Genomic DNA, 57,671 nt, shown 5'->3' on the forward strand with positions numbered 1-57,671 from the left:
GCGCGCGGTCTGCTCCGCAGACACGACGCGGCGTCGCTACGCGACGCTCCCCCGCGCTCCGCGCGGGAAGGCGGAACTCCGTTCCGCCGGCCGGATCACTCCGTGATCCGGCGGTCCGATCCGGCTAACGCCGGATCAGTTCGTTACAGGCCTGCTCCGCAGTCCTGTAACGAACCTGACGCACGCTCCGCGCGCGTCAGAAAGGCAGCGGCAAGGGGCAGGGCCGATCGGTGCTTTGACGGGTTGTCAGATTTCATATCTGAGGGTGCGTCGGCTGGTGCGTCATTCTTGATGCCGGATTGAGTCTGGGATCATAGCGCTTCCCCGACGCGTGGCGGACTGGTGGGTTTGGCAGCGTTCATGTCTCGCCTTGTCTAAGCGATCTGACCGGACTTCAGGGCGGCAGGGTTCTTGCTCTCGTCGTCCGCTCCGAGTTGGTGAATGGCTTGAAATGAAGGACTAAGGAGCACGCATTTAAGGGAGAATATGAGTGTCTGAAGGAGCGGCAACTCCTCCGGGCACAAGAAGTCTCCCAGCGAGCAAGGAGCAGGAATGAAGCTTAAGCCGATTTCCATGGATGTATTCGCCGAAGCCCGGGAGGAAGCTCACGCGATACTGGCACGCCTTATGGGGCGTCTCGCTCCGGGTGAGCATGTCCTCCGGCTGGGCGTCGACATGGACGGCCAGGAAAGCCCCCTGAGTGCCACACTGCCGCTGACCGTGGAGGGTGACGGCGGCCTGGACGATCTGGTGGCCGCGGACGCCAAGTGGTTCGACAACTTCGCGTTCCTGTTGTCCTGCGGGCTGGCCCAGACGCTGTGCTACGGGGTGATGTACCTGCGCTCACCCGCAACCGAGCCGGGCGGCTCGGCCTGCACCGTGCAGGCGTGGCACCTGGCTTGGGGTGTGTTGGGTGAGTGCTCTGCTGCTGAGGCGGCGGAGTTGATCGGGGGCGGGGAGCCTGCGCTCTTCCTGGACGCGCCCGGGGTTCACTGCGCGGAGGACGAGGAGGAGGGCGAGGCGGTGTATCCGCCGGTGGCCTACACGATCCCGTAACGGCTGCGGGTGGCGACCTGGCCCGCTGCCTTGCCCCGGCCTCGCCGGCGGGGCACTCGGCGGGGGTGTCGGTCAAGGTCCGGCATCCCCCGCCTGAGCGGCGCGGAGCGTCGCGGTTTTCGATGAGGGGCGGTCCGCATCAGCGGACCGCCCCTCATCGCGCATCGCGTAGCGATGCCATTGCTGTTCTTCGGCGCGCGGAGTGCGCCCGGGTTTCCGCCGCGTAGCGGCGGCGCGTCACGTCTGCGGAGCAGACTGCGCGCAATAAAAGGTTCGGGAATTCGGCTTTGCTGGGTGTGGTTTGGGTTTTGCTGGCGGGGAATTGTTTGGTCCGGTAGGTCGGCAAACCTGGTCCGGTAATTCCCCGCCAGTGTGCCTCTCCCAGCGAGGCTCTTCTATCCTAGGGGCTGTTGTCTTATGTCGGGAGTGCTGCTGCGCTCCGGGTGGGGAGCGGGGGGATGGTTGTGCCGGACGGTGCGCTGCTGCGCTTGGTGCATGAGGGGCGGTGGGTGGTGAGCCGGGCGTGGATCCTGCAGTGGACGGGTGCGTCGGCCGGGACTCTTGCGCGTTGGTATGCGGAGCGTCATGCGCAGCCGGAGGGGCGTCGGCATCCTGAGGTCGTGCATACGGTGGGGCGTACGCAGTTCTTCGATCAGCAGGCTGTCGAGGCGTTTTGGGCGGTGTGGCAGGAGGAGGTCGGTACGGGGCGGCTGGGCCGGGCCGGCCGCAAGCCGGGCAGTCCCGCTACCGGAGGGGCCGATCGTGCGCAGCGTGAGCGGGCGGTGGGTGTGGCTTTGGCCGCGCTGCGCGAGGACGGTGGCTATCGGCGGGGGCTCGCCGCGCGTCTCGCGCGCGAGCATGGCGGGGTGGCGCGCAGTTGGCAGCGTGCCGTCACCGAGGCCCGGGCCCTGTACGACACGGACGCTTCCAGCGCCGCGCTCCAGCAGTCCACACAGAACCTGTAGCCACCACCACTGTGCTGTGGCCCGGCAGTTGCTGCCGGGCACACTCCAGGGGGCCTCGCCACCTTGAGGGCTGGCCCGGGGGTACGGCGGCGGCAGGTAGCGCGGAGGCGGGCGCCGACGCGCAACAGCCATCAGGCCGGCCCGATCCCCCGACGGCGCGCCCACCCCGCCCCGCCCGTCCCTTCCACTTCCTTCTTTCTGGTCATGGGGTGCGGGGGTGTGCAGAGGGGGATGTCGGCAGTCTGACCGTGCGATAGAGGCTTGTTGACCTGGAGTGGGATGGATGTCGGCTGTCGGCCTGCGCAACATCTGACGCAACGTCCAGGCGCAACAGCTGACGCAACGTCCAGGCGCAACGTTGGGGTGCAACAGGGGTTCCCGCCCCTCAATACTACTACTATTATGAAAGTAGTGGGGGGTGTCCCTGGAACCGCGGTAAGTCAACGAAGGGGAAGACGTGGAAATCCAGATCTCCGACGGGATCGTTCGCAGGCTGCATGGAGGTGAGGACGCGCCCATGGGTGCGGCTGCCATTCGGGCCCGTACGATCGCTGACTTGCTGCCCCTGGTGTGCCAGCGGGCGGGTGTGACCATCGTGCACAACTTTGATGCGAATTACACGGGAGTTCGTGTCGACACCAAGGTTGGTCCGATCGTGCTCGAGATCCCGGTGAATGACGGGTTATACCGGCTCGTTCACCAGTTCCCGGAGCCGGACCGGCAGGGTCGAGCCGAGGTGGAGATCCGCCGCTTCCCGCAGATCTACAAGCCGCAGGGGGTCGCGTTCATCACGGCCGAGTTCCTGCGCTCGCGAGGGTTTCTGAGCTAGTGCGCTGCGGGGGCGTGTCGGCCGGGGCGCCCTCTGCCCGGACTGCAGGAGAGGAAGGGATCACGGTGGAGCATACGCGGATCGAGGCGGCAGGAGTCCCGCTCACGGATGCCGAGCAGGAGCAGACCGCTCACGCGTTGCGGGAGTTGGCGCACAGTGAGAGCGACCCACGCGCGCTGCGGGTGCCGCGGGCGCAGTTGGAGATGATCCGACCGTTCTTCGAGCTGGGTTGGGCGATGGGGGTGCGCACCGGTCACACGGGTTCGGCACTGCTCGGTGTGCCGGTGGATCGGCAGACGGTCGCGCGTTCGTTCGTCCTGCTGATGGCTGAGCGGTTGGCGGATCCTGTGGTCGTTGCTCTCGACCCAGTCGACTACCGCGAGCGTCACGCGGTTGAGTGCGGGATCAACCGTCTCAAGAGGCACCGTGCCGTCGCCACCAGGTACGACAAGCTCACGGTCCGATACGAGGCGACGGTTCTGATTGCAGTGATCAACGAGTGGTTGTGACTACCTGGTTCCGGCTGGGCGCGATGCGGGTGGGGAGCAGCTCTTGCAGGAGTTCCACGGTGAGGTCAGGCTGACCCACGAACGGGGAGTGGCCTGTCTGCCATTCGCGCACGTCGGTGCAGCGCGAGGCCATGGTCCGCTGGAGGCCGGGGTCGATGGCGCGGTCCTGTGCGCAGATGACGTAGGTCGAGGGAGTCTTCTTCCAGCTGTGGTGCTGGGGGACTCCACGTCCGCAGCCTGGGGCTTGTGCACGCAGCAGGCCGACCGCCTGCGCGGCCAGGGCTTCAGGACAGTCGCCATAGAGTGTGTCGATGGCCAGGCCGGGGTGCAGGGTGGTCGAGCCGTCCGGCTCGGCGACGATGGCGTCCTTGAGCTGTTGGGAAGCACCGCCCAGGCTGGCCGCGCTCTCGCCGGCATCGAGTACGAACGCTGCCAGGTAGACCAGGTGTGCTGCTCCGCGGACCCCTGTGATCACCGACCCTCCGTAGGAGTGGCCGAGGACGACCGGGGGCTCGGGCAAGACGTCGATGACGGCCTGAACGGCGGCGGTGTCAGCAGCCAAAGAGCCGCGGTGGAGCTCGGGTACAGCAACCTCGGTTCGGTCGGTCCGCAACCGTTCCGCCAACACCGCAAAGTGCTCGGGACGGTGATACAGGCCGTGAACAAGCACCACAGCAGCCAACTCGTCCGTCTCCTCAGGTCGACACCAGACCGGTGAGCCTAGCCCTGAACCACGGACACCTCCTCACCTTGATCCACTTTCGATACACGGCCTAGCCGCTGCGCCGCCGCACCGCTGTCGCCCAGGAGCGCGGCACAGCGGCCAGCGCGCGGCGGCCTCCCCGGCTCAGGTCCCGGCCCGAACCCGGCACGTCCGGTACCCGGGCCGCCGCTGCGCACGGCCGCCGTGCGATCCCATCGTCGATGCCGCAAACCCAGCAACGGTGTGCTTGGCAACGACGACAGGCAGGCGACCTGGACCACACTTCAGGTGTGCGACGCGGGGATCTGAGCGATCCCTCTGTACTCCTCGTCCGTGTACGCCACCAGCGACGCGAGGGCGGCCGCAGCGAGGCCGCCGAGGGCGTTTCGCCATGGGGCGACGCAGAGACACTGAGCGATGGCACGCCGGGCCGGCTCGAAAGGCATGGCCTTCGCCAGAGCGTTAAGCACCCGCGCTTGGGAAACTGGATCGACGAGGTCGTCGACCAGTTCCTCAGCTTCCTGGTGTGTCCCGGTGGACACCAGCGCTTCTCCGATCCAAGACAGTGAGCGGTCGCGAACAATCGAGTCCTGGAGCGTGCGAGCAATCGCGGCGGCCTCGGTGAGGAGGGTGCGCGCCCGCAACGGATCGCCGCAGGTGACATGCGCTGACCCGACCTCGGTGAGGCACTCGGCCAAGGCTTCCGGGTCGACGATCCGGCGGCTTTCCGTCTCGGCCTCGGCGAGCAACCGTGCTGCTTGTTCCGGGTGCCCGCACGCGGCGAGCCCCTCTGAAACGAGGCAGAGACGCCAAATGCGGTGGCCGGGCTTCGGCAGCTCCCGGGCCTCCGTCTCGCAATCGGCCAGTACGGCTGTTCCCAGCGCCAGGTCGCCCTGAACCCCCAGCTTCTTGCCCACCCGGTCGAGCGCCGGGTTCCCGTACTCCCCCGGGTGCTCGGCGGTCCGGGCCAGCGCCACGGCCCGCTCTCCCGCTCCTGCAGCGGCCAGGCTTTCGGCCGTGTGAGCGATCTCGTACGCGCGGTAGGTCGAATCCGCGAGGGCAGCCGCGACCTCCGCCGCCTCCTCAAGAACCTCCACGGCATGGGCATGATCCAAGGCTTGGGCCGTTGCCCGCCCGACGCGGATGAGGAGTCGGACTCGCCACAGTGGGTCGGTGATCGTACGGGCGAGTTCCTCGGCCCTTGCCAGCTCGCCCGTTTCGACCAATGCCTCGCCCAGCCAGTTAACGACTCGTTCCGCATCGGAGTTGTCGGCATGGGCGCGCAGAACGGTCTCCGCTTCGTCGAGCAGGCTGAGAGCCCGGTCCCGCTCTCCTGCCGCAGCGAGCGCGTCACCCAGCCAAATCAGGGATCTTGCATCGCTCAGTGCATCCACGGTCTCGCGGGCCAGCGTTTCGCTCTCCAGGGCCAGGATCTCGGCATCCGCGCAATGCCCTTGAGTGATCAGCGCCTTGGCCACCGAGGCGAGACCGCGCGACCGTTGCCCTGAGTCGTCAATCGAGCGGGCCAGTGCTTCGGCCCGCCCCACTTCGCCGCGTTCTGCCAGGTCCGTGGAGACGAAGGCGAGCAGCTGGTCCTTTTCCACGGTGTCCTGGGCGATGGCCACGGCCCGCTCGTGGCAGCCGGCAGCGGACAGTACGATCCCGAGCTGCAGAAGCGTCCAGTCTCTCTGCTCCGCTTCCTTCGTGTTCCCGGACCGTGCTATAGCCTCGGCGAGGTCCAGCAACTTCATCATTCGTACACGCTGTTCGGGTCGGTCGCGCAGATGCCACGCGATGCCGATGAGAGAATCGGACGAATCGGGTCCAGGGTCCGAGCCGCACGCGAGCGCTTCGGCTTCCGCCCACATGTTCTCGCCCTGCTCTGTCTCTCCCAAGTCGTGCAGCACCCGGCCCGCACGAGCGAGCACGCTTGTCCGTTGCCATAATTCATCGAGAGAACCCCTACGGGCCAGGGCAACCGCGTCGGACAGCGCCGCGCAGGTGCTGTCCCGGTCGCCGGTCTCGCGCCACCCCTCCGCCGTCGTCATCAGCGCCGCCGCGGAGACCGCCAGGGCCTGCGCCCGGTCCGTTGCTTCGCGCAGCACGGCTTCGGCTTCCTGAGGTCCGCTCGGCCACCACGCCCGCGCCACCTCGGTCAGGATCTCGACCCGCCGCACCGAATCGAGGTCGGCACGTGCGTTCTCCGCTGCTTCTGCGAACAGTGCGTCGGCGTCCGAGAGCGGCCCGGTATCGGCCAGCGCTCGCGCCGCAGCATTCAGGGCCTGGGCTCGCCGTACCGGCTCGGCCAGACTCCGAGCCAGCGCTTCGGCCCGACGAGGCTGGCCCAGCAAGACCCACACCCCCGGCAGCTCGACCGGCAACGACGCGTTGCGCGCATGGAGTGCGTCGCGCCGGACAGCCAACCGCAGCAGCAAGGTAAGGTCCGGGGACGTTGCTTCGGCGAGGGCGTACTGCGCGACGCGGATCTCGGTGAGGGCCGCCGTGTCCCCGCCGATCAGCTCACGCATCCGATCGTGGCGGGCGCAGTCGGCGGCGAGAACGGCCATCCGTGACAGGTCGGCCGTGGCGCGTAGCATCGAGAAGTAGCCGCGCAGCAGGTACTCCGGGGTATCCGTAGGCCAGTGCCCAGCCGCGTAGCGACCGGCCCAGGCATGGATCCGGTCCCGGTACGCCCCCAGTTCCCTGGGGCCGAGCATCCGCACCGCGTGGTCCAGCAGTTCCTCGTGACCGAGGACCAGGACCGGAGGCAGTTCGCCAGGGCGGGTCTGGCTCTCCCGGACGCGGAAGGTACGCCCGGCCCTGCTGCTCAGCAGCTCCTCCACGTCGTACTGTCCGAGGCCGGTCAGCTCGGCCAGTTCCGCGGCGCCCAGACCACCGCCGGAGGCGGTGAGCAGGCCGAGCAGATCCCGTTCGGCGCCCTGGCCGGCCAGCAGTTGCTTCAGTTCGCGCTGCGCCTCCGCGCGGATCACCTGCGCGACGGAGGATCGTGGCAGGGGCCGTACGATGCCGGGGTCGCGCATCGGGTGGTGTTCCGGCACGTCGCCCGGCACCGGTGGGTCGGGACGGCCGGCGAGGATGACCCGCAGCCCGGCGGGCGGCCGGGCCGGCAGCAGGGCGGCGATGCTGTATGCGTCAGGGCCCGTGGTCACCCCACGGTCCTCGTCCAGACCGTCGACCAGCAGGATCAGCCGCTCACCCCGCCCGTTGCAGAGGTCCGCCGCGTCCTTCAGTAGCCGCAGGACGTGCGCCTCGCGCGTCGAGGGCGTCAAGAACGCGGCGGGACTTTCACCGAGCAGCTCAGCGAGCTGCTCCAGGACGACGTCGGTGAAGGCGATCCGGTCGTTCTGCGCGGCGAACCGGGCGGTGACGAAGAACGGTACGATCCGAACCCCCGCGGGAGGGTGCAGGGTGAACCAGGCCATCAGCGCGCTCTTCCCGGCCCAGGGACCCGCCTGCCACCACACGTAGGGACCGCCGTCGGGCGCGGTGCAGAACGCGGCCAGTTCCCGGAGTTCCGGCTCGCGGTCGACGAGCGATTCCGGGGCGATGCGCCGGACCTGCTCGCCGTACCCGGAGCGCGGCGCCGGCTGAGCCCCGACCGTCACGTCTCCGTGGACGATGCCGCTGACGGCCACCGCTCCGGCCCGCGCCTCGGCCGCGCCCGTACCGGAGGCCCGAAGGGAGGTCATCGCTGTGCCTCTCCGTCGTACCGCGAGGTGCTGCAGGTCGCCGAGCCGGGGCCGTTCTCAGGCGTGTCCGTGCCGCGTACCCGGCCGAGGTGCATGGTGATGAGCGCCGGGAGCGCCTGGGGGGCTAGGCGGACGAGGTCGTCGAGCAGCTGCCGCCAGTCGCCTAGCGCCAGTGCGTGCGCCATCATCCGTCGCCCCTGGGCGGGTTCGACGAACCACGTCAGTCTCCCCTGGGTGCGGGCGCGGTGAAAGGAGTACGGGATGCGCTGCGCCAGGTCCACAGCGGTGCCGAGGTCACCGATCGCGGTCACCACTGCCACAAGACGCTCCAGTCTCTGGGACGCATTCCACCGATCGGTCGTCGGGTGTGAGAGTTCCTTGGCCGCCCTGTGGGCCCACACCCGCGCCAGGCCCGGCTCGCCCGATCTCGCCGCCGCCCCGACCAGCGCGGCCATCGCCTCCGCTCGCCAGTACGGGTCGGCGATGCCACACGCCAGTTGTGCCGCGGTGTCGTAGCAGCGGCTCCAGGCAAGCGCCTCCGCCGCGTACCGCTCCATCGCGCCGCGGAAGCGGCTGCCCTCGTGCGTGCGGGCCAGATCGACAAGCCCGGCGGCCAGTTCATCGGCGCGGCGCCGGGCTCCGCCCATGGCGGCGGCTCGGGTCAGCGCGGTCACCAGGCGCGCTCTGTCGTCCACGGCGCCCGGGTGGGCGTCGAGCAGGCGGGCGGCCCGGTCCAAAGCGCCGCGAGTGATCGCGCAGTGCGCCAACGTCAGTCCGCTCCGGTCGCGTTCGCGGTCGCTGCCGATGCACCGCAGGAACGTCTCCGCCCGATCGAACTCGTTCCGCTCGGACAGCGCGTCCACGAGTTCGGCCTGCGCCAGCTTGCGGAACTCAGGAACCGTGATGTCCTGGACGGTCTCCTGTGCCCGGCCCGGTTCCCCTGTCACCGCCAGTGCACGGGCCCACGACACCTGTACCTGTGCGCGTCGGACCGGCGAGGTGGTGCAACCTGCGAGGCTGGCGAGGGCGTCGGTCAGGCGGGCGGCGTCCTCGTGGTCGCCTCGGGACACCGACGCCCTCGCCAGGGCGGCCAGCGCCCGGGCCTGAGGGCCGGGGTCGTGCCCCTCCCTGCAGAAGCGTTCGGCGGCCCGGGCCAGTTCGGCCGCGCGGTGGCCGTCCCCGCGGTCCAGCGCCACGCGTGCCAGCAGGATCAGCGCCTCGGCGCGCTCGTAGGGCTCCCTGATCGTGCGGGCCAGCTCCTCGGCCCGCACATCGTCTCCCGCGAGCGCTGCGGCCCCCACCGCGCCCACCAGCAGCGGCGCTTCGTTGCCCCGGTCTTCCTGATCCTGCGCAGGAAGAGCGGCGTCGGGTGTCCACGGCCGCCGGGCCACGGCTTCCAGCGCCCGTGACAACGCGGCCGCGCGCTCCCGGTCGGCACACGCCGTCAACGCCTCCACCGCCGCCCGGGCCAGGGACCTGCTCGACACCGCGTCCTGCCAGCTCGGATGGTCCGCCACGGCCGCCGTCTCAGCGATCAGGTCCGCCAGCCGCGCGGCGCGCGGCGCGTCACCCGAGGCCACCACGGCCTCGGTGAGCGGTTCGATGACCTCCAAGGTCCCCAGGTCCGGCCGGGCCCACCGCGTCAACTCCGTTGCCGCCTCGAGCAGTGCGGTGCCATGTCTTCCGATACCTGCGGACGCAGCGGCAGCGAGGTTTGCCTCGATTCCGGCTCGCCGCCGTGGGGAGGGCACGGTGCGGGCGAGGGCGGCCAGGGATTTCAGTGCGGCGGCCACTCGCTCGGGTTCCAGCGAGTCGGCCGCCCACGCCACGTCTGTGTGCCAGGAGAAACCAGAGCCGGTCCTCGCGAGTTCCTCGATGGCATCGGCCAGTTCAGCCGCCCGCCCACGCTCTCCGCTCGCGGCCGCCGCCCGTGCACGAGCGGCCAGGACGTGGGCCCTGTCGCTGTCGTGGGCGGCGTCCGCCAGGACGGTGCCCATGGCCCGGTCCAGGGCCGCGGCGCGGTCGTGATCGCCCGCCGCGCCCGCCGCCTCCGCCTCCGCCGCGTTGCGGCGCGCCCGCCAGACCGCATTGGCGTCTCCGGAGCCGAGGCTCTCGATGCCGTCGGCCAGGTCCGCCGCCCTCGCACGATCCCCTCGGGCACCCACCGCCAGGGCGACCTCTGCGAGAGCGGCGGCCACCGTGTCCGGCTCGTCCATGCCCCGCGCCAACGCCTCGGCACGGTCCGCCTGCCCCATGGCCGCCCAGACGGCGGGCAGGCGTATCGGGAAGTAGCTGCGGTCCACCAACCGCTGACGGTGCGCGCACAGCAGGGCGGTCCACACCAGATCAGGGTCCTCGGACGCCAGGACGAGCTCCCGCGCAGCATCGATCTCGGCCAGCACGGCGGCGTCCCCGCCCGTCGCCTCGCGGATACGGTCGTGGCGGGCGGGGTCGGTGGCGCAGGCGACGGCGCGGGGCACGTCGGCGGTGGCCCGCAGCAGTCGGGGATAGTCCCGCATCAGGTACTGCGGGCTGGCCGGCGGCCAGCCCCGGTCGCGGTACGTCGCGGCCCAGGTGTGCAGCCGTGCGCGGTAGGCGAGCAGCTTGTCCCGGCCGAGCATGGTGAGGGCCGTGGTCTGGAGTTCCTCGTGGCCAAGGACGTAGACCTCGGGGGCATCGGGTTCGGGCCCGGCCGAACCGCTGCCTCCCGCGCGGACGGTGAAGGTCCGGCCGGTGACCGCCCTCAGGTGCTGGGCGACCTCCCAGGGGGCGCAGCCGGTCAGTTCGGCCAGATCGACCCGGCTCAGCCCGCCTCCGGCCGCGGCCACGAGGCCCAGCAGGTCCCGTTCCTCTGGTGTGCCGCGAACGAGCCGAGCCAACTCCCTTTCGCAGTCGGCCCGGACCACCGCCGCGTACCCGGACCGGCCCAGCGGGCGGACGATGCCGGGGGCCCGCAGGGGGTGGTCCTCGGGTACGTCGTCCGGTACAGGCGGGTCGGGACGGCCGGCCACGACGACCCGCAGCCCGGCAGGCGGCCGGGCCGGCAGCAGGGCAGCGATGCTGTATGCGTCAGGGCCGGTCGTCACCCCACGGTCCTCGTCCAGACCGTCGACCAGCAGGACGAGCCGTCTGCCGCGCCCCTGACACAGCCGGGCCGCTTCCTCCAGGGCGTCGAGCAGATGGCCCTCGCGGGTGGCCTCGGTGACGTACGACGGCATGGGCTGCCCCAGCAGGGCGGCGAGCTGCTCGGCGACAACGTCGGTGAACGCCGTGCGGTCGCTCTGGCCGGCGAAGCGCGCGGTGACGAAGAAGGGCACGATCTCCACGGACTTTGGGGGGTGTAGCGCGAACCAGGACATCAGCGCGGTCTTCCCTGCCCAGGGACCCGCCTGCCACCATCCGTAGGAGCCGCCGTCCGGGCCCGTGCAGAATGCCTGCAGTTGCGCCAACTCCGCCTCCCGGGAAACAAGTTCAGGAGGCGCGATGCGCAGCACCTGCTGGCGGTAGCCGCTCCGTGCCGGGGGCGGTGCATGCACGGCCACGTCACCGTGGACGACGCCGCTGACCGCCACCCCGCCTGTGGTGGCGCGGGCGGCCCCGCTGCCGGTGACGGCCGCCGCCGACCGCTGCCACCATCCGCGCGCCTTCACCGAAGCTCCGTTCGTCTCACCGCGTGCGTACGCCGGACGCCGCTCAGCTCAGGCGTACCCCGCTGGTGGCCTCCCCTCCGTCGGTGGCGTCGGCCGTGCCGGTACGCTCCACCTCCACCTCCACCGCGGTCGTGCCGTCAGCGGCAGGGCCGGTGAGACCGGACACGGCAGTGCCTCCCGCACCAGCCCTCGAATCGCCGGTGTCGGCCACCCGCAGAACACGAGCACGGCTTGCGGGCAGAGCGGCCCATACAGCAACTCCGAGCGCCGACACCGCCACGAGCGCCGACACGACCGTGGCCACACGGTTCGCTTCGTCCCCCTTCAACAAGAAGAAGGCCACACCCAAGCCCGCGACCGCCAGGGAGGTCACGGTCAGCACGATCCGGCGCGCGTTCATTCCTCCATCATCACGGCATGCCCCGTACACCGGGAGGCCTTTGCGCAGAACAGTTCGACCTCCTGCGGACATCATCTGACGCCACACCACGAAAGAGGACTTTTCACTCCGAGTCAGCTCTCTTCCGACGGTCATCGGCCGCGCCCGTGACCGTAGTTCTGTCACGAAGAGTCACTGTGGAGGAGATGAAGAGAACAACGAAGAACCACGCTGGGAGCGGTTGGGCCCCGTCCTGTGCTGAGGGGCGGGAGAGGCGGGGCCTCAAGATCGGACAACGGACAGACACGAAGGACCCGCATCATGCCGCGACGAACGCGGTGCACGCCGGCCGGCCCAGCGTGCTCACCGGCATCAGCGACGCGCCCGTCCTGCGCGCCGTCCTGGACGAGGAACCCTGAACCGCCCTTCGCCTCGCTGGAGGCACCCGCCGTGATCACACCCAACGCCGCTGCACCGACCGCCATCCACTACGTCGCCGCCGCCCACCCGGGCGCACCGCGAAGCCGTCCCGGTGACTGATCAAAGACCGCTCGTCCAGAAGGAGGGCTGTCGGGGCCACCGTCGGCCTGCATCGCCGCGTCACGTCGCGGGCCGGCCGCATGCTGTTCGGCGAGGGACGGCATTGCAGCGATGGCTTCGGCGGCGCGTCCATGCCGGATGAGCAGCTCGGCCACTGCCGTCGGCCGCAGTTCGGTGTCCGCCCGCAGCAGGGCGAGAGCCTCCTCGAGGCGCCCCGTCTCTTCCAGGATCGACGCCTTGCCGACCGTCAGGCCGTACGTACAAGGCCGACGGCAGCCTCTCGGCCCCCGTCACCGAGCCGGCCCGTCTCAAGCCCGTGCGCTGATCCGGCCGACCTTCTCGGCACACGGCGCTGCATCTTCCCGTGCAGCGCCGTTCTGGCCCTTTGGAACGATCCGGCTTGCAGTTGCCTGATCAGGCGGGCCGCCGTAGCCCGTCGTCTCGCCACTACCTCAGGGCCTGCGGGAGCGCGGGCGGCGCAAGCAGCAGGCAGCGTCGACGGCGCCACCATCGCAGCGACAGCCGTACGACGAGCCAGACCCCGCCGGTGATCATTCCTGCGGCAACGGCCATACCGCTCTGATGCCGGTAGAACTGCCACAGCGCTTCGGCGGCGGCAGCGGCCAGCAGCAGCCACAAGCAGCAGAAGTAGAACCAGAACACGATCGACAGCAGCACGTCGAACCGGCGCATCCGAGCGAGCTGGGAACACACATACCGCGTGCTCTCGTCATCAAGTACCACAGAGGGCATAACCACTCCCTGTTCAGCACGCTGCATGGAGCGCGGAACCGTCCGGACCGAGGCGCCGGAAACCCGACACACGCCGCACCGTAGGAAGTTGCGGGTCCTTGCGTCTCTTTCGCCATCGAGGCAGACACGGGGCCTGCCTCCGACCTGCCCAGCAGGCGGCAGGAGGCGAGGACAACTACGCTTTGTCCGCGGATAATCCCAACAGGTACGCGGGTCGAGGGGGCAGTCTTGAGCGATCAGGCTCCCCGTCGACTCGGCCGGCCTGCCGGACCGCTGTCGAAGGGCCCTGGTGCCAAGCCTCATGTGGCTGCGTTCCTGCGCAAGGTACTGGACCAGGCCGGCCTCACCCAGGCCGCCCTGGCGGCCGCCCTCGGGATGAGCACGAGCGCGCTGTCCACCCGGTTCCGCGGCGAACGGCTGGACTGGCCGTTCGTGCAAAGGGTGATCGAGCTGTGTTCCGAAGACGGCGAACCGCGCACACGAGAGCGCTGGCTCGACCAGGCCAGGCGGCTGTGGGACGGTCTTGCGGTACCCGTGCAGGGGCCGCCGGCCCGGTTGCTCAACGGCAGGGACATCGTCATCGACAGTGTCCTGCACGTCGTCGCAGCCGAGAGCGGCCGGGCCGAGGCCCTGCAGGAGCTGTCCGACAGGCAGCGGCAGCTCGACCAGGCCGTGCGAGCACGCGGGCAGGCCGAAGCAGCGGTGCAGGCCGCAAGTTCACTGAACGCAGTCCTTGCGGTCTGGATCATCGTTCTGGCCGACGAAGTGGAACGCACGCAGGGCCACCGCAGCGACCTCGCCCGCCGCACCCCTCTGGATCACGACGAGCTCGTGCGCGTGGACACTCTTCTCAGCCTGGCCGTACGCCACCACGAGCGCATCACGCTCGACAGCGCCAAAGCCGCCGCCGACCTCGAGCGGGCCACCTCGGTGCTCGCGGGCCTGATCACCTGCGGGCGCCGCCTGCAGGCGGACATCACACGGTTGCACGCCGACAAGCCATCGCCGGCCGACAGCCGCGAGCCCGGCAGTGACCACGTCCTGCCCATGCCCTTCGACGCTGCGCGGGAGTTCGCAGCCAACATCGACACGGCGCTGGACCGCATCGAGGACCTCAGCAACACCATCGGCCAGGAAATCCGGCAGACCGCCGACGTCCTGGCCGGCCTCGACCCTGTGGGCGCGGACCGCTCTCCACCGCCGGCCGCTCCCGCTGCCCACTCCACGGGGTACCGGCCAGGCTCCTTCCTCGCCCTGCTGACACCCGAGGACCACGACGCTCTCGTGCGGCTCGGAGACCAGCACCGTACCCAGGACATCTTCCAGTTCTCGCTCATGGACGGTGTGGTCCTCGTCAAGTCGGGCCTGCTGGTCCGCAAGATCAGGACCAGCGCAGGCGCGTTCAACGTCGGCGTATGCGGCGCCGGCGACATCGCAGGTGACACCCATGCCTTGACCGGCATGCCCACCAACGAGTTCGTCGAACACCTGCGCAACGGCGATGTGGTGGTCATCGCGTCCCGGACTTTCGCCGAACACCTGCGCGCGGCGCTACCGGTCAGGCAAGCGCTCCTGGTCTCGGAGGCCCGCGACAGCGCCCGCTCCAGCCGACAAGCCGGCCGAGGACCTCGAGCGGCCCTTACCCGACTCCTGGTCAGGCTCGCCGAGTCCTACGGCGAAGCAACCCCCGAGGGCATCGACATCGCCCTTGACGCGCCCACACTGCGCAGTCTCGTCCTCGACGCCGACGTGGCACTCGACGAACTCGCCCGCGAGGACCTCGCCTTCGCCCGCGACGAGTGCATCTTCATCCCGAGCCTGGACGCCCTACGCGCCAGTCAGTAACCACCCAAGCAGAACACAAGGGCAACGCACACGGCCGCGCCGCCGCCCGCTGGAGACGTCCCGTCCCCGATCCCGCCCGAAAGGCATACGTGCTGATGACAACCACCACCCAGCGCCTCCTCGACCTCGCCGCGGCCGCACCGGCCAGCCGCGACCAGGACCTGCTGCGACTCCTGCGTGAAGCCGGCGGGCTCTACCAGCAGGGCCTCGAGGCCACCCGCGAGAGCGTGACGGCCCGCTTCGCCGAACTGCCGGACGACGACCTGGCGGCGGCCGTGAACGCAGCCGGCCTGCCCAGCGACCCCGCGCAGGACCGCGACGAACTGCTGATGCTGCTCACCCTCACCGAGTGGGAGATGACACCTGCGGCCATGGCGTATGCCGAAATGGCCCAGGACGCAGCACGCCGCGGGGTCGGCCTCCTTCCGGAGGAATAAGGCCAGCCTCTCCCTCCGCGCGGGAAATCCCGGGCGGCAGGCTGGACCCCCACCTCAAACTCCTGCCATTATGCGTGTTGTGGGGCCGGGCGGGCCGGCTCGTCTCCTGACAGGACGGACACCTCTACCATGACCTCGCGCCGTGAGCCCCGCCTGGCCGACGCCGCCGAGATCGCGGCCGAGCAGGGCCTGTCGCCCGGGCGTATCAGCATGCTCTACAGCCAGCGCGGGAAGAACGGATTCCCCGAAGCCGCCGACCAGCGCGGCCGTGCCCGGCTGTGGGACCACGCTGCAGTCACCGCCTGGTTCGCCGGGCGCCAGCTGGCAAGGCTGCGCGGACACACACCGCCCTCCCGTGACCCGCAGGACCTATTGAACGCTGCCGATGCCTCGAGGTTCCTGGGCTACAAGAACCCCAACCAGGTCACCACCTATGTCCGCGACCATCCCGGCTATTTCCCCGATCCGGACACCGTCGAAGAGATGGGCACGCCCGAGAACCCCTACCGCCGGCAGCTGTGGCGGGTACAGACCCTGCTGGACTGGATGGCCACCCGCCCCGGCCGCGGCAAACGGGCCGGTGCCCAGCGCACGGCGCCCGCCCTGCCCCACGTCCCCGCCGACGGCGACCCCGACGAACTCCTGGGAGCCACGCAGGCCGCGGCACTGCTGGGGTTCAAGAGCGTCAACTCCTTCTCCAGCAGCCTGTCCCAGGGCAACCTGCCCCTCCTGGAAACCCCCGACGCTCTCACGGAGAAGGGCGGGCGCCGGCGGTGGACGCGCCAGCGAATCCTCCAACAGGCCGCCCAGCGCGGTTCCGGCAGATAGAAACCCGCAGTGAGCGCACAGCAGCCCGCCGCCCCGCAGACACAGCATCCGGTTACGAGCCGTTGGACCCTCGCGGGCCGGGTGTCGCGCGATGGCCGGCACGGCGTGGCTCGCCACCACGCCCCGCAGCAGCCCCGGTCCGCTACGGACCGGCCATCGCTGAGCCTCTCCACGGGGGCGGCCGTTTCCTGGTTCGCTCGCGGCCCCTTGCCGTAGGGGTGGCGAGCTCCGCTCCAGGAGCAAGCTGCTCCGGCGCGCGGGCTGTGGTCGGGGCCGTGAACGTCAGCAACGGCGAGACCGCGACGCCGATTCGACTTCGTGACCGTGGTCGGGGCTTCGTGGTGGGGGGTCTGGTCGGGGCCCACGGGTTTCCTCGGCAGGAACCGAAGGCCTCCGCCGGAGACCGCCACGGCCGCGGAGGGAACCTCTGATGAGCAGCGCCGCACGGAGCACGCCGGCAACGAGAGAGGCCCCCAGTCCCGCTGAGACCCTGGCCCACCAGGTGCTGGCCAGCCTCGCCCAGCACCGTATCGCCACCACCAGCCAGCTGCGGCGCATGCTGCGGCCAGAGGGCACGCGGCAGCTGATGTCCCGTGTTCTGAACAGGCTGCGCTCCGAGGGCTTCACCGACTGCACGGTGCTGCCGGATGCGAGCCGGACCCGTACCCGCGCCTGGTACCTCACGCCGGACGGCGCCCGGCTGACCCGGGACCTGCCCATCCTGCGGGGACGGCCGCCCTACCCCATCACCTCGGCCACGGCAGCGTCGCTGAAGACCCCGCACACGCTCGCAGTCGTCCGCACCCACCTCGCCTTCGCCGCAGACGCCCGCCGGCTCGGACACGAGCACGGCCCCTGGGACTGGACCCCCGAGGTCTCCCACTCCATCGGCGAAGGCGAACGTGTCGTGGCCGACGCGGTGATGCACTACACGGTCCTCGAGAGCGAACACCGGCGAAAGCTGCGCGCGTTCGTGGAAGTCGACCGCAGCACCATGAGCAGTGAGCGCCTCGCCGTGAAGCTGATCGAGTACGCCCGCCTGCACCAGTACGAGGCCCAGCCCGTCGGCCGGCGCAGGCAGGCCGCCGCGGGCCCTGCCTGGCTGCGCTGGTACCCGGTCTTCCCCCGCGTGCTCTTCGTGCTCACCGGTGCTTCCCGGGCCAGGCTGGAGAACCGGATGAGCGATCTGCAGGCGATGGTGGCTCAACACCCGCTCGTATCAGCCCTCGCCCGCGAGGTCCGCCTGGGAGCCGCCGTGCTGGAAGACCTGGAGCAGCACGGTCCCTCCCAAAGCATGTGGATGCCGCTGGCCGGCGGCACACCCCGCCCATGGACCGACCTGTGACCACCCCCGGCCGCTGACCGGACACCGGCCATGGCACCCGGCCGCGTCAGCACCGCCTCAACCCGATGACCAGACTGCCGCCGGAACCCCCGGACAGTCCTGAACGGCAACTGCGCACCCCAACGTCCGGCAGGACATTCTCTGCACCCGCGGCACGCAAAGCAGCTTCGTCGCTCCGCCCGGCGCACCCAGGCCGGTCCGTGCGGGCGGCAAGGGGCGGATGCGGGTTCAGGCAGCCCTGGGCAGCCGGGGCAGCCGTCTCCACGGCCCGGGGCAGGGGGCGCCGCAGCCGGTGCAGTGGGCGAGGCAGAGCGCGGACGCGGGGGTGTGCGCGGGTGCGGGCTCGACGGTGAAGAGGCGTTCTTCGATGACCGTGGCCAGGGCGGGCCACGGGCGCGGGCAGGCGCACGTCTCTCCGGAGCGCTCAGGGGGTGCGGTCATTGCCGGTCTCCGGCCGGGCGGCGGCCGTCGGGTGCGCGGTCGATCTGCCGGGCCACGGCCTCGGTCTCGGCGCTGCCGTATGCAGTGCGGATACCGGAGGCAGTCATGCCGCTCACGGTGGCGAGGGGGTCGAGCTCGTAGGGGCGGCTGCCGTGGAACTCGCGCCCGTAAGCGAGCAGAAGACGGATCCCCCGATCGGCGACCCCCCGCCGGACACGGGCATCGGCGCAGTAGAGGCCCCCTCCTGCAAGCACTGAGCCTTTTCCATCTTGATCGGCTGGCGAATTCAAGAGTGGCGACAGCTCGGACGATGCCGGTGATCCGGGTGGTGCTACAGCGAAGTTTCCGCAGAAGCCGCCAGGACTCGAGGATCGCCATGGCGCGTTCGCCCAGGCTGCGGATGTTGACGTGGGCCCGATTGTGACGCCGGCGCCAGCCGCGCAGGTGCTTGCCCCGGAACGGGACGCGGATGGCGGAGCCTGCACCCTGATACGCCTGGGTCGCCCAGCGCTTGATGCCGTCGGCTGCCAGAGCGACGGGGATCCCGTGGGTCCGGGCTGCGGTCAGGTCGTGTGTGGCTCCCGGCAGCGCGTCCGACACCCAGATCAGGCGTCCGGCTGGATCGGCGAGGACCTGCACGTTCATCCCGTGATGCTTCTCCTTCCTCGAGTAGTACGGCCGGTCGGCAGCGATGCGGTCGATCGGCAGGAGCGTGCCGTCGAGGATCACGTATGCCTTCTTCCGTACGGTCTGCATGGCCTGCTCAAGCGTGGGCGCGAGGGCGGCCAAGAGGTCGACGGCCTCGCGTATGTAGCGGTAGACCGTGGCGATCCCGACGCGAGGCGGGCCTACGTGTCGCCGCAGCGCAGGTGGGCCAGGACCAGCAGGGCCTGTCGGCCAGGTCGGGTCTGCTGGCCGCCCGTTGGATCACGGAACGCCTGGCTCACTGAGCGCCCTGGAGAGGGAACCAGCCGCCCCGCGACGATGTCCGGTAAGGCGTGAAAGCCATTCTCTTCTTGATCCTGGCGTTCTCGCCCCTCGTGTGTCCATGGGTGGTCGTGGGCACGGCCGTTCAGCTTGTGTGGCGCGCACGTCACGGTCAGCCACCACATGGGTGGACGTCACCGGACGCCATGTCGTGTGCGCTGGTCGTGCAAATGGCCGGCGCAGCGGCTGTGGGCGCGTACGCCTGGGGCGTGATGTCGGGGTTCTACATCCTGGACCCGGACCAGACGTGTGCGGCTTCCGGCGCCGACGGCGACCACGTGGTGACGCGTATGACGCTGCCGGTGAGCGTGCAGTGCGTCACGGACCAGGGTGTGGGGACCGAGTTGGCGCCGGTCTGGGTGAACCCGGTCGTCTTCGCCGGCCTGGCGGCCTGCGTGCTCGCCGTCTGGGCGGGAGTCTCCGCCGCGATACGCCGACGCGCCGACCGGGCGCGCGGTGAGATTGAGGTGGGCGGCGGCGAACTCCGTAGCGGCGGGGTCGGCTGACCGCTCCGACACCCCTTGCCCGAGCCGTGGCCCGGGGAGCGTGGCCGATCGGGTGCAAAGAACGCGCCATGAGGCGCGAGGGGGGCGTGCCGGGGAGTCCGGTCGGCGTGGCAGGAGCCTGTGTGCTCATACGTTGATGCCGTGGAGGTGTCCGGATGCGTCCCGGCCGTCGCGAGCGTTCCGTCTCTCCGATGCGCTCCAGTACCACCCCAGGGGCCACAGCCAGCCAGCGGATTACCTCGGCAGCAACTACGGCGCCGAACGCAGCCAGGGGATTGTCTCGATCCCAATTGGAGGCAGCGACCCTTTCCAACTTGAAGCGTCGGCCTGGCAGTTGGGCTGACAACGTGGTGAATCCCCTGGTAGATGGGTTTTCGACCAAGAGAACCGTCTCCACCAGGGGCTTCACGTGCTTGTTTACCCGTCGGGCGTCGACGTGTCCAGCTCTGCCCTCCGCTTCCTCACGCAGCAGTTGCGGCGGCACCGCCGTACGATCGGCTCCCGTTGGCGGCGCCTGAGCGCCGGTCGCCAGGCTTTGCTCGCGCTCGCTCATCTGCGAGTGGGGCACACGTATGCCCCACTCGCGGCAGGGTTCGGCGTCGGAACCACGACGGCCTACCGCTATGTCACCGAGGCTGTCGAACTCCTGACCGCTCTTGCCCCCAGTCTGGCCGACGCGGTGCGGACCGCCTCGGTGAAGGCGTTCGTGATCCTGGACGGCACGCTCCTGCCGATCGACCGCATTGCCGCGGACGCCCCGTTCCACTCCGGCAAACACAAGAAGCACGGGATGAACGTGCAGGTCATCGCAGCCCCCTTCGGCCGACTGCTGTGGGTCTCACCGACGCTGCCCGGAGCGGTCCACGACATCAAGGCCGCGCGAACCCACGGCATTATCGACGCCCTGGAGGAAGCCGGCGTGGAGTGCTGGCCCGACAAGGGCTACCGGGGCGCCAACGGCACCATCCGGGTGCCCTACTGGGGTCGCTGGGAGACGCTGTCCGCAGGTCAGCAAGCCGTCAACCGCTCACGCGCGAAGATCCGCGCGCTCGTTGAGCAGGCCATGACCACTCTCAAAACCTGGCGGCTCCTGCGCAAGCTGCGATGCTCCACAACCCGCATCACCACCCTCGTCCAAGCCGTCCTCACGCTGCACCTGACCTGCTCAAACTGAGGTTGGAAACAGCTCAATGCCGCGGGTGCGGACCTGGTCGCGGTAGATGTCGTGGTCGTAGCCGCGGTCGGCGAACAGGGAGTCCGGCTTGGGTCGGGGACGGCCGACCCGGCCGCGGGCCAACGTGACGCATCCCCAGGTCAGCGACCTGATCTTTCACCCCCCGGCCGGACTGCGGGACGCCTCGCCTGAGCAGATCATCGACGAAGCTCTCCGATACCGTCCGATCGCACGGTGACCTGCCGGCTCCGTCAGCCGGCGCCCAGCCCCGCTGTTCGGCGCGGGCGCGGATTGCCGGCGAAGCCACGCCGACCCTGCTGCCCGGGGCGGCGCGCACAACGGGTGCCTCAGCGCTGGAAGACCGCTGTCGCCACGGGCACCGCCAGCAGCAGGCTGAGCCCGATCAGGGGCAGCCGGTCCAGCCACAGGACAGCGGCGAACTCGCGCAGGGTCGCGGAGAGCCAGTATGTGGGGGAGGTCGGCGCGCCCACGACGTGGACAAGAACGCCGGCGCGACGGGCCAGCAGGGCCGTGCGGTAGACGTGGAAGCCGCTGGTGACCACCGTGGCACGGTGCCCGGAAGCGGTGCGGTCCATGAGGGCCGCGCTGAAGCGGAGGTTCTGCCCGGTGTTCACGGAGCGGTCCTCCCGCACGATCCGGTCGGCGGCCACCCCGCGTGCGCGCAGGTAGTCGGCCATGGCGTCCGCCTCGGAGCGCACCTCGTCCTCGCCCCGGCCGCCCGAGACGACGAACACCACACCGTCTGTGTCCGGTGCGCCGGCGGCGTCGACCGCGAGGGCCCGCTCCAGCCTGCGGCGCAGCAGCGGACCGGGCCGGTCGCCATTGAGCCCGGCGCCCAGGACGACGACATGGGTGGTCCCCGGCGGCGGGGTGCTGCGGCCCCGGACGAACACGTAGACGGTGAAAACGAGGAAGAGCAGGCTGAGGTATCCGGCGGCCGCGTTCAACGCCACCATGAGGGCACCCGCCACCTTGCCCCCGGCCGTCTGGACGACCGCGTCGAGGCCGAGCACCGCCAGCAGGGCGCAGCCGGCGGCGCCGGTGGCCAGCAGGGCCGCCTGCGGTCCGTAGCGCCGGACCAGGACGATGCCGTCGACCAGCAGGAGCAGGCCCAGCGCGAGCGTCATGAGCAGGGCGGCGACGGCGAGCACGGTCACGACGGTGAGGTGGGTCTGCGCACTGCGGGCGGCCACGCCGAGCCCGGCCGACGTCACCGCGAGGCTGAACAGGACAGCGGTGGAGAACCGGTGCGGCGCCAGCACAGCATGGACGACGCCGCCCACGGCGAACACCGTCGCGGCAAGGTACTCCGGGTACTGCGGCACGTCCCCCACCACTGCGCTCTCCCGCCCGCCGGGCCCGACCCCGTCCACCTGTCGCCGCCTGTGCATTCCCGGACCCGCGCAGCGCTGCGGGCCCGGTGCGGACGGCCGCCGGACATCCTCGCAGACCCGTCCGGGCGCGCCGTACGCAGGCGGGCGCCGACGCGATCAGCCCGGACCGACGTACGCCCGTCCCCCGGGTCAGATGCGCCAGGAGCGCAGGACCCCGGCGACGGCGTAGATGCCCAGCCGGGTGTCGCGGACCTTCCTGACGAGGTCGGCCAAGGCGCCGTACCGCGGGTCGATGTCCTCGCCGGACCGGTCCATGCATGGGGCGGCCACGAAGGCGGCGAACAGGTACGTCCCTGTCGGTACCGCCCCCGACCTCGCAGCAGCCACAGCCCGGGCTCACGGGCTCGACTCCCACGAATCGACCGCTCAAAAGTAGAGCCTCGGCAAAGGCGCCCGGCAGGTGCGAGGGGCAGCGGAGTGATCCGCCAGACCGAGCTGCGGACGGCGGATAGGCCGGCCTGCCCGAAGCCGCGCTCCTCGCGCGGGATCACCGTCAGTACCGGTCGGCCCCGGAACGGCTTCTCGGCGCGGCCCTGGTTGACGATCTGATGGTCCAGCAGTTCTTGCGCGGCAGGTCCGTCGGCAGCTCGAGCACCAACTGCCTTGAGCGACATCGGGGTTCGACCCGGGCGCAGCGGCCGGCGATCCGACCCGTCAGTTTTTCGAACGCCACTTGTCGGCGGGCAGGCACGTCGCTGTCCCCCGCGGCCATCGCGGGGTCTTCAGTCTCCACACACCGGTGATCACCGCAAGCCGCGGCCTTTTCCACATCAGCCCTCTGCAATGGAGCGCCCTGGCATTTCGCTGCACGTTCCGTGTGAGTACGCTCGCGACGCACGAGTGTCCGTAGAAGGGGGCGTGCGATGGAGGAAGGGACTGCGCCTGCCCATGAACCCAGCGCGTCGAACGAGGCCGGCAAGAGCGACGATGGGGGCGACCCATCCGCGGTGGCGGCCCCACTCGGGCACGGGAGCATCGTGTTGTCGCGGGTTCAGGGGAGCTATCGCGACGCGCTGCGCCGCTATGCCGTGCTGCTCGACGACGCCCAGGTGGGCAGCATCGGTCGAGGACGGACGCTGCGCTTGGAGGTGCCTTCAGGAGCGCATCAGCTTCAGCTGAAGATCGACTGGTGCTCCAGCCGGCCCCTGACTGCCTTGGTCGAACCGGGCAGGACGGTCTGCTTCATCTGCTCACCAGGCGGCGACGCATCGGAGGGGCTCGCCGATGTCAGCGCCAACAGGGGCGACTACATCACCTTGCAGCAGACGGCGGAGCCGGTCGTCATGGACAAGACCCCACTCGACCGGGGCACGCGCCTGCAGGTGGGCGCGGCCATCGGCTTCTTCGGGGGAGGTCTCACGCTCATCGCAGCCCTGGTATGGCACTTCACCGGCGTGGCGCTGCAGGCGGACAACGCGGTTGCCGACGCGAGCCTGGCCGTCACTCTCGCCTCCATGATTGTTTTCAGGCTCGGCCGAGACCGGAAGGCCCGGCAGCGTCCTCGCACCTGACCACGCTCAACCAGCCCACTGCTGCCCTGACCGCTCACCCCAGCAGCAAGATCACAATCTACGGTTCGCTGGAGCATCAGGACGGGCGGCAGCGCCAACGCCCCCAACTGGCCGGCGGCCGCGGCCGGCCGACCTGTACGCCGAGAGCGATGCGCCGCTGCGGGCGCACCCGTTGGGAGCAGCCGATGATGCGCAGCGAGGCGCTCTCCGCTCTCGGGTTCGCGACCTGCAAGGCCGGCCCGGCGTCCGTGGCCTGCACAGAGCGGGAGGAATGTGCGGCGCGCTTCGGGGTGCGCCTGCCGGACGAGGAAGCGTTGCAGGCCGGTGGGGCGTCAGGCTGGACAGCAAAGCCCCAATTTGGGCATTATCGAACATGTCACGCCTGTCCGGGCTCCGACACCGCCTTGCCGATTCTTGCGAAGGGGCACAGATGTCTCTGGCCGAGCAGCTCGTAGACACCGCGCAGATCGTGTCCGAGTTCGGCACGAGCAAGCCCCGGATCAGCGAGTGGAGCAACGACCCGGACAGCGGTTTCCCCGCAGTCGCACACACCGAGGGCCGCAAGCGGTTCTGGCGCCACGACGAGGTCGCGGCGTTCTTCGCCCAGCGCGCCCCGAAGAAGCGCACGCTGCCGACCGCGGTACTCGAGGCCGACCAGGAAGAACTGCTGACCAAACGGGAAGTGGCCCAGCTCCTCGGCTACACCCGCACCTCCACCATCGACGGCTACTTCCGCGACCGGCCCGGGTACTTCCCCGAGCCCGACGCTGACGCCGAAGGCCCCGCGTGGCGCCGCGGCACGATCGTCGCCTGGGCGAGCAGCCGACCCGGCAAGGGCCGACGCAGCTCCGCCCCGACTGCCGCGCTGCCCGCCGTGCCCGTCGACGGGGACCCCGACGAACTCCTCGGCACGGCCCAGGTCGCGTCCCTGCTCGGCTATGGAAGCGTCGCTTCGTTCTCCAGCGCCCTCTACCAGGGGCGCATCCCCGAACTGCCCGCACCGGACGCCCTGGAGAGGGAAGAAGGCAGCCGCGGCGGAGCCCGCAAGAAGTGGCGCCGGGCCACCGTCGTCGCCGCCGCCCGCAAACGCGGCGTCCTGCCGCCCGCCGACCACGACGAGAACCAGGACCTGGTCGGCGCCGCCGAAGCAGCACGCATCCTCGGATACAACAACGCCGACAGCTTCATCAGCGCGCTCGGGCACGGGCTGCTGCCCGATCTCGAGCAGCCCGACGGTTTCGCCTACCGCCGCGGCAGCGCCGGCCGCCCCCGCCAACAACGCTGGAAACGCTCCCGCCTCGAAGACCTGGCCGCCCGCCGATCCTCACCCTCCTGACTGCAGCGAGCCGGACCGCGGCGCAGGCGGGATACCGTAAGACCGCAGCCTCCGGCCCAAGGGACCGACGAACTCCCGGCAGACCAGACACCGCACGACGGCCGGCACCAAGAGGCCAGCCACCCCTCCCCCGCGAAACTGCACAGCTTCGCGGAACCGGCCATCGCCACCCCTGAACGGACTCCCAGGCGCTTCGGCAGGCGCTCTGACCGGGTCTCCCCGTTCGATTGCCCGTGTAGCACAGCCCCGCCACCGTCCCCGCATGGACAATTCGCTCCCACTCGAGAGCTTCTTCGAAGGCGCCGAGAAGGCCGCCCACCGGGCATGGGCGATCACGGTCGCACCGAATACGAGGAGCTCACCCTTCACGGCGGCTTCGCCGCCGTGAAGCTCGCAGCCGGACATCGCTTGGCCTCCCCCTGCACTGACGACGGCCGGCCCGGCCACGCGCCTTCGCCCCAGGGGCGCTCAGTGATCACGCAGCCGACTGCGCAGCCCCGGATGGGCATTGCGCACTCGGGTTGCGCAACCGGTCGAGGATCCCGCGCAGTCCAGTTGTGCCGGGCCGGCTGCGCAATCGCCCCGAGCTTCCTGGTCTTCTCTTGCGCAGGTCCGCCCCGCGCACTGCGCAGGCATCTGACGCGGGCCGGACGGTTCCTGGCTACCCATCAGTGTCCGAGCCCTGCGACCCGGCCGCACGTGATCACACAGCGGTCGTCGGTCCGGGGATCAGCTCTGGACACGACGGCCTGGCCCTGGCTCCCGGCTGACCCATGGTCGCCCCGACCATGACCCGACCATGGACTTCGATTCCCCATCGTGACCATGGTCGGGGCCTCGTGGTCGGTGGTCGGGTCGGGGTCGACGCATTTTCTCTAGGTCGGCAACATCCGTTCTGACCTGAGAGTTCGACCATGCCTCCAGGCACGCAGGCCTCACAGACCGAGGCCACTGCTCCGACGGCGGCCGACACCCGGCTGAAGGCGATGCGCCACCGCGTACACCTCACGCACGGCGCTTGGGACCGTCATCGCAGCCGGCCCCATCGCCCTGACCGTCACCGTCACCTCCACCCCGACCACCGCCGTAACACCCCCCGTGGTCAAGCCCACCGTCGTGCGCACCGCAACCCCCGCCGACCCAGATGGCTATGCACAGATGCTCGTCAGCACCCGGTTGCGCAGCAGCACAGCCGACGAGACCAGTGCGCAGACGCGGCTTGCGCAGTCGATGGCGCCCGACGTCGAACTGCCCGGCCCAGCGCCAGTGCGCAGCCGGGGCCGCAGTCGGTGCCGGCGGTGCGCAACGCGAAGGCAGTGCGTGGTCGGTGGGCGGGCGATGACGGTGGCTGCGCAGTACGCCCACGGGGCGGTGCGCCATGACGCCGTACCGGTGGCGCCGACAGCACGAGCTGCAGAAGGGGAAACGCACGTGAGTACCGCTTCCAGGCCCGATCCACCCGGCCAAGTACCGAAGCCCGCCGAGCCACTGCCCCACCAGCTGCTCGCCGCGCTCGGGCTGCACCGGATGGCCACCACAGGACAGCTCCACCGACTCCTCAGACCCCACGCAGCCAGGCAGACCGTGTCCGCACCTCTGAACAAGCTCCGCAGAAACGGCCTGGTGGACCACATCGTCCTGCCGGCCTCCAACCGGACCCGCGCCTGGTACCTGACCAGCGAAGGCGCCCGACTGACCCGCAACCTCCCCGTCCTGCGGGGACGACCGCCCTACCCCATCACCTCCACCACCGCCGCATCACTGAAGACCCCCCACACCCTCACCACCGTGCGAGCACACCTCGCCTTCGCCGCAGACGCCCGCCGGCACGGCCACGAACACGGCCCCTGGGACTGGACACCCGAGGTGTCCCACTCCATCGGCGAGGGCGAACGGGTCGTCGCCGACGCGGTCATGTACTACACGGCCGTCGAGAACGAGCAGCGGCGAAAGCTGCGCGCCTTCGTGGAAGTCGACCGCACCACGATGAGCAGCGAGCGGCTGGCCGTAAAACTCATCGAGTACGCCCGCCTGTTCACGTACGAGGCCCAGCCCCCCGGCCACCGCAGAACAGCCGCCGCGACAGGGCCTGCATGGCTGCGCCGGTATCCGGTCTTCCCCCGCGTCCTGTTCATCCTCACCGGAGCCTCCCGGACCAGACTGGACAACCGGATCAGCGATCTACAGGCGATGACCGCCCAGCATCCGCTCGTCGCCGCCCTCGCCCGCGAAGTCCCCCTCGCCGCCGCCGTACTCGAAGACCTCGAACACCACGGACCCGCCAGCGACGTATGGACACCGCTCACCGGCGGCACACCCCGCCCATGGATGGACCTGTGACCACCCCACCAAACCCCGCGCCCGAAAAGTGAACGGTAGACAGTGAGACCACGGCGCCCCGGATCCATGTCCAGGGCGTCCGGCCGTTCACCGCCCGCCTCGCGGCCGCGCCGAGCGAGCTCACACGGGGCACACACGGCGAGATGACGCCGTGGCGGAGAAAGCCCTTCTCACCTCAGGCGGTCTGCCGACGTCCGGTGTGGTCCACGAAGGCCGTCCAGGCCGAGGCGGTCCGCGTCCGGTCGTATCCGCAGTTCACCACTGCGCCTTCAACGTGCTGACGTCCCGTTCGAATCGGGTCAGCTCAAGCATCCATCCGATCCAGCTGCGGCCCTGCAGCCCGGGCTCTGTCCCGCCCAGGCCCGGGCCAGTCGGCGAACCGTGTGCGTGGCGGACCGTTGCGCCATTCCCCGGCGAGCGGTCCACGCCGTCTTCGGCAGCCGCCCGTACACCTCGTCGGTGACCGGCAGTGTCGGCCCCGCAGCGGCAGCGGCCCCAACGCCGTCGTGCCGGAATCGGCCGGACATTCATTCGGCCCGCGCGGCGGATCCCTGCCAAGATCCGTGGAGCTGCTGGCGGCCTTCGCACCGTCGCGGGACGAGCAAAGGCGGGCCCCGGTTCCTTTCCGACGACTTCACGGTCAACCAGAACTGCTCGACGCGGCCGTGGCCGATGCCTTCAAGGAGTACGCGCGAGCCGTGAGTGGTGAATCCGAACGCGACACCGAGAGGGAATGGTCAGTGAGCGCGTAAGGAACGCTGCCGAGTTGCCGGCCGGTGCAACTGATCTTTACGGCAAAGAGCCCGAGGAGGCCGGGACACGTAAGGAGCCGGCTACCAGCTCAAACGGCTGCTCCCGGGGCAAGATCCGTGGCCGGCACCGCGACGGCCGGGACGAGACCAGCGGTCGCTGACCGTCGCCGAGGCAGGAGGAAGAAGCCGATGGATTCTGCGAAGACCGTGATACGGAGGGTGGCCGTACAGCTCGTCGTCGCGCGCACATACACACTGCCCATGCGTGTGAATCTGCGCTACGAGCCCACCGATCCCTACGTCGTCCGTGCCGTCTTCTCCATCGACACCGACGAACTGGCCGAATGGGTCCTGGGGCGCGACCTTCTGGCCGACGGCCTGACAAGCTCCGCAGGCTGCGGCAACATCCGAATCTGGCCGACCGCCGACCGGGGCGACCAAGCCATCTACATCGCCCTCGGAACTCCCGCCGACACCGCCCTGCTCGAGGCCCCCGCACAGGACATCAAAGCCTTCCTGGAAGACACACAGGCGCTTGTGCCACGGGGCACGGAGTCCGGACACATCGACTGGGAACCCGAACTGACAAACCTGCTCACAACAGGCTGAGAGCCCCCCAACCCAACCACCGTGCCGACGGAAACCTTCGCCCCGGCCGCAGAAAGAGGGCAGGAAACCCATGTCCCGGCCACCGGCCCCGCGGCTGCACACTGCACAGCCCTGAGGTGCCCGTTCGACCACGGGTGTCCACGCCGGTTTCGGCGAGAAGTACGTCGAAGCGGCCTCCGAGCACGTCGCGGACCTTCTCCGGCAGGCCCCAACCCGGGAACTCGGCGGCGACGAGCGTACCGTCGCCGTGGGCGATGCCCCGACGAGGTCCGGCTCAAGCTCCTCGCCAGCTGGGCGGCCTGCTCCGATCGACCCGGCCGACACCGGCACGACGGCACTCGCCGGCCCCGCTGAACGGCGGCGCGCTTGCCCGCCGCCTGCATCCCCTGCGCGGGGTGGGGGTGAAGCAAGGGGCGAGACGAGGGACGGCAAAGGAGAGATCGTGGACAGCACTGCACCGGCCGGTGATCACCGATGACGAAGTGGGCGCCCCGGCAGGACGGCGGACGGCCCTCGGGGAGGCCCTGTTCCCACACCTGGACGGCCGAACCGGCGCCGCTGAGTGAGACATGCACGACGTGCGCGGCACGCGAACGTGCGCCGGCCGAGCTGCTGCTCTGCCTGACCTGCGGCCATGTGGGCTGCAGCGACAGCTCTCCCGGCGCTCACGCGACGACGCACTTCGACTCCAGCGGCCACCCGGTGGCCCGCGCCCTGGCCCGCGGCCAGGAGTGGGCCTGGTGCTACGAGGACGAGGTGTACCTGGATCCGCTCTCGGAACAACCCGTGCCGCATTCCGCCCCACGGCCGCCCGAGTCCGTCTGGGACTACCCGCGCCCGCCCGCCGTACGGGAGGACGACCGCGTCGTGCGGGTCGAGTGCGCGGGCCAGGTGGTGGCGGAGACCCGGAAGTCCGTGCGGGTACTGGAGACCAGTCATCCGCCGGTGTTCTACATCCCTGCGGCGGACGTCCGTACGGAGCTGCTGATCCCGGCGCTCTCGGGCCGGACCTGGTGCGAGTGGAAGGGCTCGGCCCGGTGCTGGGACGTCGTCGTAGCAGACGACGTACGCGCCGACGCCGCCTGGAGCTATCCCCGTCCCGAACCCGGCTTCACGGCCCTCAAGGACTACTTCGCCTTCTACCCAAGCCGCATGGACCGCTGCACGGTCGCCGAAGAGGCCGTCACGGCGCAGGAGGGCGACTTCTACGGCGGCTGGATCACCTCAGAGGTGCGCGGGCCGTTCAAGGGCGGGCCGGGCACCCTGCTGTGGTGAGGCCGAGCCGCCGCTCGGCCTCACCCCCCTCGTCGCGGCCCCTGCGCACACTGGTCAGCCGGTGTGCAGGGTGGAGTACTCGGCGGCCGGTTCGTCCGCCATGCGTCACGGAGAACCGCTCGGCGACCAGCTTCCTGCCCACAGCCGCGTAACGGCGCCGGTCGTCGACAGAGGTGGCGGCGACCCGACGTAGGCCCCGCATCAGGCCCGCCTGGCCGGATGTGTCCATCAGGAGGGGCGTTGACCTGGTCGCGGAGGTAGCGCGCGACTTTCCCGCGGCGCGGACCGGCGGCGGGAAGGCCGGCGTCCATCGCCTCCAGGACCGCTGTCCCGAACTCCTCCTTCGCGCTCGGGCGGACGTACCAGCAGCAGGCGTCGGCCGTGCGCTGTGCCAGGGCACGCTGGCGTCGGCGTACCTCGGTGTTCGGCAGGGCCGGCAGCAGCGCCAGGCGGCGTGCGGCCTGCGGGTACGGGGCGAGGAGGGTGTCGATGCGGCGGCGGATGTCGTCCTTTACGGCGGTGCCGGTGCCGGGGCTGTTGCCGATGAGGACGAGGGTCGTGGTGTGGTGGGCGCCCGTCGCCGGCCAGGACCGGACCAGGAGGTCCTGCTGCTTGACCGGATGCAGCCGGCCCACGCACGGCAGCACGGGAAGTTCACGGTCCCGGAGATCGAGGGCGTCGGGGCGTGTCCCGTCCCGGTAGAGCCGCTTCAGCGCCTCGCACCGCCGGCCGTCCTCGTCGGGTGCGGGCCGGTAGGGAGCGATGCCTTCGGGCGGGGCGCCGGGTCCGCGTCCTTCGTCGAGCCGGGCGAGGCCGGGGAGGGGCCCGGGTGGGCGGCCGGAGAGCTGCTGGCCGCCATGGGCCGGCGGAAGTCGACACACTGATCCCGGCGCCGTCGTGCCGGGGCAGGTCAGCCGGGCCGCGTGCCGGGTGCGGGCGGGGCACCGGCGGGCCGAAGACCACCGGGAGGCCGGGAGCGTACACAACGCCCACGGGCTCGCCCTGCGGCCTCGACAGCCCGGCCGCCGTGACCAGGTCGTCCTCCCGGCCCAGCAGGGTGCACCTGCGGAAGGACCAGGCGGGGTGTGCGTTGGGCAGGTAGTAGGTGCGCCCGAGGAACCGCTCGTGCAGCCCCCAGCGCTGGGTGAGGAACTCCTCCAGCGGCGTGGCCGCCACCGGCTCGTCCGCCACGTCCAGCCACACCCGTGCCCCGGCTCGCGCACCCTGGCGCCGACCGTGCGGTACAGCAGGCGGCTGTCGAACCACTGGCTGTGGATGCGGGACCACCGGTAGGGCAGGCCGAACGCGCCGCGGGCCGTCAGTACGGGCAGCAGTCGGTCGCAGTCGAGCGAACGGAACACCACCCCGCGCCGTCCCGTGGCGTCGCGGCTGTACAGGCGGGCGTCGACCTCACCGAAGCTCCCCAGGTACGGCAGGGCCGGCGTCCGGCCGAAGGCGAGGTCGTCCATGCGCAAGAAGACCAGGCCGACGTACGCCCGGCCCTGGTGGAGGTCGGGCACGGTGCCGGCCGGCAGCAGCCGGGCCACCTCGAACGGGTCGGCGGCCCGGTGCAGGAACACCAGGTCCCGCCAGCGCTGGGGGAACAGCACGCGCCGCACCGCACGCGGAGCCAGCGGGGTCAACGCCTGCGCGGGCCGGGCGCCGTGGGACGAAGAACCGTACGCGAGACGTCTCCTCGGCATGTCCGCCCTACCGCACCACTTCGAGCGCCGCACCACTGCCGGGACGCACAAGTCTCGCCCCCTCGCAGAGCGCCCGCACGATCACGTCCACTGCCTGTGGAACGGGCAATCCCCGCGGCAGCGGCGGCGCTTGGCCCACGACGGCGCGCCCGGCGAAGCCCGTGTCCCTGTGGGGCAGGTTGATCTCCAGCACGGTCACGCCCTGGCGTCGCTGCTCGCGGCGGACCGCCGTCAGCCAGGTGGCCGGCGCGGCCTTGGCGGCGGCGTAGTCCGCCATCCGGGCCGGTGCCGCCTCGGCGACGATCCCGGTGACGGCCGCGAGGACGCCGCCCTCGGGCAACCGGTCCCCGGCGGCCCGCAGGAACGCCATGGGGGCCGGCGCGTTCACCGCCATCAGGTGTTCGGACAGTCGCGGCCTCCACCTCCCCGGCCGGCCCGAAGGCCGCGACTCCGACGCATACGACGACGCCGTCCAGGCCGCCCAGTTCCGCCGCCGCCCAGTCGACGGTCTTCGCACAGGAGTCGGCGTCCCAGGCGTCGAAGGTGCGGGCGGGAGCGTGCTCGCACGCCGCCGAGACACGGGTGAGGGCCTCGCGGTCACGTCCGGCCGGCGCCGTGCGGGCACCGAGGGCGTGCAGCCGTACGGCGAGCGCCGCCCCGATCTCCCCGGTGGCACCCGGCACCACAATCCGTGCACCTCGTAGCTCCATGCCCCGTCTCCCGTTCCGTGCCGACGACCTGGCACTACGTATCTGGTTCGCCGGTCGGCCGTCGGCCGGATGCAGACGCGGGCACACCAGGAACGGCACGTCGGCCTGCCGGCGGCTTACCAGGGTCGACGGCGTCCCCGGTCCGGGTCAGTGGGCCGGTGCGTGAGCGTGCCGCGCGGCGGCCAGCGCGTGCGCGAGCTCCCGCAGGTTCTGCGCGCTGCGGCTGGGCGGGGTCATCGTCCGCGGGTACACGGGGGTCCCGCACCGCAGCCACGCTCCGTGCAGTCCCGCTCGCCGTGCACCGTCGATGTCCCATGCACGGCGACCAGCATGGCCTGTTCGGGCCGTACGCCGGCCCGTGCGCACTCAGCCGGCGTGCCGTCCATCGGGGTCGTGTCTCTACCGGCTGTCGAGGGCCACCGTTTCGTCCGGCACCTGCGGTGACCGTGCACCCGGCCCCCGCTCGGCGAACCGCATGGCGACGAACGCCCCCAGGTACAGCAGGGCGACGACCAGCAGCAGCGCCTGATAGCCCGTCACCAGCGCGAGGTATTCGAGCGCGCCCCCGGTCAGGGCGCCCAGCAGGTTCGCGCCGAACGCGGACGTCGGGTCGGAGGCGAGCGCGAGGCGGTCCGAGAAGATGAGGTTGGCGCAGAAGATGGGAGCGAAAGCCAGGGCGATGGCGGCGGCGAGCCGTCCGGCGAAGGGCAGCGAGAGCACGGCGTTCGCCGGGACGAGCCAGGCTGCCGCGAGGGTGCCGAAGAGCAGGAGCTGCAGCGGCAGCCGGTCGACCCGCCGCAGTCGGCGCCGGACCTCGACCGCCGCGAGGACGGCGAGCAATACGCCGATGAAGACCAGGGCGTTGACCAGCCAGGTCGTACCGAAGTAGAGCGCGAAGCCGATCACGTTCTTCGTTTCGAGCAGCATGAAGGCCGCGCCCATCAGGAACATGTCGGCATAGCGGACCGTGCTTCGGATCCGGACCCCGGCCAGGCGTACCGCCAGGAGCGTCACCAGCAGGATCGCGCCCAGCGTACCCAGGTAGAGGGTGGGGATGTCCCGGTGGAGCAGATACGGGAAAGGATGGTCGTCGCTCGCGGCCTGCGGGATCGCACCACTGGGCTGCCAAATCCGCTCGCACGACTGGTCGGCGGTCGTCATCCCGGCCACCAGCACGGCCGCGTTCTTGCCGAACGTCGTCATACAGGGGGCGTGGCCGTAGATGTCGTCGAGGGAGCCGGCGAAGCGGTCGACCAGCCAGCTCGTGCGGTAGTAGTTGTACATGGCGAACGCGCCGTTCGGCGCCAGGTGATCGCGCGCGGCCTCGAACGCCTGCTGCGTGAACAGGTAGCTCTCCAGGCGCAGATTGCTCGCCCCGGCCACCAGGGTCAGCGAGTCCGGCAGCGCCAGGACGACGAGGTCGTACCTGGCGTTCGTCCGCTCCAGGAAAGCCCGTCCGTCGTTGATGTGGACGTGCACCCGGGGGTCGTCGTACGGCTTCGCCGGGTGCAACTGAGCGCCGATCTGCTGCAGCCGGGGATCGATCTCCACCGCGTCCACGCGCTGCGCTCCGTGCGCCAGCGCGACCGCGACGTCATTGCCGTTGCCGGCCCCGATGACCAACACACGCTTGTGCGGATTGCCGGGCGTCCGGTCGTACGGCTGCCGATAGGGCGAGTTCTTCTGCATCAGCACCGGGAGCGGCGCGATGCTCTGGTGCGGAACACCGTTGGCGGAGATGCGGTATCCCCCGGTGGTGGATGTCTCGGGCGTGACCTGGATCTTGTAGTAGGGCGACCAGGAGATGCCGGCCGTCGTCGTCTCCACGAACAGCACAGCGACCATCGCCGCGAGGGGGACGCCGTAACGCAGGGTGTTGCGCCGTCCGCCGAGAACGAGCAGGGCTGCGGCGGCGAGTACGCCCCATACGACCGACGGAGTGCGCAGCCAGGACAGCAGGGCGAAGGACACCGAGCCGGTGATGCTGCCGAGCAGGTCGTAGCGGTAGGCGTCGAGCGAGGGAAGCCGGCGGAAGAAATCGGCGGTGATCTTGCCGATCGCGGTCATGACCAGCGCGGTGAGCAGGAAGATGGCCGGCAGCGTCACCCACTCGGGCAAGCCGGAGGTCTTCACGGCGGTGAAGTAGATGACCTGGCCGCTGCTCTGACGCACCTGCACCGGAAAGGCGCGTACCAGAATGACGAGAAGCGCGAGCGGAACCGGTACCCAGCGTGTGAGCCACTGCCCGCGCGGGGCGGGGATCAGGAACCCGATGCCGATACCCAGGAACGACCCCAGCAGGATGAAGTTCGAAAAGTAGCTGAGGTGGACGACGTTGGCGCCCGCCCATCTGATCAGCGCCAGCTCGACGAAGAGCATGGTGGCGCTGGCCAGCAGCAGCCTCCAGCGCACACAGTGGTCGGTCTGTCCGGTTCCGATCGTTTTCACACGCAGTGACGGTGCCATCTTCTACGCGGTCGGGCGAGATGGCTTGCCGCTTTTGTGATGATATCGCCCTCGTGACGTTCGGCCGTTCGCGCGCGACCGCCTCAGACGCTTGTCGTGTTGGATGGTGCCGACGTCGACCGCCAGTGAGGCACGGGTGGCGAGCGCCCGGGTCCGGGCGCAGCGGCGCGGGTCGGCCGGGAGACGGACGTCGGCGTAGAGGCTGAATCCGGATCCTCGGAGGAGCCCGGCCGGTGAGTGCCCAAGAGGGCGTGCGCCCTATGGCGCGGGTGGTGGTGAGGTGACCCCCGGAGTGCGGACACGGGGTTCATGCCGCGCGTGCGAGTCTGCGTTCTGTCTGGTGCTGCCGTTCGAACTCGACGGGTGAGAGGCAGCCGAGCGAGCTGTGGCGCCTTCGCGCGTCGTAGTTACGTCCACCACTGGAAGAGTTCCAGCCCGGCCTGGTTCGTCGTCGTGAAGAGCCTCTGGTGCATCGTCTCCCTCTTCAGCCCCTGCCAGAAACTCTCGGCGAGGGCGTTGTCGTGACTCGACCCGAGGCGGCCCATGCTCCTGCGGATCCCAAAACCCTGACAGACCTGGGCGAACGCGTCCGAGGTGTATCGCGACCCCCTGTCCGCGTGGAAGATCACCCCGGCCACGCCGCCGCCTCGGGTCGCCACCGCCGTCTTCAGCGCGCCGACGACCAGTTCGGTCCGCATGCGGGTGGCCATCGACCAGCCGAGCACCCGGCGTGAACAGATGTCCAGAACGCAGGCCGGATACAGCCACGTGCCACCGACCCGCACGCATGTGATGTCGCCGCACCACTTCTCGTCGAGCTGCCCCGCACGGAACACGCGGTTGATCAGGTCCGGGACAGTGGTGCGAGCCGGTCCGGGACAGTGGTGCGTTCGCGCCGCCGCAGACGGCGGCCCTCGACCCCGTCGACACGCATCAGCCGTTCCACGCGCTTGCGGTTGACGGTGTGTCCGAGGCCCCGCAGCTCGGCATGGACCCGGCGGGCTCCGTACATGCCCTTGTGATCGGCATGGATCTCGCGGATCTCCTCGACCAGGGCGTCGTCGGCCGCCCGACGGGCCTGTCGGGCCTTTGCGCCGGCAAGCCACCGGCAGCAGCCCGGGCGCGAGACCTCAAGGACCCGGCATATCCGCTGCACGCCGAAGTCGGCCCGGTGGACGGAGACGAAGCCCCAGCGGCCGGACATGCCCTCATCTCCTTGGCGAAATACCGGGCCGCCCGGCGCAGGATCTCCCGCACGCGTTCCCACTCCTTCTCGGCCTTGCGCAGTCGGCCGAGCCCGGTCCGCAGCCTCGCCAGTTCCTCGCCCCGATCCGCCCCCGCCCCGTCACCGCGGACCTGCTCACGGCCCGCGACCTCGTCGGCCTGCCGGACCCGACTGCGCAGCGTCCCGCCGGGCACACCGACGTCCGCGGCGACCTCGGCATAGGGCCGCTTCCCGCCCGCAGCGCGGTACCACGCCACCGCGTCGTTCCTGAACTCCACCGGATACGGAGACTTCCGCCCCACCAGGACACCCTTCCTCGCACCTACAAGATCCATTGTCAGAGTGTCCACACCACGGAAGTCACCTCAAAGTCGTACTCATCGAGTCTCTTGTGGTGCGGCAACCGGGAGAGTCGCAGGCCTTGGCGGAAGCGGCGGCCGTCACGGACGGCGAGTTCCTCGGACAGGACCAGGTCGAGGAAGTCGAGGTAGCCCATCGCCTTCACGTACTCCCCCGTGGGCGTCCTTGAGCGTGATCCGGAACTTCTCCAGGCGGCCCTCGGTCGCCCCCGACGTGAACGACTCATGGATCACCGGCGCCTCGCCCAGCCCGTACTTCGGGCCGGACAGACGCAGCAGGAGGGGCAGGGTGGGTTCGGTGACCCACAGCGGTCCGTCCTCGTCGCGGTCGCCCAAAGGGTCCGGCAGAACGGTGTGGTGCTCCCAGGCGGGCGCGGTGATCAGGTGGACACCGGCGCGGCGCCGGTCATGGACGTTGCCCGTGCCGTGCTCAAGTCGGCCGACCGGCAGGTGGGTCTTGAGGGCGGACAGGCAGGCGCCGTTGATGTCGAGGCTGGTCACCTCATGCCGGCCTGCGGGCAGTTCCGGGCGGGTCCGCTTCGGGCGGGCCTGCCAGATCCGGTCGGCGCCCTTCGCACTTTGTCTGCGCAGGATGTCGGGGATCCAGGGGTGGGCGACGATGTCGCAGCGGCCGCCCTTGCGGGTGGCGTCGAGCAGGATCACCGCGTTCGGGACGGCCCGCTTGGCCAGGGCGGCGGTCGCGGCCTCCGCATCGCCGGGGTGCTCGGCCAGAGCGGCGCCGAGGGCATCAGCGATCAGGTCCGGGGCATTCTCGGTGCTCTGCACCCGGCCGGCCGCCCGCACCGTCTTCACCGTCCGCGTCTGACCAGGGCGAGCCTTCGACGCGAAGGCGGCGGGGAGGCAGGCGGGGGCTGCCATCGGTGCCGGATCCGGGGGCCCGGGGGCCGCCGCGGACGGCCGGTGTACCAGGAGTCCGGGTCGGGGGCCTGTTGGGACGAGGACTCCGGTCCGTCCGCCGGTTCCGGGCCGAACGGGACGGCGCGGTTGCGGAGGCGAAGATGGCAAGTGACGCCGTTCTGTGCGAACTGCTGTGGTTCTGGGCTGCCGCGTCGGCGCATGCGGTCGCGGACTCTTCGCCCTGTCGTCTCCAGGCCTACTGTGGCGTCCGCCCCAGGGACTGCGGGTTTCCAGGATGTCGATCAGCTCGCCCGTGAACTCCGGAAAGCGTGCGTCCCGCAGGACGAACAGCGTCCGGACGGCAGGGGCCGCGCAACCTCGGCCGCTGGTGCCGCTTCCCGCAAGATTCTCGTCTCCCGGGCCCCCGCAACCCCGAGCGCCGGCGCCCGGCGCAACGCAAGGCACCACGAGCGTCTGATGTCTCACGCCGAAGCCCACATCCGGTCGGCGTCCATCACCCTCATGGCCCGCCGCTTGCACCGCCAGCACCAAGGCGGTCCCAGCCACTCTCGCGGCAGCCGCCTGAAGGTCCCTCTACTGCCGTTCGGCTACCCGTCCAACGACGCCCAGCCGAACGGCAAACGGGAGTGCCCCCACCACCCATGGCGCTGTGACCAGCGGAAAAGGGGATATGACACCGCTTCTGAGCGGAACCGGCCGGCGGGACGCCCCAATGGCGAAGCAGGCCGGCCAGGACCCCGGCGACGGCGCTCTCGCCGGTGCTGTCTGCGCCCCGGTCCGCGAGGAGCCGGCGTGCGTGGCGCCAGGCGAAGTCCGCGAACGGCGCCCGGACCATGGCATACGGGTCCACGGGGCCCCGATCCACTGCCGGGTGCCGCTGCGACATACCCAGATGCGGCAGACGTCGCAGGGATCGCGCCGGGCCGTGTGCACCTTCTCCAGCAGCCCGTCGGCCGAGCGCACCCGCAATCGGCCGGCGAGCGCCCGCGAACAGGCGCAGCGTCGTCATCTGCACCGACAGCGCCGCACGATGCGTGCCGGCGAGCTCCCTCCGCTCCGGCGCAACCGCCATCCGGCAAAGGCGACGAGCATCGAGCCGCCGGCTGCGGCCGCAGCGCGAACCGCGGCAGACGAGGCAGCGCGCAGGAGACGCTTTCGGATCGGGGGCGGGTGCGGTTGTCCGTCGTGATCACCTCAGCCGCGGACGAGAGAGACGATGACGCCGCACTGTCTGGCGCCGGACGACCGGTGGCCCGCCGTTTCCCGGCGGACCACCCGTCGCAGGCGGCACAGGTCAGGAGGGGACGGGTCCGTCTCCTGCGTCCCCGCACGCCTGCTCCGCGCGGGCAGCGCGCTGTGGGCGCTTGGGCGCCGTCACGCCCCGGGCGCAGAACACCAGCACGGCCGCCACGAGCGCCAGGGCCGCGCCCGCCTCGATGCGGGCGGTGAAGACGAGGCCCGTCTGCCTGCAGAGCTGGAAGGCCGCCACGGGATACAGCGGCAGCAGGGCCACCAGGCCGGCCGTCGCGGCCGGGCGGGTGCGCGGGGCCGCCAGGCCGCCGGCAAGCAGCAGGGCGAGATCCGTCACGCCCCAGACGTTCGAGCCGGGCACCTTGTCCAGCACCGCCAGGGCCAGCAGCCCGACGGCCACCGCGGACCAGGCCGTACGCTCGCCCGGCCGAGGCGTGAGCCGCAGCGGGGCCGCCCACAGCAGCGCACACGCCAGCAGCGGGCCTGCCGTCCCGGCGACCAGCCACAGCACGGAGCCCTGGTGGGTGTGGGCGTGGACCACGGACGCGGCCCCCGACCACGCGGTGGCCACCGCGCCGGCCGTGCCCAGGCCGCGAGCAGCGGCCACCCTGCCCCTCAACAGCGCGGTGAACGCGAGCGTCGCCAGGACGGTGCCCGCGAGCGCCTGGTAGATGCCGAAGGTCTGCTGCATCTGGTCCCAGCTCAGCACACGGCGGAACATGTCCGCCTGCAGCAGACGAAACGCCAGGTCCCCCGCCACACTGAGCGCCAGAGCGAAGGGGACGAGAACGGCGAGGGTGCGCCCTCGCGGGCTCTCGGCGCCCATACCCGTCCTCAGCCGCAGTCCGTGCGCGGCCAGCGAGGCCGCTTCGGCCAGGTGGGCGGCAGGCCCGCGGCCGACCGCCGCCGCGCGCGCCGCGTCCTCCAGCTCATCGCCCAACTCGGCGCGGTACCGGGCCGGATGAACCCGGACAGCCAGGCGCAGCAGGACGGCGCTCATGCCGTGACTCCCTGCGCACCGCCCGAGAGGCCTCCCAGCCGGCGGCGAGCCTCGCGGGCCACCGTCTCCATCCGCTGCACCTCGGCGTCCAGCGCAGCCGCGCCGGGCTCGGTGAGCGCATACACCCGCCGGGCCCGCCCCTCGACGACCTCTTCCCGTTCCACCCGCACCAGTCCTTGCTCCAGCAGCCGGTCCAACGCTCCGTAGAGCGTGCCCGCCCGCAGCCGTACCCGCCCCTGCGACATCTGCCAGACCTCGGCGATCAGCGCGTACCCGTGCCGGGGCTCGCCCGCCAGCGCGGCCATCAACAACAACGTCGGCTCCCGCATCGGCTGCCTCCCCTCCCCATTCGTCATGACACCGATATATATCGCATGACTGACTATCAAGTCGAGGCAGGCCGGCCACCGACCACCACCGCCAGCAGCCCGGGCAACGACCGCGCGACACCAAGCCGATGACCCCCGACAGGGACAGACAGGCCGCCCACACCACCGCCACGAGCGACATCACCAGACCCGGGACGCAAGCGGCCAGGACACTCCACGCCACCCTGCCCGCACGACAGCAGCCGAGCAGCAGAAGCCGGAGGCCCGAAGCCGCCCCGTGCTCCCACCGCCACCCCAGGACGCAGCCCCGCATCGCCCATTCGACGAGATGTCCCACCAGGTCGGCGACCGCACCGGCGCCCGTCAACGTGACGATCGCGCCACGGCGAAGTCCGCCAGGCACAGGCCCGCCGCGACGGCCCACCTGCGCCCGGTGGACCACCACCTGCTGCGCCACCGAGCGGCGAAGGCGGTGAGGAAGGCCGCCGTACCCAGCGGCGGCGAAGAATCTCCAAAGGCTGCGGGCCGCCGCCGATCCGGCTGCATCCCGTTCATCGTCATGATGTGCAACGCCTCACCACACGATGACGCGAGGGGACCTGACGGGGAAACACACGGATCAACCACTGAAAGTCATGAACTTCAACGTCTCGGGCGACAAAATCGACGCAACCGCCTCAAGCGGCCGACTCACACACTCACCGGCCAACCGAAGTGCTCAGTCACACCACGGGCGCGGGCAGTTCCAGACACAGCCGCCACAGCTCGAACCCGAGGTGCCCGACATCCGTGAAGCGGACTTCTCCGAAGCCTCCGGCGCGACGGCCGCCGTCCTGGAAGTACACCTCTGTGAGTGCCTCGGCCGCGATCTCCCAAAGCTCCTGCTCATCGGGGATGCTGGCCAGGATCTTGTGGATGGTGTGCGAGACGTCCGCCCGCCGGTGCTCGGTCGGCCAGCGCGTGAACACCCACCGGTAGCTGCGGACTGTCGTATAGGCCAGGCCGACGTCTTCGGCGAACAGCCGGATGGCCTCGCTGACGGGGAACAGGTCGTCCTTCCCGGACGGATTCGCACCCCCATACGAGAGCCGCGTCACCGAGACGCCACTGAACGCTGCTCATGGTGGCGACCCAGTCCCTGCCCAGCTTGACCAGCTCGTCGTAGCGTTCCCGGGTCACACTGCCGACCATCGCGGGCATCCGGACACCACCCCCACGGGCCCGGGTGCAGCACCCTTGTGTGCCGCCAACTCACCCCAGAAGCCCGCTACTTGGCACCATCCGGCGTCCTGGGGCCGTCGAACAGAGCGCGCGGTCCCGGCGCGTGAAGCGGCGAAGTGGCCGCCGGATGCGCGGCCTCATACCCCGCCCGGCTTCGCGCGCCGTCTGTGCCAGGCCCGTTTGCGACAGGCGGGAGAGCAGTACGTTGCCGAGGAGGCACGCTCGACGCCAACCGTCCAGGACACCCCACACTCCGGGCAAGTGGCCGTCCTATCACTTTGCACCGCCTGGGCCCTCGCGCCTGCCCGCCGCATCCGCCGCCAGTGCCGCGAACGGCACACCGACGAGCAGAACACCGCCGCCGCCTTCAACGTCGGCATCAATGGGCCACCACAGCCACGGCAGAGCCGCGGCCCGGGATCGTCGTCCGTGACCACGACCAGCCTCAGCCGGGGCGCTCCGCCCCTGCCCACGGGACCACCATAGGAATCCAGCGAAGGTAAGCCGAAACCCTGTGGAGCCCACCTGCATAGCGTGGAATGCTCTTGGGCGACTGCTGACGGAAGGGAAGGTTAAAAAAAAAAGGTGTACGTACCGTCATCTGCACGAGCTCTCGATGATGACGAGCGTGAGCTCGCGGAGCTGGCACGCCGCACCATAGACGCGCATACCGACGCCGGGCCCAACGAAGATGGGATCCACACGGTGGGCGCCGCGGTCATGGCCGCCGACTACCGGATGTTCACTGGCGTGAACCTCTATCACTTCACTGGCGGACCCTGCGCCGAACTCGTGGCTCTGGGAGCCGCGCGAGCCCAGGGCGCCCGCCAGATGCGCTGCATCGTCGCCGTGGGAAACCACGGACGCGGGGTCATCGGCCCGTGCGGGCGCGATCGGCAGATCTTTGTGGACTACTACCCCACCATGCGCGTCATCGTGCCCACGCCCGCGGGGCTCAGGTCCGTTCTCGCCGCCGACCTGATGCCGCTGGTTCAGCGATGGACCCCCGAGGCGGGCATGAACGGTCTCGACCCATCGCTCTACCAAGACCCCGAGACGGCCGGCCCCCCGATCATCCGGTTCAACCCCCGCTACCTCGAAGTCGTCCGCTCCGGCGCCAAGACCAAGACCACCCGCTTCCGGGACCCCGCCCAGCTCGGGCCGGCACGGCTGGTGTTTGAGAGCGACCCCGAAGTCGCCCTGCCGGCAGAGGTGACCGGCATCAGGCACTGCCTGGTCAACGACCTCACCAACCAGGACGCCCAAGCCGAGGGGCTGACGACCGCAGCCGAGCTCCGGGAAGGCCTCAAGGGCCACTACCCAGATCTGGCGGGAACCGACGAAGTCGACGTCATCACCTTCCAGATCAACGACAAGACGGGCGCCGCTTAAACCGCGGATGCACCAACGACGACTGGGCCCCAAGGTGACGACGAGCACTGAGGGATCCAAGATCATCCCGCTGCCCTGTTCGGCTTACCCAGCTGGACCACACATATGGACGACATCGGCATCCGCCCCGTCGCTTCGGGCAGTCCCGCCCGAAGCGACAAGCCCCTGACTGCACGGATCTCAGAAATCAGAACCCACCCAAGGCCGGTGCACTTTGTCATACAAGCCTCAGACACAGCTTCTTCAGCGTTGCCGCACCACAGAACCTGAGCCAGAACCTAATTCCCCGAGGTCCTGCCCCACCAGCGCGGCCGCAGTCGCCCAGGGCGAGCTTGCGGCGCTCGAAGGGTCCGAGGAACTCGTCCCATTCTTCAGGGGGTGACGGCACGGTATTCCTCGACCGGCCGCAGGACTCGGCGCCGGGCGATGAACGCTCGGTGTGTCTCGATGCCGTCCGTCGGGTAGACGGCGGCGTATCCCATCGTCGTTCCGATGTGGTCGTGACCAGCGATGACCTGGGCGATATGAGGGGGCGGGCCGTTGAGGATGGAGTCCGTGATGAAGTTCCGGTTTGTGTCCGCAGAGGCCGTGTGCGGATCAGCCCGTGTTGCTATTGAGCTGGCGGGATTCGGAGGGGCATTTGCCACGCTCCTCATGGGCTGTGTTGCATCGCGGTCACCCAGATGTGAGGCAGACCGTACTTCTGGGTGACCTGGACTTTGCTGATCACGTCCCCTCGATGCCCTCGACGAGCCGCTGATGTTCCAACAGTTCGGTAGTCCGGGCAGCACTCGTGAGTACGGTCTCCTTCGCCGTCCCGAGGGATCCTGAGCCTGCGAAGCGCTACGTAGCTCGGACAGCTCGGTATCGGGGCCGAGTTGACGGTCGGTGTCCTGAAGGGCCTGGCCGGACCGGCCCAGCGTGCTCAGGCTTTCGACCGACGGCTGTGCTGTGGGTTCTCGACTCACCCGCGTCCCGGCCGATGTCCTTGCCGAGCAGGGCGGCGGTGCCGACCGTCAACTGCCAGCGGTACGGGTGGACGGACGAGACGTGACGCCGTGGCCTGGCGACTGCGTGTGGCGGTGGCGTGCCGTCGAGGCGCGATGAGACGCGGGCCGGCCGCCGGTCTGGCACCCGCGTCCGCGCGCCCTGCTTTCTCGCGTCGACATCGGCTCCGACCTGTGCTCTTATCGAAGAAGACGGTGTATGCCGGAGTCCTCAGCGTAGCCAGCCGCCGAGCAGGCGGTGCCCTGGTGGAGAGGAACGGACCGGGCAGAGCTATGCGCTCCCCCAGGGTCGGCGGGTCCGGCGGTCCGTACGGACGGCAGTCCCTGATCGGCGCGAGTCGTGGGACCGATGCCCTTTGTCAGTTCCGTAGTGAGGAGCCGTTGTGCCGCACACGGATGTGACCTCATGAGTGAGACGGTCGGCGAGCTCGCCACACAGCTGCGGACCGGATTGGCCGCAGTCCTGCCCCAGTTGGGCGCACTCGACGTCGCGCAGAGGCGCCCCAAGCTGGCGCAGGCGCTCGGACTGCCGGGGGCTCAGTTGACGCCCTCGGCGCTGATATCGCGTATCGGAGCCCCGGGGAGCACTCAGGCAGGCGATCTGTGGCCCAAGCTGGTGGCGCTGCTCGCCGACGCGGCGGACGGCGCGGCCGCGGGCTGGAAGCTCACCGTTCCGGACGTCCTCCTGGTCACGGCGGACGACGTCAAGGTCTTCAGCGTCGCCCTGCCGCCGAACATCTCCTTCACCGTGCACCTGGGCACGCTCCGGCTCGCCGAGGTTCTGGAGGTCCGGCAGGACGTCACGCTGGACCTCGATGTGCCGTCCGATCCCGCGGATGCCTCGCTGCACCTCGCCGTGCTCGGTCTGCGGCTGACCCTGCCATCGGACGCGCTGCTCGCCCTGCTCGCCGGGGACGGGTTGGCCCTCGAAGGTGACATCCAGGGTCGGCTCGACATGAAGGGGGTCCACTTCCAGGGCGGCGGGAAGAACGGCCTCGCGCTGCCGCTGAAGGCCGCGCCGCCGGGTCTGCGCGCACCCACCCTGTACATGGCCCCCGTCGGCGCCGCGCTGCGGTTCACCGCCTCCTTCGGCGCCTCGCTGCTGGGTCTCGCCGACGCCACGCTCGACGGCGTCGGCAGCGAGCTGGCCCCCGGAGCCTCGGCCACACCGGTACTCCCGAGAGGGATGGGCCTGACCATGTCCCTGGGCCCCGCCCGGGGCAGCGGCTTCCTGGAACGGCGCGGTGACGAGTACCGCGGCGCCCTGGGGCTCGCCCTGGGCGTGGTCGACGTAAGGGCGTTCGGCATTCTGCGGCCCAGCGAGCCGTCGCTCCTGGTCGCCCTCAGCGCCCACTTCACGCCGGCGGTGGAACTCGGACTCGCCTTCACGCTGAACGCGGTCGGCGGGATCGTCGGCATCGGACGGGCCATCGACCGGGCCGGCCTCGCGGCGGCCGTGCAGTCGGGCCACCTGGACGAGGTGCTGTTCCCGGACGATCCGGCCCGGGCCGCACCGCAGATCCTGGACACGCTGGCCTCGGTGTTCCCGGCCCGGCGCGGCAGTCAGGTCGTCGGGCCGACCTTCCGGCTGGGCTGGGGCCGCCCGGTGTCCTTCGTGACGGCCGACATCGGACTCGTCCTGGAACTGCCGAGTGGCGTCGTCGCCCTGCTTGGCCGGCTCAGGATCGCGCTGCCCGCCCCCGAGGCGCCGATCCTCGACCTGCGCGCCTCCGTCGCGGGCGTCGTGGACCCGGGAGCCGGAGTCGTGGAGATGGTCGCCGACCTCGCCGGATCCCGGCTGCTCACCGCCGGTGTCGAGGGCGGGATCGCGCTGCGGATCAAGACCGGCTCCGATGCCGCGTTCGTCCTCAGCGCCGGCGGGTTCCACCCCCGCTTCCCCCGGCCCGCCGGATTCCCGGTACCCCGCCGACTGTCCATCGCCATCGCCAGTGCCCCGGCGCTCAGCATCGTCTTCTCCGGATACTTCGCCCTCACCCCCGGCACCGCCCAGGCGGGCGCCACGCTGACCGCGGTCATCGGCACGTCCGACACCGGCGTGAGCGGACAGCTCGGCTTCGACGCGCTGCTGCGATGGGAGCCCAGCTTCGGCGTCGTACTCGATCTGTACGGCTCCTTCCACCTGCGTTTCGACGGCCACAGCCTGTGCTCGGTCGATCTGCGGGTCCGCGTCGAGGGACCCACCCCCTGCTGGCACGTCGCCGGCCGGGCCTCCGTCTCCCTGTTCTTCATCGACGTCAGCTTCCCCTTCGACGAGCACTGGGCCTGCACCGGTGCGGTCGGGGCGCCGCCCGCGCCCGACATCGCGCCTCTGCTGGAACGGCAACTCGACAACCCCCGCACCTGGGAGCCCGTACTGCCCGACGGCGCCGCCGGTCTGGCCGCCCTGCGCAGCGACGGCACGGACGGCGGCCGGTTGCTGCACCCCCTCGGCCGGCTCCGCTTCAGCCAGCGTGTGGTACCCCTCGACATCGCCGTGACACGGTTCGGCCCGGGTCGTCTGCCGACCCCGGCGACCTTCGGCGTCGCCGTACGCTTCGGCGACGGCACCGGGACGGTCCAACCGGTCCGGGAGCAGTTCGCGCGCGCGGACTTCTTCGACCTCACCGACGACGAAAAGCTCACCCAGCCCGCGTTCGAACTCCTGCGCTCCGGCAGCGAGCTGACCCCGCCGACGGCCGGGGTCGGCGCCCCCCGCCGCTCCGTGGAGGTGCGCTACGAGACCAAGTGGCTCGGCGAGCGCGGGCACCCGCCCGAGCCGCGCGCCCGCTGGCTGCTGGCCGAGACCCATCTGCTCGCGGGGCTGCAACACGGAGCGGTGGCGACCAGCGCGGTCCACGCCGACCGGATCCGATACGCCGCCCCGCCCGCGCCGACGGCCTTGAAGGCCCCGTCTTTTGCGGTCGCTCACGTCGACACCCTCACCGAGGACACCGATCTGGGCCGCAAACCCACTTTCACCGAAGCGGCATTGTCCTTCGCCGCCCCCTCCGGGCGCACGCAGCTGCTGCACGTCGTCCCGCCGTACGAACTGAAGTCAACGCCATGACCCGATACGCGTTCGCCTCGTGGGATCGGACGGGAGCCGCCGCGTCACTGACGGACCCCGACGACCTGCAGCGCACCACGCCCTTGCGGGGCACCCTCGCGGCCGCCGCGTCCGTCAACGGACGCCCCGAACGGCCCGTGCCCGTGCACCTGTACGGCCCGGGGGATGTCCGCGCCCTCGATCCCCGGCAGATCGTGCGGCGATATCCGCTGCCCGGCACTCCCGACGCCGAGACGACAAAGTTCCCCATGGTCGAATTCGACCGCACCGACCTGCCCTGGCTGTTCACGCCCCTCGCGGCGGTGCCGGGCGGGGAGCTGCGCCCCTGGGTCGCCCTGGTCTGCGTGCCCGCCCGGCTTGCCTTGCCGCGGCGGGAGCCTGGCCGACCGATGCCCGTGCTGCGCGTGCCCGGCACCGAACTGCCCGACCCCGCCCATCTGCACCTGTGGGCGCACGTCCAGACCGTCGTCGGCCACGAGCAGGACCCGCGCGCCTGCGTCTCCCGGCTGCTCGCCCCCCGGCGGCTGCTTGCGCACACCGACTACGTGGCCTGCCTGGTGCCCGCCTTCGAGGCCGGTCGCCGCGCCGGCCACAACGAGAGCGGAGGAGACCTGTCCCCCGCATGGAGCGCGCACACGGACAGCGACCTGCCGGTGTACGACGCGTGGAGCTTCTCCACCGGGGAGGCCGGGGACTTCGAGACGCTCGCCGACCGCCTGCGGTGCCGCCCCATCGGCGGAGCCGGCCGCAGACCGATGGACATCAGCCGGCCCAGGCCGCAGGACTCGGGCCCCGGTCCGGTCGTCCAGCAGGTCGAGAGCGCCCTGTGCAGCCCCGACCTCGGCCCGCGCGACGCCTGGCCGGTCGACGCGCACAGCACACAGTGGCAGGGCGCCCTCGCCGCCTCGCTCGACAGCGCGCACAGCGACGACAGCGATGACGACCCGGAGGTCGCCCCTCCGCTGTACGGCCGGTTCCACGCCCTCGCCTCCACGGCCGTCCCCGGCTCGACGGGCTGGCTGGACACCCTCAACCTCGACCCGCGCTGGCGCGTCGCCGCCGGCCTCGGTACCCGCAGCGTCCAGCGCGAGCAGGAGCAGCTCATGGCCTCGGCCTGGACGCAGCTGGCCGACGTCCAGGCCGCCAACCGTTTCCTCGACCTGGCCCGGCTCGCCCGGCTGGTGGGCGCCCGGCTCCACGAGCGGCACGTGCGGCCGCTGACCACCGACGAGTTCCTGCACCTCGTGACTCCGCTGCGCACCCGTACGCTGCTCGGCGCGGTGACGCTGGCGAGCAGCGTGCACGCCAGCGCCCTGCCCACCGCCATGGCCACAACCACCTTCCGGCGCGCCGTCCGGCCGCTCGGCCTACTCAGCAGGCGCGTCACCCTCGCCGCGCGGCAGCAGAACGGGACCCCGCCCGACCAGCCGTTCGCCACCACCCTGGCCAAGCTGGCGGCGACCGGTACCGGACTGGCCGTCACCTCCCGCAGTCCCGACGGCACCGTCGCATTCGGCATCGCTCCGGAACGCGTCGTCCTCGCCGACCGGCTGCCCGCCGTCCGGGCCGCCCTCGGTGTGTCCACCCTGACCGCGCCCGCCTGGAAGGCACTGGCCGGCGAGGTGATCCGCCGCGCGCAGACCCGCGAGCTCACCACCGCGCAACTCGCCGCCGTGCCGGCCCTGCAGCCCACCACGCTCGACGCCGTCTTCCGGCTCGGCACCGTACGGGAGCTTGACGTACCCACCAGCTTCCTCACCGACACCCGCCTCAGCCCCCAGGGCAGCCTGCTCTTCCCCTCCGGGCGCACCGCCCCCACCGGCCTGCTGACCACCTCCGACAGCACCACCACGACTTTCACGGGCATGTGGTCCGGTCCCTGGACCCCCTCGACCGCAGGCTCCGGCTGGAAGGGCGAGGCACGCGGCACCTTCGGCCCCGGCGGCACCGGCTCCGGCACCTGGCGGGGCGTCTTCACAGGCGTGTGGGACAACCCGACGCAGGGCACGCAGGGCGGCTGGCGCCTGGTGTTCACCGGCACCTGGAACACCCCCGACGACCAGGGCACCTGGCAGGGCCTCGCCGCCGGCGTGTGGGACGACCCGTCGGACACCTCCGACGGCACGTTCAACGGCACCTGGCGCTCCGAGACCGCTCGCGGCGCCTTCCACGGCACCTGCCCCGGCACCTGGGACTGGGACGAGACCGGCATCGCCGGTGTCTGGCGCGCCGACTGCTCCGGCGGCTGGGAACGCCTCGCCGACGGCACCCCGCCCCCCGACGGCGAGGTCTGGACGCCCGAGAAGCTCGGCGAGATCCTCGCCGGCTGGCAACAGGGCGGCGGCATCTCCCTGGGCACCCTGCTCGGTCCGGGAAGCCTGCCCGGCCTGGCCGACCGGCTGCCCGCGCCCTCCGTCCTCGCCCTCACCCCCGGCGACACCCACTCGATGGTGGTCGGCGCGCACGACCAGGTCTTCCGCCCCGCAGACGTGCCGCCCCTCCCGCCCCGGGACACCTTCCCCGCGCCCGCGGTCCAGACGGCCGTCACCGGCCGGCTCGACCCCCGCACCACCGTGGACACCGTCGTCGGCTCCCGCATCGAGCACCCGGCCCCCGGCGACAGCACCGCACCCATCCAGTGGGCGCCCGCCTTCCCCGACGCCATGTGGCGACCGCTGGCCGAGCAGTCCACCGAATGGATGCTGGCCGGGCTGAACAAGGTGCCGGCCGACAGCGCCGCGCTCGCGGTGACCAACCCCGCCTTCGTGGCGTCGTACATGGCCGGCCTCAACCACGAGTTCGCCCGCGAACTGCGCTGGCGCGAATACCCCACCGACCAGCGCGGCACGTACTTCGCCTCCTTCTGGGGCACCGGCTCGGAGATGACGCCCCTGCACCAGTGGCCGAAGAGCTCCGCGCTGGGCACCCAGTTGACCGTCCCCGCCGACCGTGTGGTCCTCCTGCTGCGCACCGCCCTGCTGCGCCGCTACCCCGGCGCGCTGATCTACGCCGCTCCGCTGCTGCCGCCGGAACCGGACGGGGCGCGGGAACCCGACGACGCCCAGGCCCGGCACCCGATCTTCCGCGGCGGCCTGGACCTGGACACGGCGTTCCTCGGCTTCGACCTGCGGCTCGGCGACATCGTCGGCCACGACTGGTGCTTCGTCATCGCCGAACAGCCCACCGAACCACGCTTCGGCCTGGACGACCCCACGGACAACGTGCTCGCCAGCCCCCCGCCGCCCGGCCTCTGGAGCCGCACCTACGCGCCGCCGCCCGCGACCGACCCGCCCACCGACGCCGACGACTGGAACAACCTCGACTGGAGCCACTTCTTCACCTCGCGCCCGGACTTCGAGACCGCGACCCACGCCCCGGGAGACAAGCGCTCCAACATCGTCCTCGACGATCTGACGTGGGGCGACAGCGCCGCCGGCATCGCCCGGCAGTGCTTCCAGCAGCCCGTACGGGTGGTCATGCCCACCGAACGACTGCTGCGCCCCGAACCGCCGCTGGCCCCGCTGGACTTCGTCCACTGGACGTCGGCCAGCCCTGACGGGGCGGTGGGCACGCTGCACGGTCACCAGGTGACGCTCTCCGGGCCGATGGGAACCGCCTTCGACCTCTATGACGCCTACCCCGACTTCGCCATGCCCGAGTTCACCCCCAAGCTGCCCGCCACCGGCATGGTGGAGATCCGCGGCGGCCCGAACCACGCCTTCACCCTCGACTTCGGCACCGTGCTCCAGGACCCCATCTTCCATCTGGGCTCCCTGAGGTCGGTTCTGACGGTCACCTCCCCGCCGGGTGCGTCCATCGCCCGGCTCAGCGGCGACGCACACTTCCGTGTCACCGCGAACGCCGTCTCCGGGCCGGACGGTACGCCCGGGCACGACGACTCCAAAGGGAGCGTCCGCCTCGCCGGAGCCTTCAGCGCCATCACCTTCACCCTGGTCCCCACCGTCGACGACGACACACCAGACGGGGTCTTCTTCCAGGCCGGCGGGGCACAGGCCGACGGCGGCCGGCCGGGTCCCTAGCGGGGCCGGCCCGCACGCCGCTTCCAGGGGCCGCGCGGATCGTCACCCCGGCGAACGGCGGCTCCACACCGTCCCAGTCCAAGGGAGGCAGACCGGATGACCGACCTCGCACCGCTGCGCGCGGCCGTCGCGGAGGCCGAGCAGCACCGCACCGGTCTCGGCCCCAAGGCCACGCCCGACCAGCGCAGGGCCGCCTACCAGGCCCTCCAGACGGCCCGAGACGCCCTCCACCAGGCACTGCGCTCCTTCGTCGCCACGCCGGATGCCGACGGCCTGCTCGCCACGCTGGATCCCGACGTGCCCCTGATGCTCGCCCCGGTGCGCCTGGAGACGCGGCTGCGGCCGGACGGCGGCCCGCCCGCCACCCTCCAGGTGCGGATCTTTCCCGACGACCTCCACGTCGACAGCCACGAACCGCTGCTCACCGACGGTGAGATCCAGCAGGGCAAGCGGTACTGGCGCACCGTCTTCCGGGCCGGGCGCACCGAGAACCCGGCGGGAGACCGGGCCCGCATCCGGCTCGGTGCCTGGGAGCAACTGGCAGCCGCCCTCGGCCCGGCCCGCGCCCGCTGGATCGTCACGGTGCTGACCCCGCGCGCCGACGACCGCCCCGAACTGCCCCTGCCCGACGACACGCAGGGCCCCGAGCCGTCCTGGCCCGCCGCGTCCGACATCCCCACCCGCTCCCGCGGCTGGAACCGGCCGGCCACCGCCTCCACCCTGCCCGACCAGTTCCTCGTCCAGGCCTTCCAGCAGACCCAGGACGGCGACATCCTCGTCGGCGAGGGCCGCGGCCAGGCCATCCCGGACACGGTGCAGGTGAGCCCGGACCCCGACGCCCCGGCCGCTCCCGCGGGCCCGGCCACCACACCCCTGACCGACCCCGGCTTGCGCTGGCTCACCGACTTCTCCGCAGCCCAGGACAACGGTCTCGCCCTCACCGTGCCCCTCGACAGGCCCGGCTACGATCCGACTCGCCGCCCCCTGCTCTCGCGCGTCGTCGCCTTCGGTGTGTCGGCCTCCCTGGACGCCCAGCTCTCCGCGGACCGGCTGGCCCGCCTGCTCAAAGGGCGGGCCCGCGACGGCGAGGCCGCCTACGTCCTGCAGGACACCCCCACCAACAACGTCCCCGACGCCCACCACCCGCAGGACGACCCTCCCGACGTCGACGCCCTCCTGCACGCCGCCGCCCCCGACCCGGCCGCCCCCGACCCGTGGGCCGACGCCACCCGCCTGGCGAGCGCGCTCGGCATCCCGCAGGACGTCGCCGCCGCCCTGCCCGGCGGCACCGAACCCGAGCAGGCCGACGCGCGCGCCCTGCAACTGGCCCTGTGGAGCGCGACCGGCGACTTCTTCCTCGACCAGCTCCTGGAAAGCGACAGCCACACCCAGGAGACCGGCATCGACCTGGAATGGCTGCGGCTGCACCACGCGGACGCGGTGCGCGCCCGCGGCCCGCTGCCCACGCTGCGCGTCGGCAGGCAGCCGTACGGCCTGCTGCCCCTCACCGTCATGCGTCGCTGGAGCCCCGACCTCCAGGGCGAGCCCGGTCAACTCGCCGGACTGCACCGGGTTCTGACCACCCTGCGTCCCTTCTGGGAAGTCGGCGTCGACACCATGCCGCGGGTCGGCGGGCCCGACCAGCCCGGCGACACCCTCGGCCTGCCCAAGCCCGAACGAGACGTCCTGCGCGCCCTGGGCCTGGCCGCCGTATCGAAGTCCTGCGACGTGCGGGCCGTGCGCGGCGCCCTCAACGCCTGCTACACCAACCGCGTCCTGGGTCTGGTCCAGGACTGCGGTTTCGGCCCCGAGTCCCGTCTGTCCACTGCATTGAACCGGGCTCTGGGCATCGACTACGAGCCGGTCATCGCCCACCACGACAACGAGCCGCACACCAGCCGCCTGTGGATGCCCGCCACGCGGCTGTCGGGCCTGCCCGCGGGCACCGACCCGGTCGAGGAACTCGCCGGGTTCCTGCAGGAGGTCGTCGACCGGTTCGAGATCCTGAGCGTCCTGGTGCGCCCAGCCCGGGCCCGCACCCTGCTGGAAGCTCTGCTGAGGCACACCGCCAACCTGGAGTACGGCCATGCCGCCGCCGGAGCCGCGCATGCGAGCCATCTGGTCGCGAACAGCCGGCTGCGCTTCGCGGAGATCCTGCTGGCACCCGCTACGGCCGGCACCCTGGCCTCCCAGGCGGGCCTCGCCCTGCGGCCGTTCACCCTCAAGGCCACCCTCGGTCTGACCCTGCCCACCACCGGCGAGGCCGCCGCCGCACCCACTGTGCACGACGCGATCAACGACGTACGCGTCCTGCTCGCCCCAGCCGTCGAGACCGCGGCCCTGCATCACCGGGGCGTCCTCCAAGCCCTCAGCGACACCCGCCCCTGGAGCGAGCGCCTGGCGCAGATCGACGCCGCCCTGCGCTATCTGGCCACCCGGGTCCACGACTGGCACGACGCCGGCCGTGACCCCTTCACCGTGCTGGAACGCCTCCTGGGCGAGTGCCTCGACCTCGCCTCCCACCGGCTCGACGCCTGGATCACCTCGCTGGCGACCGTACGCCTGCAGGCCATGCGATCCGCCAGCCGCCGGCCCACCGGGGTCCACCTCGGCGCCTACGGATGGGTGGAGAACCTCTCACCGCGCGAAGGCCGCCGGAGTGACGGATTCGTCCTGGCCCCCTCGCTCGCCCAGGCCACCACCGCCGCCGTCCTGCACAGCGGCGCCCTCTCTCACCCTTCGGACCCGGGCGCGTTCGCCGTGAACCTGTCCTCAAGCCGCATGCGCGCCGCCATGGCCGTGCTGGACGGCGTGCGCCAGGGGCAACCGCTGGGCGCGCTGCTCGGCTACCGCCTGGAACGGCGGCTGCACGAGGCCCGGGAGAGCGCCACCGAACCCCTGGAACTCGACCGGGTCATCGCTCCGCTGCGCACGCAGTGGCCGTTGCGGTCCGTGCACCACGACGCGCCGGGCGCCACCGGGTTCGTCGCTCCGCACGACGTCACCGACGGGGCCGCCGTGGGCGCCCTCACCGTGGACGCCGCGATGGACCAGCTCTCCCCCAGCGTCCACCCACCGCTGGACGCCGCCCGGGAGGCGCCCGCGGTCCGCGCCGCACTGCAGGCCCTGCACGACGACATCGACGCTCTCGGCGACCTGATGCTCGCCGAGAGCGTGCACCAGCTCGCCAACGGCAACCCGGACCGGGCCGGTGCCACCCTCGACAGCCTCGCCGCGGGGGGCCAGCCACCGCCCCGCCCGCAGATTCTCGACACCCCCGGTCAGGGCACCCCCGTCACGCACCGGGTCCTCGTCGTCGTCCCCAAGGACGTGCCGCTGTCGCACGGCTGGGACGGCCCCGCCCAGCGCACCCGGCCCCGCGCGCTCGCCGAACCGCTGCTCGACGCATGGGCCGGGCACCAGCTGGGGCGGACCGACCGCATCCGGCTCCAGGTCGCCTGGCGTCGGCCCGGCCACCCCACACCCGCGGCGACCCGCCAGCACCCCTGGCCGCTCACCGACCGGTGCGCACTGGACATCGTGGCCCTCACCGCCGCCAAAAGCCTGCGCACGGCGGTGAGCCAGGCTCTCACCGCACACCGCCCGTCCGACCTGCCGGGCGACGCCGTGGCCGACCTGCTCGACGGGCGAGACGCCCACTGGCCGCGCTCGACGGTGTCCCTGCAGGAGTTCGAGGCGCTGGCCGACGCGCTCACCGCGGTCCTCGCCGTCGGCCGGCCCGGCACGCCTGCCGACCTGGCGCCCGCCGCCGCCCCACCCACCCAGTCTCCCGACGAGACCGAGCTGCGCGGCCGCGCCCAGAGCGCCATCACAGGTATGAAGAGCGCCAAGGACGCCGCCGACCTGCAGCGTCTGTCCGCGTACGGCATCGACGTCCCCGCGTCCATCGGCGACGACGACGTGGCCGCTCGGACGAAGGCTGCCCAACAGGAGGCTGCCGCCCGGCTCGGCCTCGCTGCGACGGCACTCGCCGGCCAGGGGCCGCAGGCAGCCGTGGCCGCCCTCCAAGCCGTCTTCGGCCCCGGATTCCGGGCCGTCGGCCTGACCACCGCGCCAGCCCCCGCCCCGCTCGCGGCATCCTTCGGGCCCGGCCTCGACCGCGGCGGCACCGACGACGCCCTCCTCCGTGACTGGCTCGAACGTACGGCGGCCGTACGGCCCGGTGCCTCGGCCCTCGCCGACCTGCTGCTGCACACCGACGCGATCGGCACCGGCGGAGACTTCGCCCTGCGCATCGGGCAGACCCCGTTCACCGCCCACGACCACTGGGTCGGCGCCGCCCGCACAGCGGACCTGCCCTCGGCGACCGGCCTGGCCGTGCACGGCCTCGCTGCCGCCGACCTCACGCGGCCCGTGGCCGTCCTCGTGGTCGACGAATGGCCGGAACTGATTCCGGCCCGGCAACAGACGGCGGGAGTCGCCTTCCATTACGACGCCCCCGGCGCCCGAGCTCCCCAGGCCGTGCTGCTCGCCGTACCGCCGCAGGTGGGACACGCCTGGACGGCGGAGCTGCTGAGCGAGACCGTCCGCGAGGCGATGGATCTCACCGGGCTGCGCCTAGTCGACCTCCAGGCCCTGGGCTGGCTGGGCCGCTACCTGCCCGCCGTCTACCTGCCGCAGGACGCCCTCGGGGCCTTCCCCGGCATCGACCTCAAGGACCTGATGAAGACCCACATCGCCACAGGCGTCATCGCCCGGCTGAGAGACCTGGAGGCCTGAGCATGGCCGACGACAGGGCGGTCTTCGCCCAGTTCCACCGCATCGAGCCCAACGTCCGGCCGAGCGGCACCGGCGGACAGCTCGACGAGGCTCTGCAGGCCCGGATCGCCGACCCACTCTTCCTGCTGGCCCGGCAGCGGCAACTCGCCGAGTTCCACGGCGAGGACGGCGGCTCGCCCGTCGGCTGTTCCCTCACGACGGCGGCGGCCACCGTGGACCGGTTCCGGCCCGGCGACACCGGACCCTCCATGCCATACCCGCCGGGCATGCCCGTCGAGTATCTCACCGAGGCCGGCCGCGCGCCGGACCTGGCGGACCGGGAGCTGACCCTGCGCACCGCCGCACGGGCGGGACTGCGCTTCCTCCAGCAGCTCGCGGCGCTGCCCACGGGCGTCCAGAACTCCGTCACTGACCAGACCCTGGCCAAGTTCCCCCTGGTGGACGGTGCCGCCGTGGAGCCCACAGACGAACCGGAGGCCGACCCCGCGGGCCGTGCGCTCGGGACCGTGCTCCTCGCGCACGCCCCGCACGGCGGAAAACTCGCCCGCGGACTGGCCGCCGGCTGGCACCCGACCGGTCTCAGCCCGCCCCAGCTGACCGCCTTCAACCAGGCGGCGACCGCGTGGAAGTCCTGGTTCGCCGCCGAGCACGCCCCGCCGGCCGGCTCCAGCTGGGTCCGCGACCGGATGGAGCACCACTTCGCCGTCGAGGCGTCCCGGGGAGGCCAGCGCATCACCTTGACCGCACCCGAGTACCCGGGCGGCGGCGCCGAGGGCTACCAGTTCGACGTCGACCCCGCAGCCACTGCCTTCACCACCCCAGGCGCGTCCACCCGCACCGTCCTGCCCACCCGCGCCACCTATCCCGGCATGCCCGCCGAACGCTGGTGGGAGTTCGAGGACACCACCGTCAACCTGCCTTCCGTCGAGGCCGGTGCGGCCGACCTCGCCCGGCTGCTGCTGGTGGAGTTCGCCAATGTCTACGGCAACGACCACTGGGTCGTCCCGCTGGAGCTGGAGGTCGGACAGGTCCACGGCATCACGGACCTCACCGTCGTGGACACCTTCGGCGACCCACTGACCCTGCAGCCCGCGGGCGACGAGCACTGGTCCCTGTTCCGGCTCGGCGTCGCCGGCTCCGGCCGCCCCGGACCCGCCCTGCTGCCGCTCCTGCCCAGAGCCGCGGGCCGCCTCGAAGGACCGCCTGTGGAGGAAGTACTGTTCGTCCGCGACGAGATGGCCAACCTCGCCTGGGCGATCGAACGCACCGTGCAGAGCGCGACCGGCGCCCCCCGCCCGCGCGCCAACGAGACCCCCGACCTGACCCCGCCCGGCCCGTCGGACGTGCCCGGCGCCCTGACCTACCAGCTCGCCTCGTCGGTGCCGTACCACTGGATCCCGCTCGTGCCCGTCCCGCTCGTGCCCGGCTCGGCCGCGATCCGGTTCCGTCGCGGGCGGATGACCCTGCCCACCGCCCAGGGCACCGTACGCACCCGGGCGCGCGGCCGACTGCTGGAGCCAGAGGTCGCCCGGGTGTACGTCCGCGACGAGGAGATCCCGCGCTCCGGGGTGACGGCCACCCGCGTCCCGGTGACCGTGCGCGGCCACGACGGCCGCCACTACCGCTGGATCGGACGCCGTGCCCGGGCCGGGCAGGGCGAGGCCGCCGCCGGGCTGGCCTTTGACGGAGTCCTCCCGGCCAAGGAGGCCACGCCATGAACCACGGCATCGGCGCGGTGAGTTCGCTGACGCTCACCGACAACGGATCCGAGATCGTCAGCGCCGACGCCGTAGGCCGCGTCCTGCGTTGGCGCCGGCGGACGGGCGAGGCTCTGTGCCCGCTGCTGGTCGCCCACCGGCGCAGTGTCTGGGCGATGCTCCTCACGCCCGGCGACGATGAGATCGTCACTGCCGGCAGCGATGGCACCCTGCGCCGCTGGGACCGGGCCACGTCCGCCCCCGCGGCCGCCCCCGTCACCGCCCACGACGAGTGGATCCTCGCCCTGCGGGAGACCGCCGACGGCAGGGAACTGCTCACCGGCGCCTACGACGGCACGGTACGGCGCTGGAGCCGCACCGACGGATCGCCCCTCGCGCAGCCGCTGCCCGCCCACGACGGTGCCGTACGCGCCTTGGTTCTCACCCCGGACGACGAGGAGATCGTGACGACCGGCAACGACGGCCTGGTGCGCCGCTGGACCCGCTCGGACGCCACCCTGCGGGGCCGCCTCGACGGTCACCTCGGTCCCGTGCCCGCCGTGGCCGTCAGCGCCGACGGCGGCGAGATCGTCAGCGGCGGCCGGGACGGCACCGTGCGCCGCTGGGACCGGGGAAGCGGCGACCCGCTCGGCAATCCCCTCGTCGCTGGCGCCCCCGTGCGCGTGCTGG

33 protein-coding genes and 11 pseudogenes (1 of these 44 running past the window's edge) are annotated in these 57,671 nt (G+C 71.3%); 22 read left to right on the forward strand and 22 right to left on the reverse strand.

The window, feature by feature from the left end; translation table 11 throughout:
- The first annotated feature begins 552 nt into the window (after nucleotides 1-552).
- The 4 genes and pseudogenes from ACZ7OY_RS42090 to ACZ7OY_RS42105 all read left to right on the forward strand — a co-directional run.
- Nucleotides 553-1,056, forward strand: coding sequence for a hypothetical protein (locus tag ACZ7OY_RS42090; protein WP_472250798.1), 504 nt, complete (start codon nucleotides 553-555; stop codon nucleotides 1,054-1,056).
- A 458-nt stretch (nucleotides 1,057-1,514) separates the two neighbouring features.
- A complete protein-coding gene (locus tag ACZ7OY_RS42095; protein WP_472250799.1) occupies nucleotides 1,515-2,021 on the forward strand; it encodes a hypothetical protein in 507 nt (168 codons plus the stop codon).
- Nucleotides 2,022-2,478: 457 nt separating this feature from the next.
- Nucleotides 2,479-2,850 (forward strand): hypothetical protein, encoded by a 372-nt coding sequence (locus ACZ7OY_RS42100; protein ID WP_472250800.1) that lies wholly within the window; start codon nucleotides 2,479-2,481, stop codon nucleotides 2,848-2,850.
- 362 nt (nucleotides 2,851-3,212) lie between these two features.
- Nucleotides 3,213-3,359, forward strand: a pseudogene (locus ACZ7OY_RS42105) (IS5 family transposase); the annotation flags it as partial.
- On the opposite strand, the gene ACZ7OY_RS42110 reads toward ACZ7OY_RS42105, so the two are convergent.
- From ACZ7OY_RS42110 to ACZ7OY_RS42130, 5 genes are all read right to left on the reverse strand, one after another.
- Nucleotides 3,343-4,041 (reverse strand): alpha/beta hydrolase, encoded by a 699-nt coding sequence (locus tag ACZ7OY_RS42110; protein WP_472250801.1) that lies wholly within the window; start codon nucleotides 4,039-4,041, stop codon nucleotides 3,343-3,345. The pseudogene ACZ7OY_RS42105 and the gene ACZ7OY_RS42110 sit on opposite strands and share 17 nt — an antisense overlap.
- Before the next feature lie 305 nt (nucleotides 4,042-4,346).
- A complete protein-coding gene (locus ACZ7OY_RS42115; RefSeq protein ID WP_472250802.1) occupies nucleotides 4,347-7,772 on the reverse strand; it encodes a hypothetical protein in 3,426 nt (1,141 codons plus the stop codon).
- Nucleotides 7,769-11,422, reverse strand: coding sequence for a hypothetical protein (locus tag ACZ7OY_RS42120; protein WP_472250803.1), 3,654 nt, complete (start codon nucleotides 11,420-11,422; stop codon nucleotides 7,769-7,771). Before ACZ7OY_RS42120 ends, ACZ7OY_RS42115 begins: the two co-directional genes overlap by 4 nt.
- Nucleotides 11,423-11,465: 43 nt before the next feature.
- Nucleotides 11,466-11,822, reverse strand: a complete 357-nt coding sequence (locus ACZ7OY_RS42125; protein ID WP_472250804.1) for a hypothetical protein — start codon at nucleotides 11,820-11,822, stop codon at nucleotides 11,466-11,468.
- Nucleotides 11,823-12,788: 966 nt separating this feature from the next.
- A complete protein-coding gene (locus tag ACZ7OY_RS42130) occupies nucleotides 12,789-13,034 on the reverse strand; it encodes a hypothetical protein (RefSeq protein WP_472250805.1) in 246 nt (81 codons plus the stop codon).
- Nucleotides 13,035-13,397: 363 nt separating this feature from the next.
- On the opposite strand from ACZ7OY_RS42130, the gene ACZ7OY_RS42135 reads away from it, so the two are divergent.
- The 4 genes from ACZ7OY_RS42135 (at nucleotide 13,398) to ACZ7OY_RS42150 (ending at nucleotide 17,549) form a co-directional block, all read left to right on the forward strand.
- Nucleotides 13,398-14,939 carry a helix-turn-helix domain-containing protein gene (locus ACZ7OY_RS42135; protein WP_472250806.1) on the forward strand — a complete coding sequence of 514 codons (1,542 nt, stop codon included), beginning with the start codon at nucleotides 13,398-13,400 and terminating at the stop codon, nucleotides 14,937-14,939.
- A 95-nt stretch (nucleotides 14,940-15,034) separates the two neighbouring features.
- On the forward strand, nucleotides 15,035-15,376 hold the full coding sequence (locus ACZ7OY_RS42140) for a hypothetical protein (protein WP_472250807.1): 342 nt from the start codon (nucleotides 15,035-15,037) through the stop codon (nucleotides 15,374-15,376).
- 129 nt (nucleotides 15,377-15,505) lie between these two features.
- Nucleotides 15,506-16,204, forward strand: a complete 699-nt coding sequence (locus ACZ7OY_RS42145; RefSeq protein WP_472250808.1) for a hypothetical protein — start codon at nucleotides 15,506-15,508, stop codon at nucleotides 16,202-16,204.
- A gap of 430 nt (nucleotides 16,205-16,634) precedes the next feature.
- The gene (locus ACZ7OY_RS42150; RefSeq protein WP_472250809.1) at nucleotides 16,635-17,549 is read left to right on the forward strand and encodes a replication-relaxation family protein; all 915 of its coding nucleotides are present in this window, start codon (nucleotides 16,635-16,637) and stop codon (nucleotides 17,547-17,549) included.
- A 228-nt stretch (nucleotides 17,550-17,777) separates the two neighbouring features.
- On the opposite strand, the gene ACZ7OY_RS42155 is transcribed toward ACZ7OY_RS42150, so the two are convergent.
- Together ACZ7OY_RS42155 and ACZ7OY_RS42160 are read right to left on the reverse strand one after the other, a co-directional pair.
- Nucleotides 17,778-17,990 carry a hypothetical protein gene (locus ACZ7OY_RS42155; protein WP_472250830.1) on the reverse strand — a complete coding sequence of 71 codons (213 nt, stop codon included), beginning with the start codon at nucleotides 17,988-17,990 and terminating at the stop codon, nucleotides 17,778-17,780.
- A gap of 270 nt (nucleotides 17,991-18,260) precedes the next feature.
- Nucleotides 18,261-18,937: pseudogene (locus tag ACZ7OY_RS42160) on the reverse strand (transposase family protein); the annotation flags it as partial.
- Between the two features lie 210 nt (nucleotides 18,938-19,147).
- Between ACZ7OY_RS42160 and ACZ7OY_RS42165 the strand changes: the two are divergent.
- Nucleotides 19,148-19,483 carry a hypothetical protein gene (locus tag ACZ7OY_RS42165; protein ID WP_472250810.1) on the forward strand — a complete coding sequence of 112 codons (336 nt, stop codon included), beginning with the start codon at nucleotides 19,148-19,150 and terminating at the stop codon, nucleotides 19,481-19,483.
- A 409-nt stretch (nucleotides 19,484-19,892) separates the two neighbouring features.
- Nucleotides 19,893-20,657 (forward strand): transposase family protein, encoded by a 765-nt coding sequence (locus tag ACZ7OY_RS42170; RefSeq protein WP_472250811.1) that lies wholly within the window; start codon nucleotides 19,893-19,895, stop codon nucleotides 20,655-20,657.
- Nucleotides 20,658-20,672: 15 nt separating this feature from the next.
- On the opposite strand, the pseudogene ACZ7OY_RS42175 reads toward ACZ7OY_RS42170, so the two are convergent.
- The 4 genes and pseudogenes from ACZ7OY_RS42175 to ACZ7OY_RS42190 form a co-directional block, all read right to left on the reverse strand.
- Nucleotides 20,673-20,774, reverse strand: a pseudogene (locus ACZ7OY_RS42175) (IS5/IS1182 family transposase); the annotation flags it as partial.
- A 230-nt stretch (nucleotides 20,775-21,004) separates the two neighbouring features.
- Nucleotides 21,005-22,003 carry a YdcF family protein gene (locus ACZ7OY_RS42180; protein WP_472250812.1) on the reverse strand — a complete coding sequence of 333 codons (999 nt, stop codon included), beginning with the start codon at nucleotides 22,001-22,003 and terminating at the stop codon, nucleotides 21,005-21,007.
- Nucleotides 22,004-22,201: 198 nt separating this feature from the next.
- A complete protein-coding gene (locus tag ACZ7OY_RS42185) occupies nucleotides 22,202-22,399 on the reverse strand; it encodes a hypothetical protein (protein WP_472250813.1) in 198 nt (65 codons plus the stop codon).
- 220 nt (nucleotides 22,400-22,619) lie between these two features.
- A pseudogene (locus ACZ7OY_RS42190) lies at nucleotides 22,620-22,784 on the reverse strand (IS701 family transposase); the annotation flags it as partial.
- Between the two features lie 151 nt (nucleotides 22,785-22,935).
- Between ACZ7OY_RS42190 and ACZ7OY_RS42195 the strand changes: the two are divergent.
- The 6 genes and pseudogenes from ACZ7OY_RS42195 (at nucleotide 22,936) to ACZ7OY_RS42220 (ending at nucleotide 29,895) form a co-directional block, all read left to right on the forward strand.
- The gene (locus tag ACZ7OY_RS42195; protein WP_472250814.1) at nucleotides 22,936-23,583 is read left to right on the forward strand and encodes a hypothetical protein; all 648 of its coding nucleotides are present in this window, start codon (nucleotides 22,936-22,938) and stop codon (nucleotides 23,581-23,583) included.
- A gap of 430 nt (nucleotides 23,584-24,013) precedes the next feature.
- On the forward strand, nucleotides 24,014-24,919 hold the full coding sequence (locus ACZ7OY_RS42200) for a helix-turn-helix transcriptional regulator (protein ID WP_472250815.1): 906 nt from the start codon (nucleotides 24,014-24,016) through the stop codon (nucleotides 24,917-24,919).
- 1,431 nt (nucleotides 24,920-26,350) lie between these two features.
- Entirely contained in the window at nucleotides 26,351-27,259 is a 909-nt protein-coding gene (locus tag ACZ7OY_RS42205) for a replication-relaxation family protein (RefSeq protein ID WP_472250816.1), read from the forward strand.
- 971 nt (nucleotides 27,260-28,230) lie between these two features.
- Nucleotides 28,231-28,620 (forward strand): SsgA family sporulation/cell division regulator, encoded by a 390-nt coding sequence (locus ACZ7OY_RS42210; protein ID WP_472250817.1) that lies wholly within the window; start codon nucleotides 28,231-28,233, stop codon nucleotides 28,618-28,620.
- 474 nt (nucleotides 28,621-29,094) lie between these two features.
- A pseudogene (locus ACZ7OY_RS42215) lies at nucleotides 29,095-29,379 on the forward strand (UBP-type zinc finger domain-containing protein); the annotation flags it as partial.
- The gene (locus ACZ7OY_RS42220) at nucleotides 29,377-29,895 is read left to right on the forward strand and encodes a DUF427 domain-containing protein (protein ID WP_472250829.1); all 519 of its coding nucleotides are present in this window, start codon (nucleotides 29,377-29,379) and stop codon (nucleotides 29,893-29,895) included. The pseudogene ACZ7OY_RS42215 and the gene ACZ7OY_RS42220, both read left to right, overlap by 3 nt.
- 20 nt (nucleotides 29,896-29,915) lie before the next feature.
- Here ACZ7OY_RS42220 and ACZ7OY_RS42225 read toward each other — a convergent pair whose 3' ends face one another.
- From ACZ7OY_RS42225 to ACZ7OY_RS42275, 11 genes and pseudogenes are all read right to left on the reverse strand, one after another.
- Nucleotides 29,916-30,542: a glycosyltransferase gene (locus ACZ7OY_RS42225; RefSeq protein WP_472250818.1), complete on the reverse strand. Its 627-nt coding sequence runs from the start codon at nucleotides 30,540-30,542 to the stop codon at nucleotides 29,916-29,918.
- Between the two features lie 7 nt (nucleotides 30,543-30,549).
- Nucleotides 30,550-31,598 (reverse strand): annotated as a pseudogene (locus ACZ7OY_RS42230) (YqjF family protein).
- A 7-nt stretch (nucleotides 31,599-31,605) separates the two neighbouring features.
- A complete protein-coding gene (locus ACZ7OY_RS42235) occupies nucleotides 31,606-31,992 on the reverse strand; it encodes an SDR family oxidoreductase (RefSeq protein WP_472250831.1) in 387 nt (128 codons plus the stop codon).
- 70 nt (nucleotides 31,993-32,062) lie between these two features.
- A pseudogene (locus ACZ7OY_RS42240) lies at nucleotides 32,063-32,308 on the reverse strand (SDR family NAD(P)-dependent oxidoreductase); the annotation flags it as partial.
- 399 nt (nucleotides 32,309-32,707) lie between these two features.
- Nucleotides 32,708-34,756, reverse strand: a complete 2,049-nt coding sequence (locus tag ACZ7OY_RS42245) for a spermine/spermidine synthase domain-containing protein (RefSeq protein WP_472250819.1) — start codon at nucleotides 34,754-34,756, stop codon at nucleotides 32,708-32,710.
- A gap of 325 nt (nucleotides 34,757-35,081) precedes the next feature.
- Nucleotides 35,082-36,301, reverse strand: a pseudogene (locus ACZ7OY_RS42250) (IS3 family transposase).
- Between the two features lie 65 nt (nucleotides 36,302-36,366).
- Nucleotides 36,367-36,495: pseudogene (locus tag ACZ7OY_RS42255) on the reverse strand (ATP-binding protein); the annotation flags it as partial.
- Nucleotides 36,494-37,369: pseudogene (locus ACZ7OY_RS42260) on the reverse strand (transcriptional regulator); the annotation flags it as partial. The pseudogenes ACZ7OY_RS42255 and ACZ7OY_RS42260, both read right to left, overlap by 2 nt.
- Before the next feature lie 1,162 nt (nucleotides 37,370-38,531).
- Nucleotides 38,532-39,488, reverse strand: coding sequence for a hypothetical protein (locus ACZ7OY_RS42265; protein WP_472250820.1), 957 nt, complete (start codon nucleotides 39,486-39,488; stop codon nucleotides 38,532-38,534).
- Entirely contained in the window at nucleotides 39,485-39,817 is a 333-nt protein-coding gene (locus ACZ7OY_RS42270; RefSeq protein WP_472250821.1) for a PadR family transcriptional regulator, read from the reverse strand. Before ACZ7OY_RS42270 ends, ACZ7OY_RS42265 begins: the two co-directional genes overlap by 4 nt.
- Nucleotides 39,818-40,719: 902 nt before the next feature.
- Nucleotides 40,720-40,914 (reverse strand): annotated as a pseudogene (locus ACZ7OY_RS42275) (DUF6192 family protein); the annotation flags it as partial.
- Between the two features lie 709 nt (nucleotides 40,915-41,623).
- Between ACZ7OY_RS42275 and ACZ7OY_RS42280 the strand changes: the two are divergent.
- The 6 genes from ACZ7OY_RS42280 to ACZ7OY_RS42305 all read left to right on the forward strand — a co-directional run.
- The gene (locus tag ACZ7OY_RS42280; protein WP_472250822.1) at nucleotides 41,624-42,430 is read left to right on the forward strand and encodes an ASCH domain-containing protein; all 807 of its coding nucleotides are present in this window, start codon (nucleotides 41,624-41,626) and stop codon (nucleotides 42,428-42,430) included.
- Between the two features lie 1,413 nt (nucleotides 42,431-43,843).
- Entirely contained in the window at nucleotides 43,844-46,504 is a 2,661-nt protein-coding gene (locus ACZ7OY_RS42285; RefSeq protein ID WP_472250823.1) for a DUF6603 domain-containing protein, read from the forward strand.
- Nucleotides 46,501-50,544: a hypothetical protein gene (locus tag ACZ7OY_RS42290; protein ID WP_472250824.1), complete on the forward strand. Its 4,044-nt coding sequence runs from the start codon at nucleotides 46,501-46,503 to the stop codon at nucleotides 50,542-50,544. Before ACZ7OY_RS42285 ends, ACZ7OY_RS42290 begins: the two co-directional genes overlap by 4 nt.
- 96 nt (nucleotides 50,545-50,640) lie before the next feature.
- On the forward strand, nucleotides 50,641-55,284 hold the full coding sequence (locus ACZ7OY_RS42295; protein ID WP_472250825.1) for a hypothetical protein: 4,644 nt from the start codon (nucleotides 50,641-50,643) through the stop codon (nucleotides 55,282-55,284).
- Nucleotides 55,285-55,286: 2 nt separating this feature from the next.
- The gene (locus ACZ7OY_RS42300; protein ID WP_472250826.1) at nucleotides 55,287-57,002 is read left to right on the forward strand and encodes a hypothetical protein; all 1,716 of its coding nucleotides are present in this window, start codon (nucleotides 55,287-55,289) and stop codon (nucleotides 57,000-57,002) included.
- Nucleotides 56,999-57,671, forward strand: the 5' portion of a protein-coding gene (locus ACZ7OY_RS42305) for a WD40 repeat domain-containing protein (protein WP_384726056.1). Its footprint extends 290 nt past the window's final position; only the first 673 of its 963 coding nucleotides appear in the window; it begins with the start codon at nucleotides 56,999-57,001; its stop codon lies beyond the right edge, outside the window. The genes ACZ7OY_RS42300 and ACZ7OY_RS42305 overlap by 4 nt, the downstream gene beginning before the upstream one ends.

Source organism: Streptomyces sp. NPDC107559, from assembly GCF_055657365.1.

Bases quoted from the DNA above. Each gene is read 5' to 3' on its own strand.
- ACZ7OY_RS42090 (WP_472250798.1), top strand. From the start codon at position 553: ATGAAGCTTAAGCCGATTTCCATGGATGTATTCGCCGAAGCCCGGGAG.
- ACZ7OY_RS42095 (WP_472250799.1), top strand. From the start codon at position 1,515: ATGGTTGTGCCGGACGGTGCGCTGCTGCGCTTGGTGCATGAGGGGCGG.
- ACZ7OY_RS42115 (WP_472250802.1), bottom strand. From the start codon at position 7,772: ATGACCTCCCTTCGGGCCTCCGGTACGGGCGCGGCCGAGGCGCGGGCC.
- ACZ7OY_RS42125 (WP_472250804.1), bottom strand. From the start codon at position 11,822: ATGAACGCGCGCCGGATCGTGCTGACCGTGACCTCCCTGGCGGTCGCG.
- ACZ7OY_RS42130 (WP_472250805.1), bottom strand. From the start codon at position 13,034: ATGCGCCGGTTCGACGTGCTGCTGTCGATCGTGTTCTGGTTCTACTTC.
- ACZ7OY_RS42140 (WP_472250807.1), top strand. From the start codon at position 15,035: ATGACAACCACCACCCAGCGCCTCCTCGACCTCGCCGCGGCCGCACCG.
- ACZ7OY_RS42145 (WP_472250808.1), top strand. From the start codon at position 15,506: ATGACCTCGCGCCGTGAGCCCCGCCTGGCCGACGCCGCCGAGATCGCG.
- ACZ7OY_RS42150 (WP_472250809.1), top strand. From the start codon at position 16,635: ATGAGCAGCGCCGCACGGAGCACGCCGGCAACGAGAGAGGCCCCCAGT.
- ACZ7OY_RS42155 (WP_472250830.1), bottom strand. From the start codon at position 17,990: ATGACCGCACCCCCTGAGCGCTCCGGAGAGACGTGCGCCTGCCCGCGC.
- ACZ7OY_RS42165 (WP_472250810.1), top strand. From the start codon at position 19,148: ATGGCCGGCGCAGCGGCTGTGGGCGCGTACGCCTGGGGCGTGATGTCG.
- ACZ7OY_RS42195 (WP_472250814.1), top strand. From the start codon at position 22,936: ATGGAGGAAGGGACTGCGCCTGCCCATGAACCCAGCGCGTCGAACGAG.
- ACZ7OY_RS42200 (WP_472250815.1), top strand. From the start codon at position 24,014: ATGTCTCTGGCCGAGCAGCTCGTAGACACCGCGCAGATCGTGTCCGAG.
- ACZ7OY_RS42235 (WP_472250831.1), bottom strand. From the start codon at position 31,992: ATGGCGGTGAACGCGCCGGCCCCCATGGCGTTCCTGCGGGCCGCCGGG.
- ACZ7OY_RS42265 (WP_472250820.1), bottom strand. From the start codon at position 39,488: ATGAGCGCCGTCCTGCTGCGCCTGGCTGTCCGGGTTCATCCGGCCCGG.
- ACZ7OY_RS42270 (WP_472250821.1), bottom strand. From the start codon at position 39,817: ATGCGGGAGCCGACGTTGTTGTTGATGGCCGCGCTGGCGGGCGAGCCC.
- ACZ7OY_RS42285 (WP_472250823.1), top strand. From the start codon at position 43,844: ATGAGTGAGACGGTCGGCGAGCTCGCCACACAGCTGCGGACCGGATTG.
- ACZ7OY_RS42290 (WP_472250824.1), top strand. From the start codon at position 46,501: ATGACCCGATACGCGTTCGCCTCGTGGGATCGGACGGGAGCCGCCGCG.
- ACZ7OY_RS42295 (WP_472250825.1), top strand. From the start codon at position 50,641: ATGACCGACCTCGCACCGCTGCGCGCGGCCGTCGCGGAGGCCGAGCAG.
- ACZ7OY_RS42300 (WP_472250826.1), top strand. From the start codon at position 55,287: ATGGCCGACGACAGGGCGGTCTTCGCCCAGTTCCACCGCATCGAGCCC.